This window comes from Acinetobacter sp. YH12046, assembly GCF_013419905.1.
Lineage (GTDB): Bacteria > Pseudomonadota > Gammaproteobacteria > Pseudomonadales > Moraxellaceae > Acinetobacter.
In genome coordinates, this window is record NZ_VOZF01000006.1 from 57,672 (window position 1) to 115,342 (window position 57,671).

General features: G+C 42.8%; 49 protein-coding genes and 1 pseudogene (1 of these 50 only partly in view). 32 read left to right on the forward strand and 18 right to left on the reverse strand.

Translation table 11 applies throughout. The features are described from left to right. Window positions 1-125: 125 nt before the first annotated feature. Complete coding sequence (locus FTU03_RS05985) at window positions 126-374, forward strand: hypothetical protein (protein ID WP_179992384.1); 249 nt, start codon at window positions 126-128, stop codon at window positions 372-374. Window positions 375-409: 35 nt separating this feature from the next. On the opposite strand, the gene orn is transcribed toward FTU03_RS05985, so the two are convergent. Then, window positions 410-964 carry an oligoribonuclease gene (gene orn, locus FTU03_RS05990; protein WP_004782074.1) on the reverse strand — a complete coding sequence of 185 codons (555 nt, stop codon included), beginning with the start codon at window positions 962-964 and terminating at the stop codon, window positions 410-412. 124 nt (window positions 965-1,088) lie between these two features. On the opposite strand from orn, the gene rsgA reads away from it, so the two are divergent. The 4 genes from rsgA to secB all read left to right on the forward strand — a co-directional run bounded on the left by rsgA (window position 1,089) and on the right by secB (window position 3,418). Beyond that, the gene (gene rsgA / locus FTU03_RS05995; RefSeq protein WP_179992385.1) at window positions 1,089-2,147 is read left to right on the forward strand and encodes a ribosome small subunit-dependent GTPase A; all 1,059 of its coding nucleotides are present in this window, start codon (window positions 1,089-1,091) and stop codon (window positions 2,145-2,147) included. Window positions 2,148-2,240: 93 nt separating this feature from the next. Further along, window positions 2,241-2,648: a rhodanese-like domain-containing protein gene (locus tag FTU03_RS06000; RefSeq protein WP_005232169.1), complete on the forward strand. Its 408-nt coding sequence runs from the start codon at window positions 2,241-2,243 to the stop codon at window positions 2,646-2,648. A gap of 21 nt (window positions 2,649-2,669) precedes the next feature. Next, complete coding sequence (grxC, locus tag FTU03_RS06005; protein WP_004782071.1) at window positions 2,670-2,924, forward strand: glutaredoxin 3; 255 nt, start codon at window positions 2,670-2,672, stop codon at window positions 2,922-2,924. Between the two features lie 35 nt (window positions 2,925-2,959). Continuing rightward, window positions 2,960-3,418: a protein-export chaperone SecB gene (gene secB / locus FTU03_RS06010; protein WP_004782070.1), complete on the forward strand. Its 459-nt coding sequence runs from the start codon at window positions 2,960-2,962 to the stop codon at window positions 3,416-3,418. A 51-nt stretch (window positions 3,419-3,469) separates the two neighbouring features. Here the strand turns inward: secB and FTU03_RS06015 are convergent, their stop codons facing one another. From FTU03_RS06015 to FTU03_RS06050, 8 genes are all read right to left on the reverse strand, one after another. After that, complete coding sequence (locus tag FTU03_RS06015; RefSeq protein WP_179992386.1) at window positions 3,470-3,868, reverse strand: cytochrome b562; 399 nt, start codon at window positions 3,866-3,868, stop codon at window positions 3,470-3,472. Window positions 3,869-4,057: 189 nt separating this feature from the next. Continuing rightward, a complete protein-coding gene (locus FTU03_RS06020) occupies window positions 4,058-4,864 on the reverse strand; it encodes an enoyl-ACP reductase (RefSeq protein WP_179992387.1) in 807 nt (268 codons plus the stop codon). A gap of 128 nt (window positions 4,865-4,992) precedes the next feature. Continuing rightward, window positions 4,993-5,814: a TatD family hydrolase gene (locus FTU03_RS06025; protein WP_179992398.1), complete on the reverse strand. Its 822-nt coding sequence runs from the start codon at window positions 5,812-5,814 to the stop codon at window positions 4,993-4,995. Beyond that, window positions 5,811-6,773, reverse strand: coding sequence for an RsiV family protein (locus FTU03_RS06030; protein ID WP_179992388.1), 963 nt, complete (start codon window positions 6,771-6,773; stop codon window positions 5,811-5,813). The genes FTU03_RS06025 and FTU03_RS06030 overlap by 4 nt, the downstream gene beginning before the upstream one ends. Before the next feature lie 49 nt (window positions 6,774-6,822). Further along, on the reverse strand, window positions 6,823-7,650 hold the full coding sequence (locus FTU03_RS06035; protein WP_179992389.1) for a hypothetical protein: 828 nt from the start codon (window positions 7,648-7,650) through the stop codon (window positions 6,823-6,825). A 95-nt stretch (window positions 7,651-7,745) separates the two neighbouring features. Then, window positions 7,746-9,338, reverse strand: a complete 1,593-nt coding sequence (locus FTU03_RS06040) for a peptide chain release factor 3 (protein WP_034703223.1) — start codon at window positions 9,336-9,338, stop codon at window positions 7,746-7,748. Between the two features lie 287 nt (window positions 9,339-9,625). Further along, the gene (locus tag FTU03_RS06045; RefSeq protein WP_179992390.1) at window positions 9,626-11,683 is read right to left on the reverse strand and encodes an EAL domain-containing protein; all 2,058 of its coding nucleotides are present in this window, start codon (window positions 11,681-11,683) and stop codon (window positions 9,626-9,628) included. Between the two features lie 426 nt (window positions 11,684-12,109). Beyond that, window positions 12,110-14,299, reverse strand: coding sequence for a carboxy terminal-processing peptidase (locus FTU03_RS06050; RefSeq protein WP_179992391.1), 2,190 nt, complete (start codon window positions 14,297-14,299; stop codon window positions 12,110-12,112). A gap of 199 nt (window positions 14,300-14,498) precedes the next feature. On the opposite strand from FTU03_RS06050, the gene nagZ reads away from it, so the two are divergent. Both nagZ and FTU03_RS06060 read left to right on the forward strand, forming a co-directional pair. Then, window positions 14,499-15,521 (forward strand): beta-N-acetylhexosaminidase, encoded by a 1,023-nt coding sequence (gene nagZ, locus FTU03_RS06055; RefSeq protein WP_179992392.1) that lies wholly within the window; start codon window positions 14,499-14,501, stop codon window positions 15,519-15,521. A gap of 123 nt (window positions 15,522-15,644) precedes the next feature. Continuing rightward, window positions 15,645-16,508, forward strand: a complete 864-nt coding sequence (locus FTU03_RS06060) for a class I SAM-dependent methyltransferase (RefSeq protein WP_179992393.1) — start codon at window positions 15,645-15,647, stop codon at window positions 16,506-16,508. Between the two features lie 30 nt (window positions 16,509-16,538). Here FTU03_RS06060 and FTU03_RS06065 read toward each other — a convergent pair whose 3' ends face one another. Then, window positions 16,539-17,876 (reverse strand): alpha/beta fold hydrolase, encoded by a 1,338-nt coding sequence (locus FTU03_RS06065; RefSeq protein WP_179992394.1) that lies wholly within the window; start codon window positions 17,874-17,876, stop codon window positions 16,539-16,541. Window positions 17,877-18,200: 324 nt separating this feature from the next. Between FTU03_RS06065 and FTU03_RS06070 the strand changes: the two genes are divergently transcribed. The 3 genes from FTU03_RS06070 to pta all read left to right on the forward strand — a co-directional run bounded on the left by FTU03_RS06070 (window position 18,201) and on the right by pta (window position 23,289). Next, window positions 18,201-19,466, forward strand: a complete 1,266-nt coding sequence (locus FTU03_RS06070; protein WP_034703231.1) for a glutamate-5-semialdehyde dehydrogenase — start codon at window positions 18,201-18,203, stop codon at window positions 19,464-19,466. Window positions 19,467-19,872: 406 nt separating this feature from the next. Then, window positions 19,873-21,096, forward strand: coding sequence for an acetate kinase (locus tag FTU03_RS06075; protein WP_179992395.1), 1,224 nt, complete (start codon window positions 19,873-19,875; stop codon window positions 21,094-21,096). 54 nt (window positions 21,097-21,150) lie between these two features. Further along, complete coding sequence (gene pta, locus FTU03_RS06080; RefSeq protein ID WP_179992396.1) at window positions 21,151-23,289, forward strand: phosphate acetyltransferase; 2,139 nt, start codon at window positions 21,151-21,153, stop codon at window positions 23,287-23,289. A 309-nt stretch (window positions 23,290-23,598) separates the two neighbouring features. Here the strand turns inward: pta and FTU03_RS06085 are convergent, their stop codons facing one another. Next, window positions 23,599-23,838 carry a DUF2171 domain-containing protein gene (locus tag FTU03_RS06085; RefSeq protein ID WP_004781996.1) on the reverse strand — a complete coding sequence of 80 codons (240 nt, stop codon included), beginning with the start codon at window positions 23,836-23,838 and terminating at the stop codon, window positions 23,599-23,601. A 777-nt stretch (window positions 23,839-24,615) separates the two neighbouring features. Between FTU03_RS06085 and FTU03_RS06090 the strand changes: the two genes are divergently transcribed. Beyond that, entirely contained in the window at window positions 24,616-26,142 is a 1,527-nt protein-coding gene (locus tag FTU03_RS06090; protein WP_005232211.1) for a fumarate hydratase, read from the forward strand. 60 nt (window positions 26,143-26,202) lie between these two features. Here the strand turns inward: FTU03_RS06090 and FTU03_RS06095 are convergent, their stop codons facing one another. The 4 genes from FTU03_RS06095 to tig all read right to left on the reverse strand — a co-directional run bounded on the left by FTU03_RS06095 (window position 26,203) and on the right by tig (window position 30,554). Further along, on the reverse strand, window positions 26,203-26,919 hold the full coding sequence (locus FTU03_RS06095; RefSeq protein WP_179992399.1) for a DUF2846 domain-containing protein: 717 nt from the start codon (window positions 26,917-26,919) through the stop codon (window positions 26,203-26,205). Window positions 26,920-27,086: 167 nt separating this feature from the next. Then, the gene (clpX, locus tag FTU03_RS06100; RefSeq protein ID WP_004781987.1) at window positions 27,087-28,397 is read right to left on the reverse strand and encodes an ATP-dependent protease ATP-binding subunit ClpX; all 1,311 of its coding nucleotides are present in this window, start codon (window positions 28,395-28,397) and stop codon (window positions 27,087-27,089) included. Window positions 28,398-28,426: 29 nt separating this feature from the next. Continuing rightward, window positions 28,427-29,032: an ATP-dependent Clp endopeptidase proteolytic subunit ClpP gene (clpP, locus tag FTU03_RS06105; RefSeq protein WP_004781985.1), complete on the reverse strand. Its 606-nt coding sequence runs from the start codon at window positions 29,030-29,032 to the stop codon at window positions 28,427-28,429. 190 nt (window positions 29,033-29,222) lie between these two features. Further along, the gene (gene tig / locus FTU03_RS06110) at window positions 29,223-30,554 is read right to left on the reverse strand and encodes a trigger factor (RefSeq protein WP_005232218.1); all 1,332 of its coding nucleotides are present in this window, start codon (window positions 30,552-30,554) and stop codon (window positions 29,223-29,225) included. Window positions 30,555-31,056: 502 nt separating this feature from the next. Between tig and FTU03_RS06115 the strand changes: the two genes are divergently transcribed. The 10 genes from FTU03_RS06115 (at window position 31,057) to rdgB (ending at window position 45,814) form a co-directional block, all read left to right on the forward strand. Further along, complete coding sequence (locus tag FTU03_RS06115; RefSeq protein ID WP_179992400.1) at window positions 31,057-33,297, forward strand: TonB-dependent siderophore receptor; 2,241 nt, start codon at window positions 31,057-31,059, stop codon at window positions 33,295-33,297. Between the two features lie 412 nt (window positions 33,298-33,709). Further along, window positions 33,710-35,965 carry a catecholate siderophore receptor Fiu gene (locus tag FTU03_RS06120; RefSeq protein ID WP_179992401.1) on the forward strand — a complete coding sequence of 752 codons (2,256 nt, stop codon included), beginning with the start codon at window positions 33,710-33,712 and terminating at the stop codon, window positions 35,963-35,965. Window positions 35,966-36,044: 79 nt separating this feature from the next. Further along, the gene (locus tag FTU03_RS06125) at window positions 36,045-36,728 is read left to right on the forward strand and encodes a Fe2+-dependent dioxygenase (RefSeq protein ID WP_179992402.1); all 684 of its coding nucleotides are present in this window, start codon (window positions 36,045-36,047) and stop codon (window positions 36,726-36,728) included. Continuing rightward, entirely contained in the window at window positions 36,728-37,834 is a 1,107-nt protein-coding gene (locus tag FTU03_RS06130; RefSeq protein WP_179992403.1) for an alpha-hydroxy acid oxidase, read from the forward strand. Before FTU03_RS06125 ends, FTU03_RS06130 begins: the two co-directional genes overlap by 1 nt. 316 nt (window positions 37,835-38,150) lie before the next feature. Continuing rightward, on the forward strand, window positions 38,151-40,469 hold the full coding sequence (locus FTU03_RS06135; RefSeq protein ID WP_179992404.1) for a TonB-dependent siderophore receptor: 2,319 nt from the start codon (window positions 38,151-38,153) through the stop codon (window positions 40,467-40,469). A gap of 464 nt (window positions 40,470-40,933) precedes the next feature. Continuing rightward, entirely contained in the window at window positions 40,934-42,631 is a 1,698-nt protein-coding gene (gene leuA / locus FTU03_RS06140) for a 2-isopropylmalate synthase (protein WP_034704399.1), read from the forward strand. 112 nt (window positions 42,632-42,743) lie between these two features. Continuing rightward, window positions 42,744-43,904, forward strand: coding sequence for a homoserine O-acetyltransferase (locus FTU03_RS06145; RefSeq protein ID WP_034704397.1), 1,161 nt, complete (start codon window positions 42,744-42,746; stop codon window positions 43,902-43,904). Continuing rightward, window positions 43,904-44,497 (forward strand): methionine biosynthesis protein MetW, encoded by a 594-nt coding sequence (metW, locus tag FTU03_RS06150; protein ID WP_004781976.1) that lies wholly within the window; start codon window positions 43,904-43,906, stop codon window positions 44,495-44,497. Before FTU03_RS06145 ends, metW begins: the two co-directional genes overlap by 1 nt. After that, window positions 44,494-45,084 carry a tetratricopeptide repeat protein gene (locus tag FTU03_RS06155; RefSeq protein WP_166136288.1) on the forward strand — a complete coding sequence of 197 codons (591 nt, stop codon included), beginning with the start codon at window positions 44,494-44,496 and terminating at the stop codon, window positions 45,082-45,084. The genes metW and FTU03_RS06155 overlap by 4 nt, the downstream gene beginning before the upstream one ends. A 103-nt stretch (window positions 45,085-45,187) precedes the next feature. After that, the gene (gene rdgB, locus FTU03_RS06160) at window positions 45,188-45,814 is read left to right on the forward strand and encodes an RdgB/HAM1 family non-canonical purine NTP pyrophosphatase (RefSeq protein WP_179992405.1); all 627 of its coding nucleotides are present in this window, start codon (window positions 45,188-45,190) and stop codon (window positions 45,812-45,814) included. A gap of 166 nt (window positions 45,815-45,980) precedes the next feature. On the opposite strand, the gene FTU03_RS06165 is transcribed toward rdgB, so the two are convergent. Further along, window positions 45,981-46,862: a permease gene (locus tag FTU03_RS06165; protein ID WP_159123603.1), complete on the reverse strand. Its 882-nt coding sequence runs from the start codon at window positions 46,860-46,862 to the stop codon at window positions 45,981-45,983. 186 nt (window positions 46,863-47,048) lie between these two features. On the opposite strand from FTU03_RS06165, the gene FTU03_RS06170 reads away from it, so the two are divergent. The 4 genes from FTU03_RS06170 (at window position 47,049) to FTU03_RS06185 (ending at window position 50,891) form a co-directional block, all read left to right on the forward strand. Then, window positions 47,049-47,267: a Sec-independent protein translocase subunit TatA gene (locus FTU03_RS06170; RefSeq protein WP_159123604.1), complete on the forward strand. Its 219-nt coding sequence runs from the start codon at window positions 47,049-47,051 to the stop codon at window positions 47,265-47,267. 9 nt (window positions 47,268-47,276) lie between these two features. After that, window positions 47,277-47,699 carry a Sec-independent protein translocase protein TatB gene (gene tatB, locus FTU03_RS06175; protein WP_179992406.1) on the forward strand — a complete coding sequence of 141 codons (423 nt, stop codon included), beginning with the start codon at window positions 47,277-47,279 and terminating at the stop codon, window positions 47,697-47,699. Next, on the forward strand, window positions 47,696-48,475 hold the full coding sequence (gene tatC, locus FTU03_RS06180; RefSeq protein WP_179992407.1) for a twin-arginine translocase subunit TatC: 780 nt from the start codon (window positions 47,696-47,698) through the stop codon (window positions 48,473-48,475). The genes tatB and tatC overlap by 4 nt, the downstream gene beginning before the upstream one ends. A 187-nt stretch (window positions 48,476-48,662) precedes the next feature. Then, window positions 48,663-50,891 carry a PhoX family phosphatase gene (locus FTU03_RS06185; RefSeq protein WP_159123607.1) on the forward strand — a complete coding sequence of 743 codons (2,229 nt, stop codon included), beginning with the start codon at window positions 48,663-48,665 and terminating at the stop codon, window positions 50,889-50,891. A gap of 34 nt (window positions 50,892-50,925) precedes the next feature. Here FTU03_RS06185 and FTU03_RS06190 read toward each other — a convergent pair whose 3' ends face one another. After that, on the reverse strand, window positions 50,926-51,717 hold the full coding sequence (locus FTU03_RS06190) for an NRDE family protein (RefSeq protein WP_179992408.1): 792 nt from the start codon (window positions 51,715-51,717) through the stop codon (window positions 50,926-50,928). Between the two features lie 93 nt (window positions 51,718-51,810). Here FTU03_RS06190 and lgt point away from each other — a divergent pair, with 93 nt between their 5' ends. The 3 genes from lgt to FTU03_RS06205 all read left to right on the forward strand — a co-directional run bounded on the left by lgt (window position 51,811) and on the right by FTU03_RS06205 (window position 53,484). Next, a complete protein-coding gene (gene lgt, locus FTU03_RS06195; protein WP_179992409.1) occupies window positions 51,811-52,623 on the forward strand; it encodes a prolipoprotein diacylglyceryl transferase in 813 nt (270 codons plus the stop codon). Window positions 52,624-52,712: 89 nt separating this feature from the next. Continuing rightward, on the forward strand, window positions 52,713-53,105 hold the full coding sequence (locus FTU03_RS06200; RefSeq protein WP_179992410.1) for a hypothetical protein: 393 nt from the start codon (window positions 52,713-52,715) through the stop codon (window positions 53,103-53,105). After that, on the forward strand, window positions 53,098-53,484 hold the full coding sequence (locus FTU03_RS06205; RefSeq protein WP_179992411.1) for a hypothetical protein: 387 nt from the start codon (window positions 53,098-53,100) through the stop codon (window positions 53,482-53,484). The genes FTU03_RS06200 and FTU03_RS06205 overlap by 8 nt, the downstream gene beginning before the upstream one ends. Window positions 53,485-53,533: 49 nt before the next feature. Here FTU03_RS06205 and FTU03_RS06210 read toward each other — a convergent pair whose 3' ends face one another. Further along, window positions 53,534-54,079 carry a CHAP domain-containing protein gene (locus FTU03_RS06210; RefSeq protein WP_179992412.1) on the reverse strand — a complete coding sequence of 182 codons (546 nt, stop codon included), beginning with the start codon at window positions 54,077-54,079 and terminating at the stop codon, window positions 53,534-53,536. Between the two features lie 388 nt (window positions 54,080-54,467). Between FTU03_RS06210 and FTU03_RS06215 the strand changes: the two genes are divergently transcribed. The 4 genes and pseudogenes from FTU03_RS06215 to FTU03_RS06230 form a co-directional block, all read left to right on the forward strand. Beyond that, a complete protein-coding gene (locus tag FTU03_RS06215) occupies window positions 54,468-54,959 on the forward strand; it encodes a lipocalin family protein (protein ID WP_179992413.1) in 492 nt (163 codons plus the stop codon). Window positions 54,960-55,129: 170 nt separating this feature from the next. Beyond that, window positions 55,130-55,732, forward strand: a pseudogene (gene thyA / locus FTU03_RS06220) (thymidylate synthase); the annotation flags it as partial. A 372-nt stretch (window positions 55,733-56,104) separates the two neighbouring features. Then, window positions 56,105-57,340 (forward strand): tyrosine-type recombinase/integrase, encoded by a 1,236-nt coding sequence (locus FTU03_RS06225; protein WP_179992414.1) that lies wholly within the window; start codon window positions 56,105-56,107, stop codon window positions 57,338-57,340. Then, window positions 57,337-57,671, forward strand: partial view of a site-specific integrase gene (locus FTU03_RS06230; protein WP_228305463.1) — the 5' portion only. It continues 2,044 nt past the right edge of the window; the window shows 335 of its 2,379 coding nt (coding positions 1-335); the start codon lies at window positions 57,337-57,339; its stop codon lies off the right edge, out of view. The genes FTU03_RS06225 and FTU03_RS06230 overlap by 4 nt, the downstream gene beginning before the upstream one ends.

Genomic DNA, 57,671 nt, shown 5'->3' on the forward strand with positions numbered 1-57,671 from the left:
GATACAAAATCAGTTAAAAAAGCATTCTTGTGCCATCGCTAAAACACGTAAAATTGATCAAATTACCATCATAATAATCTTCAAAATATTTCAATTATTATTGTCCTAAAGGGAGCCAGATCAGCATGCTATTTAACGCCCTTTTTGCCCTGCTGGTTTTGCTGTTCCTGCTCTATCTTTACGGTTTAACCTTTAAAAAGCAGAAAAATTATTATCTCAGTATCATGATCCGTATCCTGACTTTAGGATTATTTGCTTTGATTATCTTGGATCAATATGAAACCCGGACCCATCTTGCTCTGGTGCTTCTGACCTGGGTACTGTTTGAAAGCAGTGAAAACTTTTATCACAAGAAACTTTCTGCCAAGCAATAAAAAAGAAGCTTTCGCCTCTTTTTTATTTGCTCGGATTATTTATTCATAATGAAGAAATATTCACGATAATATTTCAGTTCAGCAATCGAATCACGGATATCATCCATCGCTAGATGCGAAGCATTTTTCTTCAGACCACTCATGATTTCAGGGCGCCAGCGTTTTGCCAGCTCTTTTACTGAAGATACGTCTAGATTACGGTAATGGAAATACTGTTCCAGTTCAGGCATTAAACGGTGCAGAAAGCGACGGTCCTGACAGATCGAGTTACCACACATCGGCGATACTTTTGGATTGACCCATTTTTTCAGGAATTCAATCGTTTCACGTTCTGCATCCTGAGCAGTCAATTTACTGCGGCGTACACGCTCAATCAGGCCAGACTGACCATGCTGGCGAGTATTCCACTCGTCCATCGCATTCAGGATACGGTCAGATTGATGCACAGCTAGCACGGGCCCTTCGGCAAGAATATTTAGGTTATCGTCCGTTACAATCGTGGCAACTTCAATAATCTGGTCATTATCTGTATCCAGACCTGTCATTTCCAGGTCAATCCAAATCAGGCGGCTATCCGGGGTGCTGCTCATAAATGTGCAATCTTATTAGGCTATAAAACATTTATAGTAGCAAATTTATTACGTCGATGCTGTAACTGACACCCCGCTTCATGCTATTTTTGCCATCTCGCTCCCATGGTTTTTTAGGATTTGAATGGCTTTAATACGTAAACGTCGTTTAACTGAACAACAACAACGTCGTATTCAAAAACAGCACAAAACGCGTCAGGAAGAGATCGATACCTCTCAAGACCTGGAAGGACTGGTTGTGCAGCATTATGGCCGCCAGCTTGAAGTCCAGGCCTTGTCTGTACCTGAACAGCATCCTGAAAAACCGGTCGTGGCTGAAGGTGAACCTGAGCCATTCTGGAAGCCGATTGAACTAGGGAGTGTCTGGCGCTGCCATACCCGAACTAACCTGGAATTGCTGGTAACAGGTGACCGGGTCAAATGGCAGGCTGATCCCAATACCGGACTCGGCATTATTACAGCGATTCATCCGCGCACTTCTTTGCTGACCCGTCCTGACCGTTACCACAAGGTTAAACCGGTTGCCGCCAATATTTCCCTGATTGTGATTGTGTTCGCGCCATTGCCTGAACCAGCACCGGGTTTGATTGACCGTTATCTGGTGGCTTGTGCAGATGCAGAGATTCCAGCACTTTTAGTTCTGAATAAATCCGATTTGCTCAAGGAAAATGATCCGATTCTGGATTTGCTTAAAGAATATAAAGATTTGGGTTATGAAGTGATGCAAACCCAGTCCGATGGCGATCTGACAGAACTATCCGCTCGTCTGAATGAGGAAACTGTAGCGTTTGTCGGTCAGTCTGGTGTAGGTAAAAGTACGCTGATTAATGCGATCGTCCCGGATGCTGCACAGAAAACTAATGTCATTTCTGAAAACTCGGCACTGGGTCAGCATACGACGACCTCCACACGTCTGATTTCCTTTGGCGATGGCGCTGCTCTCATCGACTCACCAGGGATTCGTGAATTTGGTCTCTGGCATCTGACCTTGGATAAAGTCCAAAGTGGTTTTCCGGAAATTGAAAACTTGCTCGGTCACTGCCAGTTCCGTAACTGCACACATAAGCATGAAAAGCAGTGTGCCTTACGTCAGGCAGCATCAACAGGGGAAATTTTGCCGCGCCGACTGGAAAGCTATTTACGTTTAATCGGCGAAATTAACGAAGCGCAGCAAAAAAATTAATTTTCTTAAGGCTTAGCCCTTGAAGCGGTGATTTTGATCACCATATTTATGAGCTATACTCTTGGCAATTTTAAAATTGTAATTAGGTGAATTGTGGAACGTTGGTTCGAGTTTATGGGGAATCACCCCTTCTTGTTTGGAACACTCGCGGTACTCGTGGTTGTCTTCTTCATCATCGAAGGTCAACGTAATGGTCGCAAAATCTCTCCGCAATCGCTGGGAATTTTAGTTAAAGCAAAAAATGCCATGCTGATTGATTTACGTGATGCCAAAGACTTCCGTGAAGGTCACATCAGTGGTAGCCGTAACATTCCATATAGCCAAATTACAAAACACGTTGATGAGTTAAAAGCATCTGATCGCCCGTTGGTGTTCATTTGTAATCTTGGGCAAGTTGCAGGTTCTGCGCTTCAACAGGTAGGTCATGCAGATGCCTACCGTCTGGATGGCGGCATTACAAACTGGAAAGCTCAAGGTTTACCTTTGGTGAAAAGCAAATAATCTGCGAACAGGAGATTGATCATGGCTGAAGTTACTATCTATTCGACGACAGTATGTCCGTATTGTATCCGTGCAAAACAGCTCCTTGAGCGCAAAGGTGTTGCATTCAAAGAAATTAATTTATCGAATGAAGCCCCTGAAGTGCGTCTTGAATTGATGCAACGCACCAATCATCGTACCGTGCCACAGATTTTTATTAATGAACAATTTATCGGCGGTTTTGATCAACTTTATGCCCTAGAGCGTGAAGGCAAACTAGACGAATTATTGGCTTAATTTACTAAAACCTACCTCATATCAAGGATTAAAGAATGAGTGAAGAACAACAAGCTCAACCACAATTGGCATTAGAGCGTATTTACACTAAAGATATTTCTTTTGAAGTTCCTGGGGCACAAGTTTTTACCAAGCAATGGCAACCTGAGTTAAACATCAACCTTTCTTCTTCTGCAGAAAAAATTGATCCGACTCATTTTGAAGTGGCTTTAAAAGTTGTGGTTCAAGCAACCAATGAAGGTGATACAGCGTTTATCGTTGACGTGACTCAAGCAGGGATTTTCCTGATTGATGGCGTGGAAGAAGAGCGTCTGCCATACATTCTTGGTGCTTACTGCCCGAACATTCTGTTCCCGTTCCTTCGTGAAGCGGTGAATGATATGGTCACTAAAGGTAGCTTCCCGCAATTGCTGCTTACTCCAATCAACTTCGATGCTGAATTTGAAGCGAACATGCAACGTGCGCAAGCTGCTGCTGTTGAAGGTCAAGCTTAATCACTTGATCTTGAAGTTAAAAAAGACCGCAATTGCGGTCTTTTTTATGGCTTATTTAAAGGCTTGATGCCCCTGCTTTTTAATCTGATCCATTTTCTCTGTCAATGTTTGTGCTTTGGCTAGCTGATTGGCTGCAACAAGTTGCTCAGCTTGTTTAATCTCTTTCAATAAGTCAGTTAACAATCCCTGATAAGCCGTAACTTTTGCATCTTTGGATTTTAGCTTTTGTAGACCTGAGGGTAAATTTTTCTGGCAGACTTCCACAGATTTTTGCATGCCTTGCAATGCTGCCCGCGCCTCTTTGCTATCCTTGGCAGATTTGAAATTTTTTAAATGATGGTCAAGTTCATGCATATTGTCATGATAGTGATTGTCTGCTGCCATGCCCGACGTGGTGATCCCCACAGTTCCCATCACAAAAATCATGCTGATTAAAAAATTTTTAAACATCCTTAATTGTCCTGTATTGTTTTTATATTAAGCATCTTAGTGGGAAAGTCCTGAAAGATAAATTATTTTGATCCAAATTCTTGTATCCCTTGTCATCAGACTTACATCATTAACAATTAGAGTTAAAAATAAAAAACCCTCAAAAACTTGAGGGTTTTTCTCTGCTGAGAATTAATCTTTTAAAGCGACTTATTCTGCATCCAGCATCAGTTCAGCACTCATACCTACTGTGTTATAACCCGCATCGACATACATGATTTCACCAGTAATCCCATTCGCCCATGGTGAGCACAGGAACAATGCTGCATTACCGACATCTTCAATGGTCACATTGCGTTTTAGTGGAGCCACTTTTTCATTTAGGTCCAGCATTTTACGGAACGATTTAATACCAGACGCTGCTAATGTACGGATTGGGCCGGCTGAGATCGCATTGACACGAATACCTTCTGCGCCCAAGCTAGATGCCAGGTAACGTACACCTGCCTCTAAAGAAGCTTTCGCCAGACCCATCACATTGTAGTTTGGCATCACACGCTCAGAACCTTGATAAGTCAGCGTTAACAGGCAGCCTTGACGTGCAGCCAGTAATGGCTTCGCAGCGCGTGCCATCGCGATAAAGCTGTAAGCACTGATGTCATGGGCAATCTTAAAGCCTTCGCGATCCGTCACGTCAGTGAAATCACCATCTAAAGTATGTGCTGGTGCGAAACCGATTGAATGTACGACGCCATCCAGACCATCCCAGTGTTTTGCCAGTTCTGCAAATGCATTGTCAATTTCAGCATCTATGGCCACATCACAAGGAAAAACCAATTCCGAACCGAATTGTGCAGCAAAATCATCTACACGTTTTTTCAGCTTTTCATTTGGATAAGTAAAAGCGAGTTCTGCACCTTCACGATGTAATGCCTGAGCAATACCAAAAGCAATTGATAATTTACTTGCAATACCTGCGATCAAGAAGCGCTTACCCGCCAATAGTCCTTGTGCCATGTGAATCTCACTCAAAATAATTTATATGCATGATGCCAAGTCTAAAGCATTTTAGAAATTGCATAATGCACCTTTTTTCACTGGATCATACATTGAAATACGCTTTCCGACCGATGTAGGGTTTTATCTTAGATCGCCAGATGTAAAGCCTGATGGGTGTTTTTCCAGAGCTGCTGTGCCAGTTCATCCTGATCCATATGCAGACTCTTGGCCAAGCCTTGCAAAACATAAGGCAGATTGGCAGGCGTATTGCGAGTCCGCTGTTCTGTCGAATGCTGGCAACATAAGGGCGTCATGTCCGGACAATCGGTTTCAAGTACCAGATGTTCCGGTCCTACCTGCTGTACCACCTGATGCAGTTTTTTGGCATTCGGATTGGTAATTTGCCCTGTTATTCCAAGCTTAAAGCCCAGTTTAATAAAGGCTTTCGCCTCTTCAATCCCGCCACCAAAGGCATGGGCAATACCACCTTGCTTAAACCGATGCTGTTTTAGAATCTGTAAAACATCGGCATGGGATTTACGGATATGCAGTAACACAGGTTTATCAAACTGCTGCGCCAGTTCCAGCTGTGCAGCAAAAAAATCCTTCTGTTTCTGAAAAAGTTCCGGCTGTTTATGCCGCTTATCAAAAGTATCCAAGCCAATTTCACCAATCGCAATACAAGGCTCTGTGTTTAATAACTGCTCCAGATCCTGTAAATGCTTAGGTTGATGCTGCTCAATATAGAATGGATGCAGGCCGGGTGCCAGATGGCTTTGTGGTGCATTGGCCAACTCATTAATAAAATGATGCGTCTGCAATAAATCCTTAAACCGGCTCTGTAAAAAACCAATTAAGACCAGATGCTCCACCCCTGCTGCTTTGGATGCATAAGCCAGCTGTTCCCGATCATGATCAAAATTGGGAACATCAAAATGGGTATGGGTATCAAATAACGAAACCATCAGCGTGCTTTGGCAGGAGTTGCAGGCTGGGCTTCTGAAGCAGCGTTCTCTGTTTGAGGCAGATATTCAGGTTTCAAAATGCCATTCAACTGTTCATAAGGAATGACCAGACGTGGCAAACCGACCACATAAGGTCCAATCTCATATTCGGCATATTGCAGTGCCAATCCCTGTTTAGACAGATAGAAATTATCCGTCAGTTTGAATTTCCAGGCCTGTTCATATTCGGCTACATCATTGGCCAGTTTAGATTCCATCACCCAGGTTTTAAAAGCCTCATAAGCTTTGGCTTCGAGCTGAGCCTTTTGTTTAGGCAGAATGATATCGTCCAGCTTAATCAGCTTTTTCTGCTCAAGATCAAAATTGTAGTAGGTTTGAGCAGAAGCGCCATGCGCACCACCCAGATAATGGGTACTGTTTAAGACCACAGTCGCGAGTGGATCACCAGACTGCAGAATTCTCGGTTTGATCATCAGGCTGATACTATGGCTGGCACTGAGTGCTTTCAACTCCTTATCCAGATTCAGGAAAGTCTGCATATGCGGCTGAATCTGCTGTTCAAGCTGCTGTTTCGGAGTTTGGACATTGGCTAATGCAGTTTGCGGTTCGGAAGCAGCGGCTTCAGCTTCACTGGCAGCCGATGCTTTCGCCGGTTCGATCGCATCAATAGACAAAATACCCTGTAGCTGCTGCAGAATCTGCTGATCTATCCATTCATCAATAAATGGCTGATTGCTTTTCAATCGCTCAATAGAAATCTCAGGACAGTTTTTTCCTTCACATTCAGGCAAGGCCAGTTTCAGCTTCTCAGTATCACCACTCAGCTTCAGCACTTCAGGCTGAGCCTGTACCACTTCAGGTGCAGCAGGTTCTTTCGGCTCTCTTTCCTTAGGCTGGCAGGCACTCAGCAAAACTGCTGATGCCAATACTGACAGACATAAAACATTCTTATAATTTGACATGCATTAACCTTTATTCAACATCATCATTTATCCTTGCAGGACCTACCTGTTAGAACATATTCTGATAAATATCCACTTTCAAGACTTGTTGTGTTTGTTCTTTGGTTAAATAGATGTCCAGTTGTTTGGCATCTTTGCTAATTTCCTGACTCCGATAATGTAGACCAATTCCTTCCTGATCAAAGAACCAGTCCGCCTGCCCCCAATACAGTTTTTTTGGAGCTTTCTGCTGGACTTCCGCATTATTGTCCTTTAACCATTTTTGGTAAGCCTGCTGCACAATTTGGTCCATCTGCAACTGCTGTTCAGGATTGATAATATCCAGAGGACTGAGTATTTTTTGCTGCACACGATCAGCCACAAAGAAATAATAGCGTTCATTGACACGGATATTTTCCTGAGTGCTGTCTACCCCAATTTGCATTAACACAAATTGATTACGCTGATAAGGAATACGGGTATAAAGAGATAATTCGTAGGCCTTATTCAGTTTGAGCTGGGCTTGCCAGGCATCGGATTTTTTTACATAGGCATTAACCGCCTGCTGCAGGCTCATATCCTGCTTTAGGCCAATTTGATCCTGAATCACTTTCGCCTGCTGCTTTTCAATAGACTGGTTTAGCCAGGCATCGGCTGTCTTTAAGGTCTGAATATCCAGATTAATACAGTTTTTGGTCTCACAAAATGGCAAGGCAATATCGGCCGATTTCTCCTGAATATTCAGGTAAGGCAAAAATTTGGCTTTTTCTTCAGGGGTGACTGCTGCAGATTTTTTTTGTTCTGTCGCTGGCTGTTTTTTTTCATTTTTATCACATGCTCCAAGTAACAAACTACAGCCAATGACTGAACCGAGCAGGATTTCCTTACTAAACTTCATGATTTTTTAGAGATATAAGTAATGAGTGGTTTAAATGTAGCACAAAATAAAACAGCTTCCGGAGAAGCTGTTTAACATTTTCCAAGCCTGAAGGCTTAGTGTTCGCGTGTATTACGGAATACGATATCTGGATAACGTTCTTGCATCAGCTGTAAATTCACCCGGCTTGGTGCAAGATAAGTCAAGTGACCACCACCATCTACAGATAACTGGTCATGGGCTTTTTTCTTGAATTCGTTAAATTTTTTCTCATCTTCACAAGATACCCAACGTACTGTATTGATGCTCACTGGCTCATAAATACAGTCCACCTTGTACTCTTCTTTCAGACGATACGCTACCACCTCGAACTGCAACACACCCACAGCACCGACAATCAGGTCATTGCTGTTTTGTGGCATAAAGACCTGAGTTGCACCTTCTTCAGACAGCTCTTTCAGACCTTTTTGCAGCTGTTTTGACTTCAATGGATCTTTCAGACGGACACGGCGGAACATTTCCGGTGCAAAGTGCGGAATACCAGTAAATTGCAGTTTTTCACCTGAAGTGAAGGTATCACCGATCTGGATGGTACCGTGGTTATGCAGACCAATAATATCGCCCGGCCATGCTTCTTCCAGATGCTGACGGTCACCGGCCAGGAAGGTCAAGGCATCACTAATGCGGATATCTTTATCGATACGCACATGCTTCATTTTCATGCCTTTTTCATACTTACCTGAACAGATTCGCATGAAAGCAATACGGTCACGGTGTTTCGGGTCCATATTGGCCTGAATCTTGAAGATAAAGCCTGTGAAACCTTCTTCATCCGCCTCTACTTTACGGTCTTGAGTTGGATGCGCTTTTGGAGGTGGTGCATATTCGCTAAATGTATCCAGAACATGGTCGACACCGAAGTTACCCAAAGCAGTACCGAACAGCACTGGAGTTTGACGGCCTGCCAGGAATTCTTCACGATCTAATGGCTCATTCGCCATTTGTACCAGTTCCAACGATTCTTCAAATGCCGCCCAAGCCAGCTCTCCGACTTTTTCACGTAAGTCTGCATGATCATAGCCATCACGAACTTCGATATCAGTAATCACTGAACCAAAACCGGCTTTATAGACATAGAACTTTTCTTCGAGCAGGTTATAGACACCTGCAAAGTCACGTCCTGTACCGAGTGGCCAGGTAATCGGCACACATTTAATTTTCAGGACATTTTCAATTTCATCCAGCAGCTCTAAAGGCTCACGGATTTCACGGTCCATTTTGTTGACGAAAGAAATGATGGGGGTGTCACGCATACGACACACTTCCATCAATTTAATGGTACGTTCCTCGACACCTTTTGCACCGTCAATCACCATCAGCGCTGAGTCTACCGCAGTGAGGGTACGGTAAGTATCTTCCGAGAAATCTTCATGTCCCGGGGTATCGAGCAGGTTAATCATCTTGTCCTTGAACGGGAACTGCATGACGGACGTGGTGATCGAAATCCCACGCTCTTTTTCCATTTCCATCCAGTCAGAAGTGGCTGCACGATCCGATTTACGGCTTTTCACCATACCTGCAACCTGAATGGCCTGACCCCATAACAGCAGTTTTTCTGTCATGGTGGTTTTACCGGCATCGGGGTGGGAAATAATGGCGAATGTACGTCGCTGAGCGACCTGTGCCGCTAACTCATCTTTAAAACTCATGGAAAATACCTACTGCAGAACCGCAGTGCTCAAGATCAAATACGATCAATATGAAAAATTGACGATATTGTAGCAGATTTCTAGAGCCAATAAGCAGCCCTATAAACTGGAGAAATCGTAGTTTCCTATTCTCTTTTCAGGTTAAACTGATATTTTTTTGGCTCGTCTATTTAGCAGATTTAATTTACTACTCAACCTAGAAATTATAAATCAATAATCACATAAATTTTATAATTTACAATTGATTAGCTTAATCATAAAAATTTCTAAATAGTGATTTACTGAGTTCAAGAAACCAAGGCCCTAGCTTCAAGTTGCTCGACATCCATCGGTTTACCCAGCAGATAGCCCTGCATCTGCTGACAGCCCAAACGGGTCAAAATTTCCGCTTGCTGTACAGTTTCAATGCCTTCAGCTGTCACTTTTAAACCGAGTTTAATGGCCAGCTGGATAATACTTTCCAGAATCATTTCTTCCTTGGAACCTGCACTCAGACCCTGAATAAATTCCTTGTCAATTTTCAGCTCATCGACAGGTAGGTTTTTTAAATACAGAAAGCTGGAATGTCCGGTACCAAAATCATCAATCGCCAGCTGGATGCCCATCTGACGCAACTGCTGCAAAGTCCGGATACTCGAGTCAATATGATGCATGGCAGTCGATTCAGTAATCTCAATCATCAAATGTTGAGGATCAATTTTATATTGACTGAGTAGCTGCTCCAGCGTACTGATCAGATGCTTATGCTCAAACTGAACCGCAGATAAATTGACACCGATCGGGAAAAAATCAGCATAATCAGCTTCCCAGAGCTGAATCTGTTTACAGGCCTGCTCCAAAGCCCAGTAGCCCATCGGAATAATCAGACCGGTTTTTTCTGCCCCCGGAATAAACATATTTGGACCCAGCAAACCATGCAATGGGTGCTTCCAGCGGATTAGCGCTTCTACACCACAGATCTGCTCATCATGGGTAAATTTTGGCTGATAAACCAAGATAAATTGCTGTTCTTCTACTGCCTTATACAGATCATTGATCAGTTTGCTCTGGCTCTTGCTTTCATGCTGATCAGTCGAGAAATTAAAAACCGAATAGGTATTTCGTCCCTGATACTTGGAAGTCAACATGGCGGCATCTGCATTGATCAGCAGATCTTGCAGATTCTGACCATGCTTCGGATACATCGCGATCCCGATACTGCCCGAAATATTGATAGTCTTGCCACTGATCTGGAAACTTTCCTGAATTAGTTCCAGAATCCTTTCCGATATTTTCGAGGCCTGCTCTACTGAAGTATTTTCCAGCACCAGCAGAAATTCATCGCCACCGATGCGCAGCAGTTTGGAATCATCTCCCAGAATTTGATGAATACGATAAGCCAGCTGAATCAGTAGCTGATCCCCAACGTGATGGCCAAACACATCATTCACGGCTTTAAAACGGTCTAGGTCAATGTATAAAAAAGCGATTTCATGCTGGGCATCTTGCTGCCGGCCAGAAAATAGCAATTGTGCATATTTGACCAGATATAAACGGTTTGGCAGTTTGGTGAGATTATCCTGAATCGCCTGATTCGCCAGTTCTTTATTGGCCAGCATCAGCTGACGGTTACGTGATTCAAAGCGTAACTCCAGCATGGCTACGCCAAATGCAGTCACCAGTACCAGACAACTAATCAGGATGACTGAAAATAGCAAGTCATAGTGGGAATGACTGATCTGGCTCAGTGGGTGGACATCTTCATAAAAACCAAGTGCCGCCATACCCGTATAATGCATCCCGACAATGGTCAACGTGAGCATACTCGCGACCACGAGCTTCATCCGGATTGTACTTTGCACTGCCTGTCGATATTTGAAGGCCACCCAAAAACTGAGTCCCGCTCCACTCGTTGCAATCAGGATCGAACAAATCATTAATAAAGGATGATAGGCAGTCACATGATTTTTAACATTCAGGCCCAGCATGCCCACATAGTGCATTCCTGACATGCCCAGCCCCATCAGAACAGCACCTAGAATCAAGCGGGCACAAGGCAAGGTTTTACGGGTAGTGAGCCAGATGGCAAAGGTTGCTCCCACAAAGCCAATCACATAAGAACTTAATGTGAGTGCAGTATCGATATCATAAGCATCAGGAAAATGAGCTGCCGTCATGCCGACATAATGCATTCCCCAGATCGCCAGTCCCAGCAAGCCACCGCTGAACAGTAAAATAAGGGTTTTCAACCTTAGCGACACATTACGAAATAGCATCTGCTCAAGCGTAAGCGTCAAATAGCAGGCAATAAATGCCACAGCCATCGATCCAATGAGCAGACTGACATCATGATGAGCATGAATCATATAAAATGTTCCATCTGGGCGATCATTTTTATTTTATTGCACAGCTGTATTCGCACGATTCCCCGCTAAATTTACGCCCTATAAAAAATAAAATACTCTTTTCAGAGTTCATCCCGACTGCTTCAAACTTGAAGCCATATACAAAATTTATTGCAATATTTTTATCTCTTCAGTAGCTGGAGTGGAGTTTAAAATTGCCCTGAATCGATAAAATAAAAAATTAAGCTTATATATTAGAAGTCTTTGAGATTTTATCAATTGATTAAATTTAATATTCCAGCTTTTTTATTCGACATAAATCACAAATTTTTCTTTTTTATTTAGTTACATAGCACTTTATATTTAATTGATATTGCATTCTATTTGCACAAAAAAACAGCCTATCGAGATAGGCTGTTTTAGAAACTGTATTACTTTATGTGAAAGTTACTGTTTTGACTGTGCTTGAGCATAGTCAGCCAAGACATGTGCGGCTTCCAGCACAAAAGCTTCTTCTTCCGGTAATGCCGGACGTTCTTTGGCTTTCATTTTCGCCCGGGCTTCAACCATGGCATCCAGAGATGCCTGATAACTTTCCCAGTTTGGATAAGGTTTCAGGCCGGTTGCAGCACGGCGGGCATTTTCAGCTTCTAAAGCTTTACGCTCGATATCCAGCAACTCAGCTTTACGCTGTTCCAGATCCAGAACTACACGTTTTTGGTCTTCGACTTTTTTCATAGCCGCTGTACGCTGTTCCAGATACTTGAATTGAGGATTCTGAGCGACACGCTGTTGAGATAACTTGGCCAGTTCCGGTACATATTTCTGGACCACACCTTCACGTTTAAATGGCGCAGTTGGAATCGTATCCCACTCTAGGGCATTTTTAGCCTTACGTTCACCAAACTCTTCGTTATAGATATCGACCAGCTTGATATCCGGAATCACGCCCTTGTTTTGGGTACTACCCCCCGTCACACGGTAGAACTTACGCTGAGTCAGCGTTGCCTGACCATGTGCCAAGCTATCTAGCTGAACCTGCGCAGTTCCTTTACCTGTTGTGGTACTACCAATCACGATACCGCGTTCATAATCCTGAATTGCTGCTGAATAAATTTCACTTGCAGATGCAGAAGCCAGGTTCACCATTACTGCCAATGGACCGGCATAAGTTTGTGCACCACCATCATCATCTTCAAAGACGCTGACATTACCGTTACCATCACGAATCTGAACCACAGGACCTGACTTGATCACCTGTCCCAGCATACGTGCCACTTCTTCAAGTGAACCACCCGGGTTATTGCGCAAGTCTACAATAATACCGGCAACATTCTTCGCAGCCAGCTCTTTCAGGGCCTTATTGGTATCTTCTGATACGGAACGGTAGTCGTTACCCGCACGACGGGCACGATAGTTCAGATAGAAAGATGGAATTTCAATCACACCATATTGATATTTTTTACCATCACGCTGGATTTCCACGGTACGGGTTCTAACCCCGGCATCTTCTTCCTGAATCACATCACGTACCAGACTGACATTACGCGCCTGTCCCATGGTCGCACCCGGGCCTAGTAACTTCAGTGTTACTTTGGTGCCGCGCTTACCACGAATCAGACCAACAATTTCATTGCTTGGCCAGCCAATTACATCAACCATCTGTTCGCCGTCTTGAGCAACGCCAACAATACGGTCACCTGATTTTACCTGTCCTGATTTGCTGGCAGGCCCACCTTCTACAATGGTTTCAATCTTGGTGTAATCTTCATTACCACGTTCTGGGCGAATCGACACTCCAATCCCTTCCAGCTGCAATGTAGTCTGACGGTTCAGCTCCATCGCATCTACAGGCGGGAAATAATTACTGTGCGGATCATAAGTCAGCATCATCGCATTCAGGGTTTTGTCCAGCACATCATCACTCTTGATCCGGCTGAGACGCTCTAACTGACGGGTATAACGCTTAGTCAGGGTTTGAGCAGGCGTTAAATCTTCCGGCCCAGTTAGGTCCTGACCATTCGCCAGTTCAGGATTGGCTTTAAGTGCATTTTGCTTGGCCTGCTCTTCTTCCTTACTGATCGTCAGGTTAATCAGCTGAGAGACCAGCATTTTTGACCAGTGAGCACGTTGTTCAGCCTGAGTTTTAAAGAACGGCGCCTTTTCGCGATCCGTTTCAATATATACATTCTTCTGGTTCAGATTTTGTGGTTTTTTCAGTTCTTCCAGCATAAAGGTATAGAACTGGGCTAAACGCTCACGATACTGCGCATGAATTTCATAAGGGCCAGACAAATTACCAGCTTTCAGATTGGCACCGAAAGTAGCGCCATAGCGTTTTTTATAATCTTCTATTTCAGATGCCAGAAAAAGACTGTGATCTGCATCCAGACTATCAATATAAAAATCAAAGATACGCTGTGAAGTCTGAGCATCCAGACGCATATTCAAATAATGTTGGCGATCAACGAGAGTTGCCAGTTGTCGGGATACCAATGCCTGTTCTTGAGAAGGTTGAAGCACTGCTTTGCTGACTACTTCTTTACCATCAGCTGCAATTGCATCATTCACCACATGGGTAAAAAATAATCCGCCTGTCGCAATCGCAACTGCACAAGCTATTGTTTGAAATTTCATAAATAATTCGTACTTCCTTGGCTTCAAGACCAATTTGACCGTGTTGCTTTTCGAGCAGAACTTAAAGTATTCAGCATCTTAAACAACTTAATATGTTTATGTCGTGTAGTTTTATCATATTCTGTGCTGACAAAGTGTAGCAAATCATTGCAGAATTCAGGTATTGTTTTCCCCGAAAATTCTAAAATGGATTCCACATATGATTGGCGCATTGATGCTCGACATCGCAGGCACTACCCTTACTCAAGAAGATATTGAACTCTTGGGTGCACCACAAGTCGGTGGTGTGATTTTATTCGGTCGCAATATTGAATCTCCTGCCCAAGTCCGCGCTTTGACTGATCATATGCGTCAGGTCCGTCCAGATATTCTGATTGCGGTGGATCAGGAAGGTGGCCGGGTACAGCGCCTGAAACAGGGCTTTACCCTGCTGCCTGCCATGGGCAAATTTGGTGAGCTTTATCAGACGGATCGTGAAAAAGCGCTGGAACTGGCCGAGAAATGTGGCTGGTTGATGGCGACTGAAGTACTGGCTGTCGGAATTGACTTCAGTTTTGCGCCTGTACTGGATCTGAATGATATTAGTGATGTGATTGGCGACCGTAGCTTTGCCAGAAATATTCAGGATATTATTCCACTAGCTAGTGCTTTTCTGAAAGGTATGAAACGTGCTGGCATGGCTTCGACCGGTAAGCATTTCCCGGGACATGGTTCGGTTAAGGCCGATTCGCATGTGGCCGCTGCCATTGATATGCGCAGCTATGAAGAAATCCAGCAAAAGGATATGCAGACTTTTATCCAGTTACAATCCCAACTGGATGCGCTTATGCCTGCCCATGTCATCTATAGTCAGGTAGATCCAAATCCAGCGGGTTTCTCAGAATTCTGGATTCAGAAAGTGTTACGCCAAGAACTTGGATTCGACGGCGTACTGTTCTCGGATGATTTAAGCATGCAGGCTGCCTGTGTGGCTGGCGGTGCCGATGCCCGCATTCAGGCAGCATTGAAAGCAGGTTGTGATATGGGATTGGTCTGCAATGATCGCGCAGCACAATGTATTGCGCTTGAGGGCATTCAGGAGCTGCCACTGCCCAATCAGCAGCGTCTGGAACGTATGCGCGGAAAAATTCCAGAGATTCAGATCGGCACTGAGCTGGATCTTGGAGATGAATGGCGCCAGATCTGTGATGAAATTAGCCAGTTTAAAGATCAGGTTCTCTAGTTCTTAAATGATCTGAATGCGACAAAGGAACACGACAAGGTGTTCCTTTTTTATTATCATGTTGAAAAGACTGCTATATTGATGAGCAGCATTGAATTAAAACAACAATAAGGTCAGGACGACATGACAGAATCTCTTTCACAACACCGCCATATTTCTTTTACTGCACACTATACTGGCTATATCTGGTACAAAATGGGGATTTCACATCCGGTATTTGCCACCTCTAAAGGCAAATTCCTTGCCAAACTGGTTCATCCGCTGGAGTCATGGGCTGAGCGTCATGTAGGCGGCAGTATGCGCACCACCCTGAAACAGCGACATCAAATGATTGACGAACACTTAAGCCAGTTAATTAGTGAATATCCTCAATTACAGGTACTGGAAATTGCCAGTGGTCTTTCTCCACGCAGCTGGAACTTTAGACAGAAATTTCCCGGGATTAATTATCGGGAATTGGATCTGCCCGATATGGCCAAGATCAAAACCAATGCTTTGCAGCAGATTGATCAGGATGCCCCGGAAGTATTGAGTGCCGATATTTTTAGTGCAGAACTGGCGAATATTTTTAAAGTCTTTGACCAGCAGCAGCCTCTAGTCATTATTAGTGAAGGCCTGATCAATTACTTTGATCAAAAAATGCTGTTTACCTTGCTCAAAGGTATTAACGAATATGGTCAAGGTTTCAGTGAAGTGCATTATCTCAGTGATATTTACCCTGAACCGGTCAAAAACAGACTGGCAAGCTTTATCTGGGCCTGTAGTCGTCTGCTAAAATTTATCTCACGCAGTGCATTTACTTTTCATTTTAAATCGCCCCAAGAACTACAGCAGTTTTTTCAGCAAGCTGGGTTTATGCGGGTGGAGGTCGAACAGCCACAACGTTATTTTGCAGAACCTCGACAGCAGAGTCCTCATTATGAACAGGATGAACATTTGGGCGATTTAGTCTGGATGATTCATGCGGTGAAAAAAAACAGCGTTTAATTACGCTGTTTTTTTATGAATTCTATTGTTTTAGATGACTGCATCGAATACTTCAGCCTGTTGAATTGCTTTCTCTTTCTGGACAAAGCGTAATAAACGCTCTGCTACATCAAAACTGCCATGCTTGAACAAGGCACGTAACTGAGTGTCATCATGTTCGAAGATCAGACATTCGATCTTGAACTCACCTTCTTCATCTTCCAGATGTAAAGCCAGATCACGTGGATATGCGGCTGCCTGATCGGTTAATCCAGGTTCCAATTCCAGCAACACCCCAAAGAAATTCATATCGACAATTTCTGCCTTGAATACCAGATCAGAATGACGATGACTTAAATAACGCTGTGGATCCTGAACCGTAATCCGCTCTTCCCCGCGCCGTTCGATCTGCTGCATCTGTTCACGGGTGAACGGGATAATACCTTCGAGTTGATCAACCGGCTCATCACGCAGGAAAGTTGCAAATAGATGCATGGTTTCTTTACGGCGCTGTAACTGAGGTACATGATCTGCAGAAGCAATCTGCACATACTGCATGTTTGGACATTGCAGGGCAAAATTGGCATTCTCATGCGGCAAGGTAAAGCTGTCATACTGCCCGCAAGCCACCAAAACTTTGCATTGAGGAATCGGTACATTGGTCAGTCTTAAAAGACGGTTACAGTTGATGTCATAGCGGTCCTGTTCTGTCGCTGTAAACTCGGACATCTGCTTAAAGAACAGCCGTTTTGCTGTTGGTGACATGCGGGTTTCTTTTAAACGTGCATGATTGACCAGATACAGAATCACCGCTTGGCCAAATTCGTCCATGCGCTGTTCTTTCATTAAATGCAAAGATTCTTCCAGCAGCATGCGCCAGCTTTTGCGGGTTTTCTGCATTACACCCATCAAAATCATACGGTCTACCAGTTCAGGACGCTGATCTGCCAGGCAGGAAGCCACCACTGAACCTAAAGACATCCCTAGAATAGCCACCTTAGGCAGTTGCATCTGCTCCAGCCATTGGCCTAGCATCGCTGCCAGATCTTCCAGTTCAAGTGTTCCTGCAGATAAGCCGGTATCAACGTTAGTAATTTGCTGGTTGGCCCCCATGGAAGGTAAATCAATTAAAATAATAGGTCCCGCATCAAATAACTGTTCTACACAATATTTGTAAGAATTAAAGTTCTGAAAAGCTCCCCCAATAATCACCATTGGGCGCATATGCAAAGTATCAGGACGCGCAATGGCCATATACTCGATTTTCCAGCCATCGATCCATGTCGTACGTGCTGGTTGCTTGAAACTGTGCTTATCATAAAGATCAAAAAAACCGTAATGGCTATGTTGGTCCAATGCCTGGGCATCCATCTGGATAATGGAATTCATATTCCTTTCCTCCGTCCTTGCCTTATTTTTATTGTGCAAGTCATTATTTACAGATCTTATGCTTCAGGATTATTCCGATTATCCTGAACACGCATCCTGCGCTGTAGTAATTATATCAATGACATCTATGTCGCTACATTTCATTCTATACAGAGCGGCTTTTCACAAGCAACTGATTCGACAACCACTTATCTGCTTTTAAAGATAAAACAATTTCAAAATGTTTAGAAACAGTGAAAAGCTTATGATTTTTAAGTGTTGGGCTTCATTGTCCGGCATCAGACTGTTAATATCAAAGTGAAATTTCTAAGTGATTGAACCGCTATGCAAGAGTCTATTGAACAATATATGCAAACGGTAGGACAGCAGGCACGCCAGGCTTCTCGCATTTTGGCTCGTGCGTCTACCCAAACTAAAAACAGCGCATTGTCAGCAATTTATACCGCTTTAGAAAACAGTCAAGCTGCTATTCTGGCTGCTAACCAGATTGATATGAATAAAGCTCACCAGAACAATCTGGATAGTGCCCTGCTTGATCGCTTAGAACTCAACCCCGCACGCTTTAAAGGTATGTTACAGGGCCTGAAAGATGTGATCAGCCTGAAAGATCCAATTGGTGAAATCACTGATATGGCTTACCGTCCTACAGGGATTCAGCTTGGCAAGATGCGTGTGCCTTTGGGCGTAGTGGGCATGATTTATGAATCGCGTCCCAATGTAACTCTGGAGGCTGCTTCACTGGCATTGAAATCTGGAAATGCGATTATTCTGCGTGGCGGTTCAGAAGCTCTGGAATCTAACCAGGCCATTGCAACTGCCATCCAGCATGGCTTAAAAGTGGCAGGCTTACCTGAAGCGTCAGTTCAGGTGATCAATACGACTGACCGTGCTGCGGTTGGCCAGCTGATTACCCTGACTGAATATGTCGATGTGATCGTACCGCGTGGTGGTAAAGGCTTAATTGAACGCATTACTGAAGAAGCGCGTGTACCTGTGATTAAACATCTGGACGGGAATTGTCATGTCTATGTCGAAGCACAGGCTGATCTGCTCAAAGCCCTACCCATTGCTTTGAATGCCAAAACCCATCGTTATGGCGTATGTAATGCCATGGAAACTTTGCTGGTTGATGAAAAAGTTGCTGAAGATTTCCTGCCTCGAATTGCTGAGCTGTATCAGGAAAAACAGGTAGAGCTTCGTGGTTGTCGTGAAACCCAGCGTATCTTGGGCAATCAGGTAGTTGCCGCAACAGAAGAAGATTGGTACACCGAGTATCTAGGTCCGATTCTGGCAGTTAAAATCGTATCGGGTGTTGAGGAAGCCATTGAACATATCAATAAATATGGCTCGCATCATACCGATTCAATCATCACTGAAAATTACAGTATCGCTCGTGAATTTTTAGCTGGTGTAGATTCGAGTTCAGTCATGATCAATGCCTCTACCCGCTTTGCTGACGGCTTCGAATATGGCCTAGGAGCGGAAATCGGTATTTCGACGGATAAGATTCATGCCCGCGGCCCGGTTGGCCTAGAAGGCCTGACTTCCCAGAAATGGGTAGTCTTCGGTGATGGTCAGATTCGCCAGTAAATAGATAATAAAATCAGCCTTGTTCGCAAGGCTGATTTTTTATGCATTGAATGAATAAAAGACATGCTCAAGTAAATATGCAGCCTTTATAAAATTGCATATAATTTCTTCATATCCATACCTAAAAGATAGAATAAATAAACATTATTTTTAAGAAATATAAGCTACAGTTTAATAGATCATTTTTTAGCAGTATTTTATTTATAAATGAAAACTATGAACTGATAAATTTTAATTATTATTGTCGCTGTGGTCGATAATGCTTAAGTCTAATCGGCTAAAGTCTATCTAGGACAGTAAAAAAACCCATGTTAAAACATGATCACAGACCTATCTTGTGTCGCTTTTGCCAGCAGACAGGTCAACGAAATGGATGAGAATTTTAATTAGAATCGGGTAAACAATCGTGTCTAAATCAGTATTAGTTATTAATTGTGGCTCTTCTTCAATCAAGTTTGCCCTATTGCTTGAAGAAAAGAATTTCCGTATTCACGGCTTAGCTGAGAACTTAGGCACAGAAAATGCCCGTATTAAAGGTGTGACTGTCGGCAATGAACCAGTCGATATTCATATTCCTTTTGCAGATCATAAAAAAGCGTTAGAAGTAGGTTTAGAGCGTCTGGCGAACTACAAGCCGGATGCGATTGGTCACCGTGTGGTACATGGCGGCAGCCTGACCAAAGCTGAACTAATTACTGACGAGATTATTGAAAAAATTCGCGAAGCAACTCCACTTGCGCCTTTGCACAACCCGGCTCACCTGATCGGGATCGAAGCGACTAAACGTTTATTCCCAGACTTGCCACAAGTCGCAGTATTCGACACTGCTTTCCATCAAACCATGCCGGCATATGCTTACCGTTATGCCCTGCCTAAATTCCTTTATACCGAATATGGCGTACGTCGTTATGGTTTCCATGGCACCAGCCATGCTTATGTGTCCGATCGCGGTTCTGAACTTGCGGGCAGCTTTAAGCAAGGTGGCTGGTTAACAGCGCATCTCGGTAATGGTAGTTCGACCTGTGCGGTGTGGAATGGCCAAAGTGTAGATACCTCAATGGGTCTGACGCCACTTGAAGGTGTGGTGATGGGAACTCGTAGTGGTGATGTTGATCCAAGTTTGCATAGCTTCCTGGCTGCAAACTTAGGCTGGGATGTATATAAAATTGACAAGATGCTCAACAAAGAAAGTGGCTTGCTTGGTTTGTCTGACAACCTGTCTAATGACATGCGTACTCTGATTGAAGCCTCAGAACAAGGTAATGAAGATGCGACTCTTGCGATTGAAGTATTCTGCTACCGTCTGGCGAAATCTTTAGCTGCTTTAAGCTGTGGTCTGCCACGTATTGATGGTCTGTTCTTTACTGGGGGTATTGGTGAAAACTCGGCGTATATCCGTGAAAAAACCATGACTTATTTACCACATTTTGGTTTCAACCTGGATAAAGACGCTAATAGTAGTTTGAAACGCGGCACTGAAGGCCGGATCGATAACGGTACAGGCCCACAAATCTGGGTAGTTCCAACTGATGAAGAAGGCCGAATCGCGAAAGAAACTCATTATGTGGTAGAGCATGAAGTGGAGCAAGCCATTGCAAAAAAGTCTGAACCTGAAGCTGCGCTTGCATAAGCAAGCCCGGTTCCCTTTTACCTAATTTCTATTATTGCGCGACTGATATTACTTATGAAAACGATTTTATTGGTGCCGACCGGGGAAGGCGTCGGCTTAACTTCAGCCTGTTTAGGTTTGGTATATGCTTTAGAATGCCAAGGGGTAAAAGCAGGTTTTGTGAAACCTTTTTCACAGGAAAAAAGTCAGGAAACAGATCGCACTACAACACTCTATCGTCATTTATCCCAAAGTGAAACTGTTGAACCGATTGCTTATGAAAGTCTGATTCAGCGCTTTAATCTTGGTGAAACAGATGAATTGCTTGAAGATGCAGTACGCCTGCATCGTGAGATTGCCAAAAATCACGACCTGATTATTGTTGAAGGTTTGGTACCCAATAGCCGTGATACCTTTGCGCCAAGCTTTAATGCAGCCTTGGCACAGGCACTAGATGCCAAAGTCATTATTGTCAGCAATGCTGATATCAACCAGCCTGAAGTGGCAGCTGAAAAAGTTGAAAGCCAATTACGTTATTTGGGTGGGTCCTCTTCTACCCGTATGGCTGGCGTATTATTTATGCGCACCAAAGGCTTACCTGAAGATTCTGCCCATATCCCGGTGACCATTGATCCTGGTTTACGTCTGATTAGTGATACCAACAAATTTATAGCTGATATTCAAAAAACCCATGCCCATATTGGTTCTGAAAAGCTTCCAGTCATTGGTCTGGTTCCATTCAGTAATACTTTAAGTGTGCCACGTATTTCTGACCTGGCAGCGCATATTTCAGCAGACTGGGTGAACTTGGGTGAAGCAAAGCAGCGCCGTGTCTTACACAGCAGTTTAATTGCGTCCAACATTGAACATGAGTTGCATAAATTCGTGGCTGGCGAGCTGATTATCAGTGCATCAGACCGCATTGATGTCCTGCTGGCAAGTAGCCTGGCGAGCAGCAATGGCATTCCATTGGCAGGTCTGGTGCTGACTGAACATTATGAGCCAAATTCGGCAGTACTGGAGTTCTGCCAGACAGCAATCAAACATGGCCTGCCTATTCTGCATACGCCACTCAGCACTTTTGAAACTGCCCAAAGTCTGGCCAATTTAAGCAATGAAATTCCATGTGATGATACTGAACGTGCTGAACAGGTGACCCGTTTTGTATCCAGTCACTTAAATGAAGAATGGATTGCACAGCTAATCAATGGTTCTTACAAACCACGTCTGTCGCCTTCTGCATTCCGTCATGAACTGGTACAAAAATCGATTGCTGCGAAAAAGCGTATTGTGCTTCCGGAAGGTGATGAGCCGCGTACCATTCAGGCAGCTGCAATCTGTCAATCTCGCGGGATTGCACACTGTATCTTATTGGCAAAACCGGAAGAAGTGGTTGAAGTTGCCAAAGCACGCAATATTGAATTACCGCACGATCTTGAAATTATTGATCCCGACCTGATTCGCGAGAATTATGTCGAAAAAATGGTTGAACTGCGTAAAGGCAAAATCAACGAATTGCAGGCGCGTGAACAGCTACAGGATACTGTGGTACTCGGCACTATGATGCTGGCACTTGATCAGGTAGATGGTCTGGTTTCTGGTGCAGTACATACCACAGCAAATACCGTTCGTCCGGCTTTCCAGCTGATCAAGACAGCCCCTGAATATTCACTGGTTTCTTCTGTGTTCTTTATGCTGCTGCCAGATGAAGTCTATGTCTATGGTGACTGTGCGATTAATCCAGATCCGGATGCCGAACAACTGGCTGAAATTGCAATTCAGTCTGCTGACTCTGCAAAAGCCTTTGGCATTGATCCACGTATTGCCATGATTTCTTACTCTACTGGTACTTCGGGTACAGGTGCAGATGTAGAAAAAGTGGCGAAAGCGACTGAGATTGCCAAACAGCGTCGTCCTGATCTGCTGATTGATGGTCCACTTCAATACGATGCCGCTTCAGTTGAAAGTGTGGGTCGTCAAAAAGCACCAGATTCACAAGTCGCTGGTCGTGCCAATGTGTTTATCTTCCCTGATCTAAATACTGGTAACACCACTTATAAAGCGGTACAACGTGCAGCAAATGTCGTGAGTGTCGGTCCGATGCTGCAAGGCTTGAACAAGCCGGTGAATGACCTGTCACGTGGTGCGCTGGTCGATGACATTGTATTTACCATTGCTTTAACTGCGATTCAGGCTGATCAGCAAGCTAGTTAATTTTCTTTAACACTCCACAACCATCCGATCAAAAGATCGGGTGGTTTTTTTATTGATCTATTTTATAAGTTTTCTCAGTAATTATTAGACGTTCTATAATCTACAGATTATCTAGCTCAAAAAATTATGCAGGTTCTTAATCTGCTCTATGAGTAAATGAAACTAAAATAAACAGATTGATGACACAAAAGAAATGCCAGCCGAACAGGCTGGCATTTACCACTTTAACAGATCAGACTTGCCTATTTTAAACTTACATCCAGTTTGACTATTTAAGCCAAACCAGAATAAGTCAGGCAAAGATCATGCTTATACCGTGGTCCATTCTTTGTGCACATCTTCTGCTGTTTTATTCAAGATCACACTGTCATCTTTCACTTCACTTACCCAGCTGATCGGGATCAGATGATGCTCATTATTCTCGTCATCACTTCTTGTCAATTTAATCTTGTCCTGACCTTCTAAATGATCCACTTTACCAACTTGAGTACCATCTGAAGCAATTACTGAAGCATGTTCTTTGATGTCATTTGTATTAAAGTTACTCATTCCAATTGCCCTATTTATAGAAGTTGAGAGACCTCAGTCTAAGCCCTAAAAAATTGGCTGTGTGTAAGGGTTTTCAGGCTTTGGGTTTTTCTGGGTTAATAATGTAATGAAGAAAAATAACTGTGTCACAGGCGTGTTGTGGCAAGGCCAAGATGATTGAAATATTGTTTTTTTATTAAGGTAATTTGAAGATTTGAAGATTTGAAGATTTGAAGATTTGAAGATTTGAAGATTTGAAGATTTGAAGATTTGAAGATTTGAAGATTTGAAGATTTGAAGATTTGAAGATTTGAAGATTTGAAGATTTGAAGATAGGCTAATTTTTTAGCTCTTAAAATGTAAAAAAGAAGATAAAGCTTAAGCTTGATCTTCTTTCTGGCCGTAGAACCAAGTAGCAGCGATATAAAGACTAAAAGCAATTACCATCAATACACTAGTCAGGGTCATAAAGAAAACTCATCATTCATTTGATAAGCGCATTATGTAAAAGTTTTATGACAGTTATATGACAATGATGAAATTTTCATAATTTCAATTAACCAATAAAAATCATACACTTAATATAAAGTTAATTATATTTAAATAAACTTTAAGCTGCAATATGACAGTAAATATGACAAAAACCTGTCATTTTTAGCCAATCTTTCAGCCAAAGTCATATGCCTTATTGCTTAAACTATAAACTTTTGGCCAATGTCCCTGCAAAACGCCCACAACCGGATTCATTTGTCTTATAATTTAGCCCGCTAGCTAACAGCCCGCTCAAGAGATATTTGTATGACAACTATTATCAAGCAAGATGACTTGATCACATCGGTTAAAGATGCGCTTCAGTTCATTTCTTACTATCATCCACAAGACTTCATCCAAGCGATGAGCCGTGCGTACGACCGTGAAGAGAACAAAGCTGCGAAAGATGCGATCGCGCAAATCTTAATTAACTCACGCATGTGTGCAGAAGGCCACCGCCCTATCTGCCAGGATACTGGTATCGTCAACGTATTTGTTGAAGTGGGCATGGACGTTAAATTTGATTTAACCATGAGCCTGGACGATGCGATCAACGAAGGTGTACGTCAAGGTTATCTTGAAAACTCTAACGTACTTCGTGCATCTGTACTGGCTGACCCTGCTTTTGGCCGTAAGAACACCAAAGACAACACGCCTGCTGTGATCTATCACAAACTTGTTCCAGGTAACAAAGTAGACATCACTGTTGCTGCTAAGGGTGGTGGTTCGGAAAACAAGTCTAAACTGGCAATGTTGAACCCATCCGATTCAATCGTGGACTGGGTATTAAAAACTGTTCCAACTATGGGTGCAGGCTGGTGTCCTCCTGGTATGCTGGGTATCGGTATTGGTGGTACTGCTGAAAAAGCCATGATGCTTGCAAAAGAAGCATTGATGGAAGAGATCAACATGGACGAATTGCTTCGTCGTGGTCCACAAAACAAACTTGAAGAACTTCGTATCGAAATCTTCGAGAAAGTAAACGCGTTGGGCATTGGTGCTCAAGGTCTTGGCGGTTTAACCACTGTTCTAGACATCAAGATCAAAGATTACCCTTGTCACGCTGCGGGCAAACCAGTCGGCATGATCCCGAACTGTGCTGCAACCCGTCACGCACACTTCACACTTGATGGTTCAGGCGTTGCGCATATTCAAGCACCAAGCCTTGAAGACTACCCATCAGTCACTTGGGATTCTTCATCTTCTAAACGTGTTGACCTAGACAACATCACTCAAGAAGAAATGAACTCTTGGAAACCAGGTGATACGCTGCTTCTAAACGGTACAATCTATACTGGCCGTGATGCTGCACACAAACGTATGGTAGACATGCTGAACAACGGTGAAGAACTCCCTGTTGATCTAAAAGGCAAATTCATCTACTACGTAGGTCCTGTTGATCCAGTGGGTGACGAAGTTGTAGGTCCTGCAGGTCCAACAACTGCAACTCGTATGGATAAATTCACTCGTCAGGTATTAGAAGCAACTGGTCTTTATGGCATGATCGGTAAAGCGGACCGTGGTCCTGCTGCTGTTGAAGCAATTAAAGACAACAAAGCGACTTACCTCATGGCGGTTGGTGGTGCTGCATACCTCGTATCTAAAGCAATCCGTGAAGCTGAAGTGGTTGCATTTGCTGATTTGGGCATGGAAGCGATCTACAAGTTTGTAGTGAAAGATATGCCTGTATCTGTAGCAGTTGACGTAAATGGTACATCTGTACACGCGACTGCTCCAAAAATCTGGCAAGCAAAAATTGGCAAAATTCCAGTAGTTGACGCTGCTGCGGGTTAATTTAAGCTATATAAAAAAGCACCCTTAATGGGTGCTTTTTTATTGGAATTTTAAAATTAATTACCAGGTTCTTGGATCCCAGAGTTTAAACGGTGTGGTTAACTGTACATCTGTAGATGGATCATATTCAGTTGCCTTAATTTTCTGAGCTTTCTTGCGGATTTTCCCAGTTTCCTGATCCTGTGCAAAAAAGTTAAAACTGTCCGATTTTAACTGGGTAAAAGCAATTTCATTGAGGCCCACACTGCTCGGCATCAGCATCAGAGGTCCCGGAACACTACGACGGGTGCTTAGATTTTCTTCATCATACTTAATAAAATAGGATTGACCCGCTTCTACGGTAAAGTCCAGATATTTAGGTTTCTGGAAGTGCAAAGCACCTAAAGGACGGCTGGTACTCAAGCGATAAGTGCCTGCAGGTAACTCAATCCAGTAATGATGATTATGCAATAAACTCGGAATACGATGCTGATTGATAAATAGGCTGGCAGCGACAATTTCCTGACGGTTCCATTTGGAATCCGGGCGGTATAAATAAACAATTGCTGCATCCTCATGCTGAGGTTTAACTGCCTGAAAATGATTGCCCTGTTTCTGGTTGACCCAGCCACCAATCGTAAACATCCCCACCCGATGCTGTTCGACGAAGCCCGGTTTTTTTTCAAGATCAATATTTTTTAAAGTGCTGAGTGGCTGTGTAGGCTCAACTACGGCTTTTTTACCGTGACAACCCATCAGCGCCAAACTGCCGATGAGCATCATTGCGACTCCACGCATGCTTATCCCTCACTGCGTCTTTATTCTTGTATGCAAGTGCTTTGCGATATATTTTTATAGCTTTCGGCGTCCACGCCTAGATGTTGAGATTAGCATCTGCTTTTATCTTTTGGAAATAAAAAACGTGCGAAAACACGGGGTTTTCGCACGTTTCTGACGAATAGCAATCAAGCAGATTTGCTATTCACCACCTTTAAATCAACTTTTGCCGCTGTTTCTGGCTCGTCATGTGGTTGACGTTCAGCACGAAATTCTGGTGCAGCTTCGCCATTAATGACCGCTTCATTCACCACCACGGTGCCTACATCGCTACGACTCGGCAGGTCATACATGGTTTCTAGCAATGAATTTTCCAGAATCGAACGCAGGCCACGCGCACCAGTATTACGTTCCAGTGCTTTTTTCGCAACCGCACGTAGTGCTGAATCTTCAAAGACCAAGTCCACATTTTCCATCTCAAACAAATGTTTATATTGACGGGTTAATGCATTCTTCGGCTCAGTCAGAATCTGCATTAAAGCTTCTTCATCCAGCTCATCCAGAGTCGCAATCACGGGTAACCGACCAATGAATTCTGGAATCAGACCAAATTTCACCAAGTCAGTCGCTTCGACCTGACGGAACAATTCAGACAGCTTTTTGCTTTCGTCTTTATTACGGACTTCTGCAGTAAAGCCAATACCACCTTTCTCCTGACGCTGCTGTACGATCTTCTCAAGACCTGAGAATGCACCGCCACAGATAAACAGGATATTCGAGGTATCAATCTGGATAAATTCCTGCTGCGGATGCTTACGGCCACCTTGTGGTGGGATTGAAGCAACCGTACCTTCGATCATTTTCAGCAAGGCTTGCTGTACGCCTTCACCTGATACATCACGGGTAATCGATGGATTCTCAGATTTACGGGTAATCTTGTCGATTTCATCGATATAGATAATGCCCTTTTGCGCTTTTTCGACATCGTAATCAGCTTTTTGCAAAAGCTTTTGTACAATGTTTTCAACATCTTCACCCACATAACCCGCTTCAGTCAGGGTTGTTGCATCTGCCATGGCAAATGGAACGTCCAGAAGACGGGCAAGGGTTTGTGCCAGTAAAGTTTTACCTGAACCGGTCGGGCCGACCAGCAGGATATTACTTTTGGCGATTTCAACGGAATCATCTGCTTTCTTACCATTGGTCTGTACTTTCAGACGTTTGTAATGGTTGTATACGGCCACAGATAATGTCTTTTTCGCTACGTCCTGACCAATCACATATTGATCGAGCGCCGCACGGATTTCATGCGGTTTCGGTAAAGGACGGTTCGCCCAGTCATTGGTTTCGACCTGTTGACTGGTTTGAACCAAATCTAAGCATACGTCCACACATTCATTACAAATGTATGCGTCCTCGCCTGCAATCAGCTTTCCGACTTCAGACTGCGTTTTACCGCAAAATGAACAATGCTTTTGTCCTTGAGGATGTTCGGACATATTTACTCCAATATCTCAATCTCTAAAACTTATGGACGTTTCGTTAGAACTTCATCCACAAGACCGTATTCTTTCGCTTGCTGAGCAGTCATGAAGTTGTCACGGTCTGTATCGCGTGCCACTTTTTCATAGTCCTGACCGCTATGTTCAGCCATTAAACGGTTTAAACGTTCTTTAATGAACAGAATTTCACGTGCGTGAATTTCAATATCTGATGCCTGGCCTTTGAAACCACCCAAAGGCTGGTGAATCATGACACGCGCATTTTCAAGGCAGTAACGTTTGCCTTTAGTTCCTGCATTGAGCAGGAATGCGCCCATTGATGCTGCCTGACCCATACAGTAAGTCACAACATCCGGTTTAATAAACTGCATGGTATCGTAGATCGCCATGCCAGCAGTCACCGAACCACCCGGTGAGTTGATATATAAATGAATATCTTTATCTGGGTTCTCAGCTTCTAAAAACAACATTTGCGCAACGATCAGGTTGGCCATATTGTCTTCAACTTCACCTGTCAGAAAAATTACCCGCTCACGTAAAAGGCGTGAATAAATATCAAAAGAACGCTCACCACGAGAGGATTGTTCTACCACCATTGGCACTAAAGCGTTTTCAATCGTTGGAACATACATAGGTTTATTTATTCCTAAATTTTTGTGACTTAATCCATAATCACAATATGAGGGATAATCAATGAAATTGCAAAATAATCGCGAATAATTCCATCATATTTTTTGCATTAGTTTTGTGAAAATCAGATATGTCAAGAAATTACTAATATGAAAAAAGGCGCACGAAGCGCCTTTTTATGGAAAGCTTGAATTAGCCTTGTTGACGAGCTTGTTGCTCTTTCAATAAGTCTTCATAGCTTACAGTCGCATCAGTCACTTTAGCAGATGCTAGGATGTGATCAACAACTTGGTCTTCAAGTACAACTGCTTCGATTTGAGCACGTTGTTGCTTGTCGTTTTTGAAGTATTCGATCACTTCGTTTGGATCTTCGTAAGAAGAAGCCATATCTTCGATATAAGCTTCAACGCGCGCTTGATCTACTTCGATTTTCGCATCAGCAAGAATACGGCTTACCAATACGCCAAGTTTCACAGATTTCTCAGCTTGTTCTTTGAACAGGTCATCTGGAAGCATGCTTGAATCAAATGCTTTCGCGCCTTGAGCACCGAACTGTTGAGTGAACTGCTGGATCATTTGTTGACGTTGACGGTCAATTTCTTGAGCAACCATTGCAGATGGAAGTTCAACTTCGTTTGCAGCTACAAGTGCATCGAAAGTTGCGCCTTTAACCTGGTTACGCAGGCCGTTTTTCACTTCACGTTCCATGTTTTTACGAACGTCAGCTTTCAGTTTTTCAACGCCATCTTCTTCAGAAATACCGAAGATTTTCAGGAATTCAGCATCAATTTCTGGAAGTTTTTGTTTTTCAACAAGTTTTACATTAATTTTGAATTGAGCTTGCTTACCAGCAAGGTTTTCAGCCTGGTAATCTTCAGGGAAAGTAACATCGATCACTTTCTCTTCGCCTTTCTTCATACCGATGATGCCATCTTCGAAGCCAGGGATCATACGACCAGAACCTAAAACAAGTTTAAAGTCTTGCGCAGCGCCGCCTTCAAATTTTTCGCCATCAACAGTACCTTCGAAGTCGAAAGTTACTTGCATGTCTTTTTTAGCCATGCCTTTAGTTTCAGCCCAAGAAGCGCGTTGTTTTTGAAGATTTTCAATCATCTTCTCAACGTCTTTATCATTTACTTCAGACGCTTTACGTTCAACTTCCAGACCTTCGAATTTCACTTCAACTTCTGGATAAACTTCAACAGTCGCTTCATAAACTAAAGCGTCGTCTTTCATTTCAGTTTTTTCGATGTTTGGCATACCAACAGCGTTGATTTTTTCTTGTTGGATTGCTTCGAAAACTGTGTCACGAATGATGTCGTTGACAACTTCTTGGTAGATACCAGCGCCGTATTCACGACGAACTACGTTTACAGGTACTTTACCTGGACGGAAGCCGTTGATCTTCGCAGTTTTAGCAGTGCGTTTTAAACGAGCTTCAAATTGCTCATTAATACGGCTCGTCGGTACAGAAACATTTAAACGACGGGCAACGCCCGAAACCGCTTCAGAAGTTACTTGCATGGCTTCCTCTATATATTTGGTAATAACAGGTTTATAAAAATGTGCCACATTATATGACAACATTTGCAGATATACAAAACACAATACTTGAATCGTCTTTATTGATGCTGTAACAATCAAATTTATTCAGTTAAATTCAGTTTTCTTTGATTAAATATCCCTTCTCTCAAATAAGAGTAGATATATTTATTACTGAAACTGGACAGATCATCCCATTCATCTGCATTTATGGATTTTTATAGGGCTTTTAGTAAACTTTCTTGTATTTTTTCTTCAAAATTTTTAAACTCTAATAATCTCAATAAAAGTAACGATAATAATCTATTAATCAGATTTAGTTTAAATACATTAGCTTAGAAACATTTTGATACACTATCACATTGATCAAACCAATTAATATAAATACTAAAATCGCCATTTCCTATCGACAAGTAATTCTTAATTTAAATAAGAATTATTATTATTCGCATACATAAATTTTATGCTTTTTTCTGGTTCCCACATGTCGTTTATCAAATCACGTAAAAAACTCGTTTCATCGGCGATTGCCTCTTCCCTCTCGATTGTAACCGTAAATGCTGTGGCTGATGAAAATGTGGTCAAGCTCGAAACTATTCATCAAGAAGTTAAAGCTGAACAGGCACCAAGTTTAAAAGTAGATAATTCCGCAAATAAGAAATTTGTTGCGCCTTTACTGGATACACCTAAATCTGTATCAGTCATTTCTAAGCAACTGATTGAAGACACTCAAGTCACTACACTTTCTGATGCTTTACGTACTGTACCGGGTATTACTTTGGGTGCGGGTGAAGGCGGCAACCCGAATGGCGACCGTCCATTTATTCGTGGTTATAACTCTGAAAGCTCAATGTATGTGGATGGTGTTCGTAGTGCGACTTCACAAAACCGTGAAATGTTCGCAGTCGAACAGGTTGAAGTGACCAAAGGCTCTTCTTCTGCAATGGGCGGTGCCGGTACGACTGGCGGTAGCATCAACATGATCTCTAAGGTTGCTAAAGCTGGTGATTCTTTAGAAGGTTCCATTGCACAAGGTACCGATAATTACCAGCGCATCACTTTAGATGGCAACAAAGATTTCGGTAATGGCATTGCAGCGCGTGTTGCTGTGATGGGTCATCAAAATGAAAAAGCTGGTCAGAAAGACGGTGCTGAATATAAACGTGTAGGTATTGCACCAAGTATCAGTTTTGGTCTGGATACCCCTACCCGTGGGACTTTAAGCTATTACTACTTAAAATCTGATGATACACCTGATGCTGGTGTTCCATATAATTATGACAAAGATAAAAAAGCGACTGTCGGTAAACCTATCGATGTTAAACAAGGCATCTACTATGGTTTATTAAATCGTGATTTCCAGAAACAAGAAAATCAGATTGGTACACTTAAATTAGAACATGATCTGACTGATGATTTGACTTTGAGTAATACTGCTATTTATAGCAAGTCAAAAAATGATTATCTATGGACGCAGCCTGATGACTCAAAAGGTAACGTACTCAATGATAAAGTATGGCGTCGTATTAACTCACGGATTACAGATACAGAAACCTTTAGCGATCAACTTTCTTTAGCAGGTAAGTTTAATACCGGTGCTCTAAAGCATAGCTTTAATACAGGTGTTGAATACTCTAAACAAGAATCTGATAAAGGTAACTATTCAACCACCTACCCTGGCTACCCTGATAGCACGACAGGTGGATTTAACAGTGATTGTGCAAATAATGATGCATGGTGTACTTCTTTAACCAATCCAAACTCACGTGATCAATGGTTAGGTGCTCGTACAGCCAACAGAGCTACCACGACCACTACCACAGAAACAGCTTCTATTTATTTACTGGATAACATTGAACTCAATCCGCAATGGTTATTGGACTTAGGATTGCGTTGGGATGACTTTGATACCAAGCAAAAAACCAATGCTTCAGGTGAAACCATTTCAAGTGACGCTGATTTCTTCACTTACCAGGCAGGTCTTACTTTTAAACCGCGTGAAAATGGATCTATTTACACAAGCTTCGCTACTTCAGCCAACCCTGTAGGTGTTGACTCAGGTGATGGTTCAGAAGGTATTGCAGAAAATTATAGCAATCTCGATCCTGAAGAAAGCCGCACATTTGAAATTGGTACGAAATGGGATCTATTTAATGACAAATTGAATTTGACTGCTGCAATTTTCCGTACTGAAAAACAGAATGCTCGAGTTCAGTTAACACCGACTACGTATGCCAACATTGGTGAAAGTAAGGTAGATGGCTTTGAGCTTGGTTTAAACGGTAATCTTACTGATAAATGGGCAGTCTCTGCGGGCTATACTTATTTAGATAGCGAAGCGACCGATAACGGAAACTCTTGTACTGGCCGTGCACCAAATGTTGTCTGTACACCAGGAAATGCAAGTAACGGTAATGCGATGCCTAACGTTGCGAAAAACTCAGCCACACTTTGGACGACTTATGATCTAACCCCTGCATTAACAATCGGTGCGGGTGCAGTTGCAATGGATAAAGTGTATGGTGACCTAGCGAATACTAAATATGTTCCAGGTTATGTACGCTACGATGCAATGGCACGTTATAACGTAAATCAAAACGTTGACCTGCAGTTAAATGTAAATAACTTATCTGATGAACGTTATTTCACTAAAGCTTATGCATCTCACTATGCAACTGAAGCAGAAGGCCGTAACGCAGTTCTTTCTCTGAACTTTAAATACTAAGTTTTAGCTTCTTCCCTCATCAAAAAATAGCCTCATTCGTGAGGCTATTTTTATTTTCTGAAAGATATAAAACTTTAAATCTAGATTTAGTTGTATTTATAAACCTTTTGATAAAAAGCTTTAAATAGAAAATAATTACATTTTTTAATCTTAGGTAAAAAACTGAAAAATAAGTTTATTTTGAAATTTTTCTTAATAGAAATCCCAGATTAAAGTTTGAATATTAAACAGTAATTTCATCCATAAATTCATAAGAATGATTTAATTAAATATTGTTAATGATAATTATTATCACTACAATTCGCAAAATTGTTAAAGGCCATAACAATAACTCCATAATTGCTGCTATTTGATGAACTCGAGCATATCAAGGTGGTAAGGGAAATATTATTCAATTCAGGAATTCTGTCACATGGCGCATATCAAAAGCCGAAAACATCATTACAAGACTTCATTGGTCGCACTTGCTGCAACTTTGCCACTGATCACTCATGCAGATAACATCACCAATGAAGGCGTTATTCAGCTTCCAGAAATTACAGTTAAGAATAAAACTGCAAATGAATATAAAGTAGATCAATTGAGTTCTGCTAAATCTAGCCAAGCTTTAGTAGATACGCCTCAGACTGTTTCGATTATCAACAAAAACTTATTAAAAGAACAAGGTGCAACCACCCTGGTTGAAGCCTTACGTAATACGCCAGGAATTACCCTACAACTCGGTGAGAATGGGAATACCAGTGCTGGCGATGCCTTCCAGATGCGCGGCTTTTCAACTCAAAGCTCCACCTATCTGGATGGCATTCGTGACCTCGGCGCTGTAAGTCGTGATGTGTTTAACCTGGAACAGGTGGAAGTCGTAAAAGGCCCTGCGGGTGCCGAAGGTGGGCGTGGTACGGCGTCTGGTTATGTGAATCTGGTCAGCAAATTGCCTCATTTGGAAAACAGTCGTGAAGTCTCTGCCACCTACAATACGGCTGAACATACGCGTCTTGCCACTGACATTAATCAGGCGATCAATGACAGCGTTGCTGTCCGTTTAAATGCAATGGGTCAAGATGGCGGTGTAGAAGGCCGCGACTTTATCCAGAATCAAGGCTGGGCTGTTGCCCCTTCTATCGCCTTTGGTCTGGATAGTGATACTCGCCTGTATCTTTATTCCCAGCATATCCGCCAACGTAACATTCCGGATGGCGGTATTCCAACGATTGGCATGAAAGGTTTCTGGAATGCTGACCCACTGATTGCCAGTGCACCTAAAGTAGACCGTGAAAATTATTATGGCCATACCGATGACCATGAAGATGTTGATGCTGACATGTATACAGCAAAAATCGAAAGTGACTGGGCTGAAAATCTGAAATTTACCAATATTACCCGTCTGGGTAATACCCATATGCAGCGTACTTTGACGGGGATTAATAGCCTTTCAAGAAATGACTCTACCAATCCTCAAGACTGGACAGTAAGCCGTTCACGCCAGGGTGTCGATCAGGAAAATAAAATTCTGGCTAATCAGAGCACGGTGAACTGGAATGTCAAAACCGGTTCAGTGGAGCATGATCTGGTCGCTGGTGTAGAACTATTAAAAGAGCAGCAACATTCCAGAACACTGGCCACACAAATGCCGGGACAGCCAAGCAACACCACACCACCCGCGAATCTATATCATCCTGACCGTCACCAGAATCTGCCTGATCCTGTGTATACGGGCGCTTATTCGGATGGTGAAACCCAAACGGCGGCTGCTTATCTTTTCGATACGCTCAAGTTTGGCGAACGTTTTCAACTTAATGGTGGCGTCCGTGTCGATTATTACGATACTAATTACGATGCGCTGGGTTACTCAACCGACAGTACGACACTAGCAGTGACTGAAACCAAAACAGATTTAAAAGCCCATGACACTTTATTCAGCTGGAAGCTCGGTGGTTTATATAAGCCAACCGCCTACAGCAGTGTCTATGCATCTTATGCCAAATCCCTGACACCGCCGGGTAGCAGTAACTTTAGCCTTTCATCCACAGGAATAAACAGCTCAGCCGCAGACCCTCAAGAAACTCATCATTATGAAATTGGCACCAAATGGGATCTGCTAGAGGGTGATCTGGCTTTAAATGCTGCGGCATACTACACCGAAAATGAAAACCAGTTTACCCAAGATCCAATTACCCGCGAGTCTGTTCAGGAAGGTAAAACTACAGTTAAAGGAATCGAATTGGGTGCTGTCGGTAAAATTACTGATGCCTGGAATATTTCAGCAGGTGTTGCCCATATGAAAACCGAGCAAAAAGACCAGTTCAGTGTCAACTCCAACACGGGTGTAGTGACCCAGACCAATAGTGTACGTTGGTCACCTGAATGGACCGCTTCTTTATGGACGACCTATAACATTGCTGGTTTAAAACTGGGCTTGGGCGCACGTTATGTGGATGAGCAAAAACGTGTGATTACCGATAGTACTGCAGCAGCGAATATGCCAAGTATTCCAAGCTATGTGGTATTTGATGCTATGGCCGGTTATACCTTTAATGACCAAACTTCCTTAAACCTGAATGTTTATAATCTGGCAGATAAAGAGTACATCAGCACGCTGAATAATGGAGGTGGCCGTGTGATCTTAGGCCAACCACGTTCAGCAGCTTTAACCCTGAACTATAAATTTTAATTCAGCTTTTATCTCTATCTATCAATATCGTGTATTCTCTTGAATGCACGATATTTTCAATTGCAGGAATGCTTTTAAAATGATGTTACATATCCCGGCAGTATTAAGCAAAGCACAAGTTGCCGAACTGAGACAACAACTAGATCGTTCAGAACACTGGATGAATGGGCAACTCAGCGCCGGGAGTCAGGCACAGAAAATCAAAAAGAACCTGCAGCTGGATTCTTCTTCTGTCCTGTATCAGCAGATTAGCCCTATCATTTTACAAGCGCTTAAAAGTCATCATTTAATTACCTCTGCTGCCCTACCGAAACATATCCTGCCGCCCCTGTTTAACTGCTATCAGGATTCTGGCACCTATGGCAATCATGTCGATAATGCCATTCATTATTCTCCCCTACTTGGACAGCCCATTCGTACTGATGTGTCACTGACTTTATTTTTATCTGAAATCGATGAATATGAAGGTGGCGAGCTGGTCGTTGAAGACCAGTATGGCTGCCATGAAGTGAAACTGGACGCTGGTGATGTGATTGTTTATCCATCGACCAGCCTGCATCGGGTTGAACCAGTAACTCAAGGCAAACGTATTGCTGCCGTAACCTGGATTCAAAGTATGATCCGTGAAGATGCTAAACGCAGTATGTTGTTTGATCTGGACATGACCATTATCAAACTACGCCAGCAGATTGGCGATACTGAAGAAGTCCTGCAGCTTACCCATCATTATCACAACCTGATTCGTCAATGGGGTGATTTATAATGTCACGTGAACCAATGGCGCCATTAACCCAGATCCCGGCCTACCTACAAACCATCGCCGATTATGAGGTCGAAGCAGAAAAACATCTCTCCAGTATGGTCTGGAACTATCTGCAAGGTGGCTCCATGGATGAAGTCAGTGTCCGGGATAACTTACAGCAATTTCAGGATATTCAGCTTCTGCCGCGTATGCTGAAAGATCTGACCCAAGGCAGTACTGAACTTGAAATGTTCGGACAAAAATTTCCGCATCCAATTTTTTTGGCACCAATTGGACATCAGCAGCAGTTTCATCCTGAAGCCGAAGCCGCTTCTGCCCTCGCCGCAGAAGTGATGGGTAGTAATATGATTCTCAGTACTTTTACGAATACTGACATGCGCGCATTGAAACAGGACAATCCACGCAAATGGTTTCAGCTTTACTGGCAAGGGAATCGGGAAAAATCTCTAGCTTTGGTCAAAATGGCTGAGGCACACCATTATACGGCGCTAGTGATTACGGTAGATTCACCACATACTGGCATCCGCGATCGTGAACGTCGTGCGTTTTTTCATTTACCGGAAGGCATGCAACATCCGCATACGCCTACCCATATTCCCTTACCAGAATTAAAGGAAGGTGATCATCCTGTCTTTAACGGACTAATGAAAATTGCCCCAACTTGGGAAGACATAGTCTGGATCGTACAGCAAACCCATTTACCCGTGATTCTAAAAGGAATCGTACATCCTCAGGATGCCCAGCAGGCGATTCAGCATGGGGTAAAAGGTCTGATTATTTCCAATCATGGCGGTCGTGTGCTGGATACCTGCATTTCTCCTCTCATTGCCTTGCAACTGATTAAAAAGGTGGTGCCAGCAGATTTTCCTCTGCTCTATGATGGTGGCATCCGTCGTGGATCGGATGTATTCAAGGCTATTGCCTTAGGTGCTTCTGCTGTCCTGATTGGCCGTCCTTATATTTATGGTCTGGCGACTGCCGGAGCTTTGGGCGTAGCGCATGTGATCAAAATCCTGAAAGAAGAATTTGAGATTACCATGGCCTTAATGGGAACAGCGACCGTGGCAGATATTCAACCGAGCTGTCTATTTAGGGGAATTGATTAATTAGGATTTAATTGAAAATAAAAATGAAAAATAAATTAGTTAAATATCTTACCCTTAACTCCTTGAAGCGTCTTTAAAGGCAATTCAACATAGCTTTATATATCAATAGCTATTATCAATAAAAACCAAATAAGATCCATATTTAATCAATCTATATTAAAAACATGGTTTTAATTCTCAGTTCGCACTCTAGTCTATCTATTTTTTAAATTGATTAAATTTTGTTCATTGCCAATATCAATGCAAGAAGGATAGCAACGATAACAATAATAATTATTATTTGCGAATCCAAACTTAAAAATAAAAAAGAATGATTATGAGCTATATAAAATCTCGTAAAAAAATAGTTTCTTCAGCCATCGTTTCTTCCCTTTCTTTTGCATCTGCACACACGATTGCACAGGAAAATGTGGTGCAGCTTGAGACCATTCATCAGGAAGTACAAGCTAAACCCGTGCCGGGTCTAAAAGTCGATCAGTCAGCCAATAGCAAGTTTGTTGCGCCACTCCTGGACACGCCAAAGTCTGTGGTCGTGATTCCCCAACAACTGATTGAAGATACGCAGGTCACTACGCTGGCTGATGCTTTGCGTACCGTACCAGGTATTACTTTAGGGGCAGGTGAAGGCGGCAATCCGAATGGGGACCGGCCTTTTATTCGAGGCTATAACTCGGAAAGTTCGATGTACGTCGATGGCGTGCGAAATTCGACTTCACAAAACCGGGAAATGTTTGCCATTGAGCAGGTCGAAGTTACCAAAGGTTCTGCTTCTGCCATGGGCGGTGCGGGCACTACGGGTGGCAGTATTAATATGATCTCCAAAGTAGCGAAAAAGGGAGATGCACTGGAAGGCTCTGTTGCGGGTGGTACAGATATGTATGCCCGTATCACTTTGGATGCTAACAAGGACTTCGGCAATGGCATGGCGGCTCGTGTCGCGGTCATGGGTCACCAGAATGAAAAAGCCGGTCAACATGACGGTGCTGAATATAAACGTGCTGGTATTGCACCCAGCTTCAGTTTCGGCCTGGACAGCGCAACGCGTGGAACTTTAAGTTATTACTATCTGAAAACTGATGATATTCCAGATTCCGGCATTCCCTATAACAATCCATTTGCAGCGACCAATGCCAATGCCGCTTTAAATGGCAATGGGAAACCAATTGATGCCAAAGCTGGTCAATACTATGGCTGGAAAGATCGTGATTTCCAGAAACAGGAAAACCAGATTGGTACCTTTAAATTGGAACATGACCTGAATGACAATCTGACCCTGAGTAATACAGCGGTATTTAACCGTTCCAAAAATGACTATCTCTGGACCAACCCCGATGATTCACGCGGAAACTTCATTTTGAATGGCAATGTCTGGGCACGGGCCAATTCACGTATCGCAAATACCGATACCTTTACTGACCTACTGGCTTTAACAGGCAAATTTGATACTGGTGCTATTCAACACAGCTTTAACCTGGGTGCAGAATATTCAGATCAGGATACTGAACGTACCCAATATATTATTAATGGTCTGAATGCTACTGGAAGCTCTTTTGCGGCCTGTGGTACTCCTGCCAATGTGGCCTTAGGCTGGTGTACTTCTGTAGACAATCCAGACCGGGGTGCGTGGACGGAGACACTTAATACAGATGGTGCGGACCGTTATGATATCGAGACCAAATCAAAATCGATCTACTTACTGGACAGTATCGAATTGCATCCGCAATGGATTCTGGATCTGGGCATACGTTGGGATGATTATAAAACCCAGCAAACCTTAACCTATGGACGATTCAATAATGCGGTGACAGGTGCAAACAATACGCCGATTACCGCCGTTCCAGGTGATCAGCTGACCCTCGAAAATGAAGAAGACTTTTTTAATTATCAGGCGGGTCTGGTCTTTAAGCCAAGAGAAAATGGCAGTATTTATATCAGCTATGCCACTTCCTCGAATCCGGTCGGTATCGATGGTGGTGATGGCTCTGAAAGTATTAGCGCAGCTATTGAAAATCTAAAAGCTGAAAAAGTCCGCACCATGGAACTGGGAACTAAATGGGATCTTCTGGAAGATAAACTGAATCTGACGGCAGCCATTTTCCGTACTGAAAAGACCAATACCCGCGCCACCGATGCTGATGGCACCACCCGTAATATTGGTGAGACCCGTGTCGATGGGATTGAGCTGGGTATCAATGGAAATATTACTGAGAAATGGGCAATTTCCGCAGGCTATACCTATTTGGATAGTGAACTGATTGATGGTGGCTTTGAAAATATTGGAACCACGGCCGAACCGGTTTATGTTCCAAGCACAAACAATGGCAATCGGGTTCAGAACGTAGCAGAAAACAGTGCAACTCTATGGATGACCTATCAGGTCATACCTCAACTAACATTGGGTACCGGTGCTGTGGCAATGGATAAAGTTTATGGCAATGCCGCCAATACCAAATTTATTCCCGGTTATGTGCGTTACGATGCCATGGCACGTTATCAGGTGAACCCCAATGTGGATCTACAGCTAAATATCAATAACCTGTCCGATACACGTTATTTTAGCAAAGCCTATTCTTCCCACTATGCTACAGAAGCAGAAGGCATCAGTGCCGTTTTAGGCCTGCATTTTAAATACTGATCTGAGCAATCTTCATGATATTAAGGGCTAGTCTGGATTCATCAAACTAGCCTTTATTTTTTGATATGAAAGATTTCATGTATGCATTGCTTAAGAACTTCCAACAAAGCTATTATATAAAGAAATATTTTAGCCTTATCGCTTAATTACAGGAAAATCCAACAAGATTAAAATAGATTATAGAAATATTTCTCCAATTAATAACTTTATAAGAAAATCTTTTTTAAGATACGACTAAAATCCATAGAAAAAGCAAAAACTTTTCACGTTTTCTGGACTAAAATTTAATTATAGGTTCACCATGCAGGTGTCTGGTTGATCCTGATGATCAAAACTTAAAAAATACAGGATTGATCTAATTTATCCTCACCTGCCTGTAAACGAATATATAGACAAAATCTATGCTGTAGACCGAGCAACTGCTACACCAAGCGAGTATGCCAGGCTACCTAAGGAGCTCTCTCATGATGTTGGCTGATCCAAGTAAAAAATACCGTCGCATGTATCAACGTGTGGACTTACCAGACCGTCAATGGCCAAATAATGAAATTACTAAAGCGCCAATCTGGATGAGTACTGACCTGCGTGATGGTAACCAGGCGATCTTCGAGCCAATGAACATCGAGCAGAAGTTCAAAATGTTCCAGATGTTGGTAAAAATCGGTTTCAAACATATTGAAATCGGCTTCCCGTCTGCCTCTCAAATTGATTTCGACTTCACTCGTAAATTGATTGAAGAAGGTCATATTCCGGATGACGTCTACATCGAAGTATTGGTTCAGGCACGTGACCATTTAATTGCACGTACTTTTGAATCTTTACAAGGTGCGAAACGCGCAATCGTGCATATCTACAACTCTAACTCTCCAACCTTCCGTCAAAAAGTGTTGAACGTAGACGTTGAAGGTGCAAAACAGTTAGCGATAAATGCAGCGCAAAAAGTGAAAGAATACGCAGCAAAACAGCCTGAAACTGAATTTGTCTTCCAGTACAGTCCTGAATGTTTCTCTGCAACTGAATTAGAAGTTGCCAAAGATGTCTGCGACGCTGTGACTGAAATCTGGGAAGCATCTCCAGAAAACAAAGTGATCTTGAACTTGCCAGCCACTGTCGAAGTCTCTACACCAAACGTATATGCCGATCAGGTGGAATGGATGCACCGTAACATCGAGCGTCGTGACGGCGTGATCATTTCAGTTCACTGCCATAATGACCGTGGCTGTGGGATCGCAGCGTCTGAATTAGCAATTATGGCCGGTGCTGACCGTGTTGAAGGTTGTGTATTCGGTAATGGTGAGCGTACCGGTAACGTGGACGTAGCGGCAATTGCCTTGAACATGTATACCCAGGGTGTTGCACCAAACTTGGATTTCTCGAATATCAACGAAATCATTGCGACTGTTGAAGAATGTACGGGCTTGCCAGTCCACCCACGTCATCCATATGCGGGTGACTTGGTGTTCACAGCATTCTCTGGTTCACACCAGGATGCCATCAAAAAAGGTTTCGAATTCCAGAAAAACGAAGAAATCTGGGATATGCCGTACTTGCCGATCGATCCGAAAGACTTGGGCCGTGACTATGACGCTGTCATTCGCGTGAACTCACAGTCTGGTAAAGGTGGTATCGCTTACTTGTTAGAATCGAACTACAACGTGACCTTGCCACGTCGTTTACAGATCGAATTCTCGCAAATCGTACAGCAAAAAACCGATGAAGATGGTACTGAGATTTCCGCACAAGCGATCTGGAGCTTGTTCAAAGAGACGTATGTTGCCGCGAAAGATGCTCATTACTCTGCCAAAAACTATAAATTGTCAGATGAAAATGGCAATCAGGTGATTGAGTTGGATATTGAAGTCAATGGTGAAACTCAGCACTTGCGTGGTGAAGGTAACGGTCCGATCTCTGCGATCTTGGATGCATTACAATTGCCGATTGATGTCTTGAACTATGAAGAACGTAGCATCAGTTCAGGTGCACATGCCAAAGCCTTGGCATTGGTTGAACTTCAAGTAAAAGGCACAGGTAAATCTGCCTTTGGTGCGGGCGTGCATGACAACATCGTGACCTCTTCGATTGAAGCAATTATTGCATGTACCAACCGTCTGATCGATCAGGATGTGTTAAGCACTGAACAGGTGATTGCTGCTGCCGTCTAAATCCGGTATTTGAATTAGCAATAATTCATAGCATTAAAAAGACTTTAGAAGGATACCTGCAAATGGTATCCTTTTATTTATTCATACTAAAGATTTAAGGCGAATCATTCCCGTGTCTTTTCCAGCTGACTCAGTGGGCCTTGTTGTCCCACAAAAGTTCCAATTCGAACAGCCGTTAGAGCTTGAATGCGGTCGCATCCTCCCACGTTTTGAACTGATGGTAGAAACTTATGGCGAACTGAATGCCGATAAGTCCAATGCCATTTTGATCTGCCATGCCCTGTCTGGCCATCACCATGCTGCCGGTTATCATCATGAAGATGACAAAAAACCAGGCTGGTGGGATGCCTGTATTGGCCCGGGCAAGGCAATCGATACCAATAAATTCTTTGTGGTGGCGCTGAATAATATCGGCGGTTGTAATGGTTCTACTGGTCCTACCTCTCCTAATCCCGAAAATGATAACCGTCCATATGGTCCAGACTTTCCGCTAGTCACTGTGCGTGACTGGGTAAAAACACAGGCGATGCTGTCTGACCGTCTGGGGATTGATGTGTGGTATTCCATCATTGGCGGCTCACTCGGGGGCATGCAGGCCTTGCAATGGTCGGTAGATTATCCGGACCGTCTGCAAAAATGTGTGATTATTGCCAGCGCACCAAAACTGTCTGCACAAAATATTGCCTTTAACGAAGTCGCGCGTCAGTCGATTCTGTCAGATCCGGACTTCCATCATGGCCGTTATCTAGAAAATGACAGCTATCCAAAACGTGGCCTGATTCTGGCACGTATGGTCGGTCATATTACCTATCTGTCTGAAGAAGCCATGAAGCAGAAATTTGGCCGTGATTTAAAATCTGGCAAATTCATGTATGGCTTCGATGTAGAATTCCAGGTCGAAAGCTATCTGCGTTACCAGGGTGAACAGTTTAGCCGTAACTTTGATGCCAACACTTACCTGATCATGACCAAGGCACTGGACTACTTTGATCCTTCACGTGAATATCAGCAGTCACTGGTCAAAGCGATGGCACAAACCAAATGTAAGTTCCTAGTAGTTTCTTTCACGACCGATTGGCGTTTCTCGCCTTCACGTTCTGTTGAAATCGTGGATGCCCTCATTACCAATCATAAGCCGGTCAGCTATGTCGATATTGATGCTGAACAAGGCCATGACTCCTTCCTGTTCCCGATTCCCCTGTATGTAAAATCCTTGCGCGCCTTTCTAGGCGGTGAAGAACATCTGCGATCAACACCGAAGGAGGCTGTGTAATGCGTATTGACCAACAACTTGCTGAGAAATGGATCAAGCCCGGTTCACGTATCCTCGACCTCGGTTGTGGTGATGGCGAACTGCTGGCCCATATGAGCAAAAAGCACAATATTCGTGCATATGGATTAGAAATTGATCAAGAAAAGATTGCAATTGCGATCAGTCGCGGGTTAAATATCATCCAGCAGGACTTAAACCTCGGTTTAAGCCGTTTTGCTGACCAGTCTTTTGACTATGTGGTGATGGCACAAGCTTTGCAAGCTGTAGATGCACCAGACGTATTATTGCGTGACATGGTGCGTGTAGGGAAACAGGCCATTATTACCTTTCCAAACTTTGCGCACTGGAAGACTCGTTCTTTCTTGGCATTAAAAGGGAAAATGCCGGTTTCGGAAGCCTTACCCTATATGTGGTATAACACCCCGAACATTCACCTATGTACCTTCCGTGACTTTGAAGCATTATGCGCGGAAAACAACATAAAAATTATTAATCGACTCGCTGTGAATGGGAATCAAGAAGATAGTTTGCTGAGCAAACATCTCCCAAATCTATTTGGTGAAGTCGCAATTTATCGAGTGAGCGCTCTATGAAAAAATTATTATTAAGTACGACGCTACTGGCTGGACTTTTTGGCATGCAGGCCCATGCCGATTACGTTGCACCAACGCCTTCTGTGGCCAGCCAAGCAGCGCAATATTCAGTAATGGACATTCATAGTCTGACTAAAGCGGCTAAAGCAGGTCAGCCTGGTGCACAATTTTATTTAGCAACAAAATACCAGTATGGTAAAGACATTCAGAAAGATGAACGTCAGGCTTTTGCCTGGTATAAAGCAGCAGCAGATCAAGGTCTGGCAGTGGCTCAATTGAATGTAGGCCGTATGCTGGCAGATGGTATTGGCACCAAGAAAGATGAAACACTGGCTCGCCAGTACTTTGAAAAAGCAGCCAGCCGCGGTGATAATCGTGCCAGCTTTAACCTGGCGATGATGGAAGAGAAAAAGAAAAACTATATGGGTGCTTATCAGTGGTATGAACTCTCTACCCGTGACGGCATGCTGGACAATAAAGTGATTACTTTATCTGAAGGCAAAAAAACTGCATTGGCAGCCAACTTGACCCAGGAACAGATCCGTCAAGCACGTGATCGTGCAGACCGTTGGATTCAGGCACAATAAGCTGGATCTGCAAAAGAGCGCCTTCGGGTGCTTTTTTTATGGCCTAAAAACTGCAGCAAGTTGCTACACTACATATATGTAATTTGAAAGATGAGTAATTGATATGGCTTCAACTGACTGGTTATCCCAAGGCACACTGGTACTGGCAAGTAATAATAAAGGCAAGATTGCAGAATTTGAAAAGATGTTTGCAGAACTCAAACTTCCAGTTGAAGTTATTCCTCAAGGTAAGCTGAATATTGAAGACGCAATTGAAGATGGTTTGAGCTTTGTTGAAAATGCCATTATCAAGGCACGTCATGCCTCACGTATTTCTGGCAAACCTGCGATTGCTGATGATTCAGGGATTTGTGTACCAGTTCTGGGCGGTGCACCTGGGATCTACTCGGCACGTTATGCGGGTGAACATGGTGATGATGCAGCGAACAACGAAAAATTACTGGCTGACCTGAAACCACTGCGTAAAGACGGTGAACCGATTGAAGGCATGTTTGTGTGTGTACTGGCCTTAGTTCAACATGCCGAAGACCCATTACCACAAATCTTCCAGGGCATCTGGAAAGGTGAGATCTTGGAAGCAGCCCGTGGTGAAAATGGCTTTGGCTATGATCCGCTGTTCTGGTTACCTGAACTGGGTATTGCGAGTGCGGAAATGAGCAAGGAAGAAAAAAATAAAATCAGCCATCGTGGTCAGGCGATGAAACTGTTTAAGGCGAGTTTGGAAAAATAAATCTAATTCCTAAAGGAGTCCTCCCTCCTTTTAGGAGGGAGTTAGAGGGAGGCCATTTCCTCACCCTTGGGGAGAAGGAGCCCCTCCCTTTTTCAAAGGGAGGTTGGGAGGGATTTAAATAGTAAATTACCTCTCCCTAACCCTCTCCTACAAGGAGAGGGAACTTTCATAACGTTGGCACCACCGCATGTACCACCATCCCATACACCCCAATCAAAATTGCACTCGCAATCGTTCCTGAGGCAATATATTTCGCTGAATAACCTGTGCCCTGATAATGGGTTTCCAGTGCCACAATATTGGCTGCTGGCGGTAATAAAAAGAACATCAGCATGACGGCATACGTTAGAGTAAACTGTGGAATCGGCAAATAAAAATAAGCTGCACCACACAGTAACACCGCAAACAATCCCCGACTAAAAATTAGTTGTAGACTGCGCATTAAATCGAAGCGGCTGATCCGTACATTGCTTAGCCACATTCCTAGCACACACATGCCACTAAAAGTCACCAGCACTTTATTGGCTTGATACAGCATCTCTACCCAAGCCACTTGTTGCCAGTGACTCAAATCCCAAAATGACAATAAAGCTGCCATCGACAAAGCCACCACTGGCGGTGAGAGCAACACATTTTTTAAAATATAACGCGCGTCTTGTCTGGCTTCACTGACTGCCATGACTGCACAGACATTGCCAAACAAAGAACCACCAATGTACAGCGCCACCACGGTACTGGTCGCTTGTGGACCAAAAACGGCCAAGGCAAAAGGAATCCCCAGCCATGCACCATTTAAATAGCTCAGACATAAGGCACGCAGTTTATTTTTAAGGATGCAATAAAATACGGCAAAAAACAGGCAGGAACAAAAGAAGCTAAAGCTGATCAGCCACAAACTGCCTTCCTGGTAGAACACCATGTTGTAAATAATCAGCACCGGAATCAGGACCCGGGCCAGTAAAGCCGCCAAGAAAGGCCGAATCGGTTTTAAATATTGCACGCCCCAATAACCGGTCAGAAAAGACAGGAGCGGAAGAATCAAGGCCATGACAGTACTGCTGGGATTTCTATATCAGGCCATATGCTAGCACAGCATGGTTTTAATCGAATCGTAGATTTTTTGATATGAGCTATTCATCGCACTGATGCTGTGTCGGCAAACTGTCATTAAAGCGTCACTGCATTGTCATACAAGCCTGCTGAGATAGGTGCATGAAATATGGAGGATAAAATAATGGCAGGATTATCAATTTGGCATGTGCTGATTTTTGCAATTGTGGTGATTTTATTGTTTGGCACATCGAAACTGAAAAATCTGGGTAAAGATGTTGGCGGCGCAATTAAAGACTTTAAAAAATCGGTCAAAGATGAAGAAGCTGAACAGGCCAAGTTAGCAGAGCCACGCATCATCGAGGCACAAGTCAAAACCCCTGAAACCTCGATCAAGAGTTAAGAGTTCGCTATGCTCAATATCGGAATGACCGAGCTGCTGATTTTCGGGATTATTGCGCTTTTAGTCCTTGGGCCAGAGAAACTTCCTGAGGCAGTACGTTTTGTCGGAACATGGTACGGCAAGATCAAGCGTATGGTGAGCAATGTTCAGAATGATCTTGATCGTGAATTACGTCTGTCTGAGCTACGCGAACAAATGCAGGCTGAAATGCAGCGGATTCAGCAACTCGAAGCCAAGATGCAGGCACAAATGGCAGATTTACAGCAGCCGATCGCAACTGAGAAATCAAAAGCAAAGCCTCAGCCTGTTCAGGTATCGGTCAGCTATCAGCCGATCGTAGAGCCTGTATCCCCTGTGTATCTACCTAAACCGGCAATAACACAAGCTGCGATTTCCGAACAACGCTATACAGAAATGAAGGTGGCTGTATGACATCCTTACCGACCACACCAGCCTCAAATGATGCTGCAGTGGTAAATCTTGAAGAGATGCCAATTACCCAGCATTTGGTGGTATTAAGAAAGCATCTGTTTAAAGTAGTTGCTGTCCTGATTGGCCTGTTTTTCTGTTTATTACCCTTTGCCAATCAGACTTACCAGTGGCTGTCTGAACCGCTGCGTGCACAGCTACCCGCAAGCTCGACCATGATTGCCACTGATGTGACGGCAACCTTCATGGCACCGTTTAAGCTGAACTTTTTTGTGGCACTGATGATCGCGATGCCGTTCATCTTGTACCAGCTCTGGACCTTTATTAAGCCGGCGCTGTATGCCAAAGAAAAGAGTCTGGCTTTACCACTTCTGATCGGCAGTATCGTGCTGTTTTATACTGGCATCAGCTTTGCATACTTTGTAACATTGCCCTCGATTCTGCATTTTTTTATCAGTGTTTCGCCTGAAACCGTAGCCCCAATGACCGACATCAACAGTTATCTCAGCTTCTGTTTAAAGCTGTTTCTGGTCTTTGGTTTTACCTTTGAAATCCCGATTATTACCTTGGTTCTGATCTTGATTGGAGTGGTTTCAACCCAGACGCTGGTCGAAAAACGCCGCTTTATTATCGTTGGCTGTTTCTTTGTAGCTATGTTCGTGACTCCACCCGATGCCTTGTCGATGATCATGTTGGCCATCCCCATGTGGTTACTGTTTGAACTGGGTTTACTGGCAGGAAAACTGATCGAAAAACGCCGTTTAACCGATCAACAATAACAAGAACCCAAAAACAAAAAGAATGTATTTCACTCAGGCAGCCTTGGCTGTCTTTTTGTTTACATTTACACCAATATATTGATTTATTTAATTTTATTGAAATATAGACTTAACCATTTTGTCATACTTTAGGTCTAATTTATTTCTGACTTAATGAAAAGCAAGCCTTTCACCAGGATCAGAAAAAATGACAGATTATTTAGATTTTAATGATGATTATGACAGCAACAATTCGGGGAATGCAGAGTTCACTCAACTTTTGCAAAAAAATATTAACCGCCGTGAATTGATCAAAAAAACAGCTGGTGGTGCAGTTGCCTTAACTTTAGCAGCTTCTTTAACCGGTTGTAGTGATGACGATGATGAACCAAATAACTCAGACAATCCTACTCCACCATCAACTGAACCAGATTTAACAGCGAAACCAAGCTCGCTAAAATTTAAGGCAGTCGAGAAAAATACTTTAGAACAATTTTCGGTGCCTGAAGGCTACGATTTCAAAATCTTGCACGCTGTAGGCGATCCTCTGAATTCAAGCCTGCCAGTTTGGGATGAAAACAATATTCCAAGTGGTATTTCATATGAGCGTCGTGTTGGTGATAACCATGACGGCATGACCTTTTTCGGTATGAATGCCGCTAAGCAAAATTATGATGCAACAGTATCTGATCAAGGTCTGTTGGTCATGAACCATGAATATTTGCAACGTGGTGATCTACACCCTCGCGGCAATGCTTTTGATCCAAAAGATATTACTGAAGATGAAGCGCTTCGTGAAATATACGCGCATGGTGTTTCAATTGTTCATTTGAAAAAAGACCCAGTCACTCAAGCTGTTAGTGTGAATCTGGACTCACCATTTAACCGTCGTATTACTGCAGCAAGTGAAATCGAATTTAGAGGCCCTGTAAAAAACCATGCCTTGGTACAGACAGCATTTAGCCCAACTGGCTTGATCACACGCGGTACGATTAATAATTGTGGTAATGGTTATACTCCGTGGGGTACTTACCTCACCACTGAAGAAAATTTTAATCAGTACATCGCGCGTCAAACAGAAGATGATGCTGGGGATGTACGTGACGCCATGACTGAACATGCCATCTCTCGCTATAAAGTGAGCAATAAGGCAAGTGGTTATAACTGGCAGAGTATTACAACTCCAACACTTTCATCTGTAGATATGTTCAGCCGTTGGAACACTGCTGCTTTAGCGAACACAGCTCAAGAAGATTATCGAAATACAATCAATACCTTTGGCTGGATCGTGGAAATTGATCCATTCGATAACCGCAGTCGCCCAGTAAAACGTACCGCATTGGGTCGTTTTGCGCATGAAGATTGCCGTGTTAGCCGTGCGATTGAAGGTAAGCCACTTGCATTCTATATGGGTGATGACTCTCAGGGCGAATACATCTATAAGTTTGTATCAGCAACCAATTGGAATCCAAGTGATATCAATGGTGGCTATGCAGCTGGTGATAAATACATGGACCACGGTAAGTTCTATGTCGCCAAGTTTGATTTTAATGAAGCTACGGGTGAAGCGCGTGGTGAATGGCTTGAACTGTCCATGAATAACCCGAAAATTACTAGTTATGAAAAGTATCAGTTTAAAGATCAGGCCGATATCTTGGTACATGCACGTCTAGCTGCCGATGCAGCGGGCGCGACCAAAATGGACCGTCCAGAATGGGTTGCCGTAAATCCTGAAAATGGTGAAGTTTATGTAACTTTAACCAATAACTCGCAACGCGGTACCGGCCATGCCATTGATGCAGCCAACCCACGTCAGTACTCGGACGATGATGATACGACTAATCGCTTGCGCGGTAACATCAACGGCCATATCATCCGCTTCCGTGAAGATCAGGATGATGTCAGCTCGACTGGCTTCACTTGGGATATTTTCCTGTTTGGTGCAGAAGCAGATTCGATTCCTGGGGTTAACCTGTCAGGCTTGACCGATGACAATGACTTCTCTAGTCCAGATGGCATGTGGTTCGATCCACGTGGCGTACTGTGGATTCAAACCGATGATGGTGCTTATACAGATACCACGAACTGTATGATGCTGGCTGCTTTACCAGGTCAAATTGGTGATGGTAGTGTAGCTACAGCTACTGCAGGTGCCGGTACTCAGAAAACACCACTTGGCACTCAACTAGATGACTCCAAGTTACGTCGTTTCTTGGTCGGTCCAGCAGATTGTGAAATTACGGGTGTGACCATGACACCAGACTACAAAGCAATTTTTGTGAATGTTCAGCATCCGGGTGGTACTTGGCCATCAAACCAGCCTGCAAATTTAATCAGTACAGGCAAAGGCTCTCGCCCTCGTTCGGCTACAGTGGTTATTACCCGTAAAGATGGGGGAATCATTGCAGGTGAAGCCTTAGAAACGACTCAAGCTTAATTCTCAAGCAACTTCAAAACAAGGCTGACCTATGTCAGCCTTGTTTTTTGTCCAATGGAATAATTTTTTCAATCACCTGTCCTACATTTTCACCCTGCTGTGATTTTTCTAGCCAGCACCATTTATCATTGGTCATTCTCAAAAAATTAGAACAGCGGGTGCCATAGGCTGGGCTTTGAATAAATGTCGAAGACAGCAGATGTTCCATTTCCACCGAAATCCCTGTTTCAGGTAACAGTTCAGGAATCACTTTACGTTCATCTTCCAGAATATCCCACACGGCATAAGACAGATCAGCTTCCGAAACTGCCTGTTGTTGCAGCATCGGTAAAAATTCCTGGGTAAAGCGTTTGCGTAAATGTCGGGTCTTGTACCAGTCTTCACTCATCAGGCCATTGGAAACCACATATACCCCTTGCGCCAACACTTGCGGTGCTTCACCACGGTTGCTCATATAGACCGCCTGCTCTCGATCACCAACAAACAGGTTAAAGCCTGCATAGTTACATTGCTTTTTTTCCAGTTCTTGGGCAAACCGGATAGGTTTCAATTCAGATTCCAGAAAATGCTGAATGATATGTCCACGTGAAGTTGGGTAGTTATTCTTGTCATTACCATCCCTGAAATTGGTAATCACTGCCCATCGTCCTGAAGCAGTTATACCCATCCAGGTACCACCAGACTGCAGATCCTGCCCGGCAATAATCGGACTGTTCTCCCATTCATATAATGCCTGTGTTGGACGTTGATAGAACTCATCACGATTTGAAATCAGACATAAAGGCGTTTCATCCAGAACTCGCCAAGCCAGTGCCACAATACACATAATTGATGCTCTCGATCTTTACACATTGAATGTACAACAATTTTCTTCGCTTTCAGCTAAAATCTGTGCAAAACAGAATCACAAGGAACAGGAATGCTCACCTATCCAAACATAGATCCCGTTGCAATTTCGCTCGGGCCTTTGCAAGTCCACTGGTATGGACTGATGTATCTCTTGGCTTTTTTATTTGCCTGGGGACTGGCGACTTATCGCGCTAAACAACGCGGCTGGACACCAGATATGGTCTCGGATCTGATTTTCTTTGGGGCTTTGGGTGTGATTATCGGTGGCCGGGTCGGTTACGTTTTATTCTACGGTTTTTCTCAGTTTTTGGAAAATCCACTCTGGCTGTTCCAGATCTGGACCGGTGGCATGAGTTTCCACGGCGGCTTCATCGGCGTAATCCTGGCCATGTTATGGTGGTGCAAGAAATACAAAATGGCCTGGTTCCAGACGCTGGACTTTATTGCACCCTGCGTTCCGACAGGTCTGATGTTTGGCCGGATCGGTAACTTTATTGGCGGAGAGCTTTATGGCCGTCAGGTGACTGATCCAAACTTTGCTTTAGGCATGATTTTCCCAACCGATCCGCTGCAGCTGGTACGTCATCCCTCACAACTGTATCAGGCGCTCTGTGAAGGCTTGATTCTGTTTATCGTACTGTGGTGGTTTAGTAGCAAGCCACGTCCACGTATGGCAGTTTCTGCGGTATTCCTGACCGGCTATGGTCTAGCCCGTTTTATCGTCGAGTTCTTCCGTGAACCGGATAATGGTCAGCTATTTATTGGCTGGATGAGTAAAGGACAATTCCTGAGCCTGCCAATGATCCTGGTTGGTCTGTGGATGCTTTGGTATGCCTATCAGAAGAAAGTTTATGACTGGGGTCCACAGAAAAATAACGGATAATTTTCCTAAATATTGCGAGGCATCTGCCTCGCTTTTTTATATTTAAAATATGCTAAAGTGCTTTTTATCTTTTCTGTTCATACATCATCATGCTTGAGTTCTGGTTTAATCCGCAGGTGTCGATCCTGAAAAAATTGCTGTTCTTTGTTGTGATTGCTGCAATTGCCGTAGGTCTGTACTGGATGGAACCTTTGCCTTTAGATGCCATCCTGATGTTTGCTGGTACTGGAATTATTTTCCTGATTTGTCGTTACTGTAAAATTCATTTCGCAGCAAAAAATCCGACTGGCCTGTTCTATCGTATCCTGACCTGGATTCCGATTGCCTTATTAATCAGCCTGATTTTTATGAACATGAAACAGGGTGAAATCTTGCTGCCCGGCGCTCAGGGGATTGCCTTTATGGCTTTGGCGATCTGCCTGTTTTCGCCCCTGTCTTTGCTTAATCAGAACAAGTCGGATTCAGGTTCCCCACATGCTTGAGTTCTGGTACTCCGAACGCTGCAACCGTCAGCTCAAGCTCATCATTATTATTGCGGTATGTATCGTAATTTACATAGCATCGACTGTAACGAAACTGGGTTCGATATTTGTTGGAATCAGTCTGGCGATTGGAATGCTGATGCACGTCTTGCGTGAATTCAGATTAAAGCTTGCTCCTAAAAATCCTTATGCCGAAGGTTTTCGTGCTTTAACAACAGCGATTCCGATTGTGGTAGTAATTAGCCTGATCGGTTATTTACCTAAAACGGGTGAGATCTGGGAAACTATAGCGCTAGGTCTACAATGCTTGGGTTTTGTGGCGATTGGACTGTTTATCTTGTCGATTTATAATAAACGTGCGAAACGCTTCGAAGATTGAACCATTTCGCGACTTTCATTTTTAAGTTCTGAAATTTTCAGCGTCTGATTTAAAGATATGAATCTAGACGGTAATACGTATATTTCACATCGGAATTACGATAGACCGCATAGCCATTCTGTTTAAAATCAGAAACCCAGGCCGAACCAGAATATGCTGCAATATGACCATACTGATGCTGTGAAGTCCGGTCGATAATGTAGATATCACCTTTTTTCGGACGGTCAAAAGACAGGTTGATTTTTCGATAGCCTAATTGCTGGAGGGTATTGCCCCAGTCAGCTGCGGCAACAGGATGATTCACAATTTTTGCGCCTGAAGACTGCAAACCGACGCGAATACTGCGTGCACATTTCTGTGTACTAGTACTGCGGGTAATGCCTTGCAGGTAGCTGGTGAATTTTTCAATATCGAAACGCTGGCCGTTCATTGCACCGAAAGTCTTGCGAGATTCAGAGCTTTTGTTACGAGCTGACACAGAGGTATAGCGCTGAGGCTGACGTTTGGAATTTTGTCCCGATTGGGAACGAATTATGACGTTCGCTTGAACAGGAGCATGCACTTCGCTCATATTCACTTGATGATCATAAATCATATTGGACCAAGTACTCCTCGCCTGTAAGTTTGGCTTTCAAATCTTCAACACGCGGTGAATACTAGACGGTTAAATGTTACTTTTCACGTTAAAAATGTAAATATATTTTTCCGCATTTGTTTAATTTTACTTAACTTGTTATTTCTTTTAGATTTATAAAATTTACAATTTTCACAAAAAAGTTATAAATTCACTACTTTTCAAATTAATTAGCAGTTCTGCTCAGACTATTTCTAAATCAATATTTGAGCGCCTTTCTGACTAAATCTGTAATTTTACTCACGATAATAAAGTCAACATTTCACTACAGGATTACATCATTCCGGCTAACAACTCTCGTATTAGACTGATTTAGTAAATTTAAATTGAGATGATGAGGAAGAAAAATATGAGTCATGATGTAAAGACTATTTCAAATTTCAATTTAGAACAATATTTAGGGATCTGGTACGAAATTGCCCGTCTGCCTATGAAACACCAACCTGAAGACAGTACTGATATTTCCGCAGCCTACAGCCTGAATGAAAATGGCACAGTCCGCGTCCAGAACCGTTGTCTGGATGGTGCGGGCAAACTGGATGAATCTATTGGGGAAGCCACCATTGTGGATGCTGAGCATGGGAAACTGGAAGTCAGTTTCTTGCCTGAAGGTTTGCGCTGGGTACCTTTTACCAAAGGGGATTACTGGATTCTCAAACTGGATGACAATTATGAAACTGCATTGGTTGGTGAGCCAAACATGAAATATCTATGGCTCCTGCATCGTAAGCCGACACTGGATGAAGCAACCAAACAGGAATATCTGGCCTATGCTAAATCTCTGGGTTATGACCTGTCTGATCTGATCCATACGGTACATACCGGTAAGCCAACAGCTTAAAAAAGATGATAAAAAAGCATCCATCATGGATGCTTTTTTATGCCCTTTTCTCTTATGTTTAATCATTTTCACTGCTATGCGGAAGTGCTCAAAAAAATGTTATGATGAGCGCAATTTTAAATTGCCCAATTCAAAGAAAAGCAATTTGCAACAGATTTTAAGAGAGACCTATGCGCCAATATCTTGACCTTTTACAACATATCCTCGACAACGGCGGCGATAAAGGCGACCGTACCGGCACAGGTACACGCTCGGTATTTGGTCATCAGATGCGCTTTGATCTTTCCAAGGGCTTCCCTTTACTCACCACTAAAAAAGTTCATTTCCGTTCGATCGTGATTGAACTGCTGTGGTTCCTGAAAGGCGATACCCATGTAAAGTATCTTCAGGATAATAAAGTGACCATCTGGGATGAATGGGCAACTGCGGAACAGACCGCGCGTTTTGGTCGTCCAGAAGGTGAACTCGGTCCAGTCTACGGCCATCAGTGGCGTAATTTTGGTGCTACTCAAAATACGGATGGCAGCTACAATCAGGATGGTTTTGACCAGATCAAATGGCTGATCAATGAAATCAAGACTAATCCTAATTCACGCCGTCTGATTGTATCGGGCTGGAATCCAAATGAAGCGAGTCAGGTGGCTTTACCGCCTTGCCATACCCTGTTCCAGTTCTTTGTACATAATGGCAAATTGTCTTGCCAGCTTTATCAACGCAGTGCTGACGTTTTCCTTTTATACCCCCATATTAATAATGCACAGTATGCTGAACTAGTTGCTTAAAATAAGATTCATACAAGAATTACCAAATCCCAAATAAAACTAAAATAAAATGCCAGTATCCCTTCAATAACTTTTAACCTTTCAATTTTATATCCCTAAATAGTCAGAGATTATTGCTATAGTTCCATAAATATTTATTAATTATTTACATCAAAAAATTTATTAAAAAATTAAAAAAATGTCTTTTAAAATTCAAATTAATTTCAATAAGTTATTAATTATAAATATAATTATTTTAAAATCATTTAAATAAAAATACCTTGATAAGAAAAAAAAACAGCATTAAGTTAGATTTATTATCCATAAAAGTTCAATAAAAATTTGAATTTAACTTCTTATTTTCAAATGGAGGAATGACTATTTATGACCGTCCAAATTTGCATAGAAACCAAACTAGACCTGTCTAAATCACCTCTCAATAAGAAGGATAAATTAGATTTTTTAGCGAAAGAGGTACACGTGAATGGGGTGGGTGTCTTTGATGATAATGGTCGATTTTTACCTATTATTTCTCAATATCTATCTTACCAATCAAAGCATGAAAAACTTGCGACCGAGTCCATACCCACTTACGGCAAAAATCTAACTTACTTTTTGAACTATATGCGAACCCGTCCTGAATTTGATGATGATGTAAGTGATGAGGCATTTCTTACAGTACCAACATACGTAATAGAAGAATACATAACATTTTTAGAGGGGAATCAAAATTTAAAATCAACTACCGTCAGGAATCGTGATGCATGTTTATTTTTTTTCATGAAATATCTAACCACTCCAGGAGAGGATCAAACACAAATACGTAAAAATAACCCTTATAGCGACGGATATTTATCAAAAACACCAAAAAATAATCCTATGCCACCCTGTAATCCAGATGATCTTATTGTATTACTTGAATCAACAGGTTCTGAACGTGAAAGAGTTGTACTCCAATTTTTATATGATTCAGGTCTACGTCGTTCCGAACTTCCACGAGTTACTGTTGAACATATTAAAAATGCTATTTATTTTAATAGTACACAATTTATTTCATACACCTCAGACAAACCAATTTGTCCAAGTTATGTTCCATTGGAAGTTTTAGGTAGCAAAGGACGCAGAAATGAAATTAACCCTCGTTGGACTTTAATAAGCTCTGCAACAATCCAGCGTATCCTGAAATATCACGCTTCCCCACTCTATAAAAAATATGCAAGGAAGTATGCTACTCAAGCTGTAACTCCAGCTTTCCTCACTGCTCAGGGTACTGCTTATACAGCATCGAGCATCAGTAAATTGTTAGAACGTTTAAGTAAGCGCGCTATTAAGAAAGGTCGGCTTAAAAAACAAATCTCTCCGCATAAACTAAGACATGGTAGTGCTTATGCCCTATTACAATCAGAAGATTTAGGAATGGATTATCTTGACCGACTTGTAATTTTGCAAAAAAATTTGGGACATAGCCAACTAAATACTACTGAAATGTACACAAAAATCCCCCATGAAATTTACAGCACAATGTGTAACGAAGAAGGTGAGTTAGTCACAAAAGCTGAAAAAATGAAACGTATATATGAAACCACACAGTTAAAAATCAATATTACAGACAAAAAATGAAAACTAATGAACAAAAAAAAATCGGAGATGTTGAATCTACTATCGCAGAATGGGTATCAAGTGTTATCCAAAATGTAGATGCTTTGTGGCAAATACCAATTAGTCAGGCTAACACGCCTCCAAAAATAAATGTCGATGTTAACTATCTTGCATGTACTTTAGGCATTTCAAAAAACTCTGCATCTAAATACAGCAAGCTTACACATTCCATTATTAATAAAATGATTGAAGAAGAAATTTTGCTAATACCCGATGGTAGTTATGCATTAGCTGAAATAAATGCCAGGAGAAAACTCCTTAATTGGTATCGAGGACTATCTCTAGAAAATAA

Coding starts and splice junctions, on each gene's coding strand:
- FTU03_RS05985 (WP_179992384.1), top strand. CDS start 126: ATGCTATTTAACGCCCTTTTTGCCCTGCTGGTTTTGCTGTTCCTGCTC.
- orn (WP_004782074.1), bottom strand. CDS start 964: ATGAGCAGCACCCCGGATAGCCGCCTGATTTGGATTGACCTGGAAATG.
- rsgA (WP_179992385.1), top strand. CDS start 1,089: ATGGCTTTAATACGTAAACGTCGTTTAACTGAACAACAACAACGTCGT.
- grxC (WP_004782071.1), top strand. CDS start 2,670: ATGGCTGAAGTTACTATCTATTCGACGACAGTATGTCCGTATTGTATC.
- secB (WP_004782070.1), top strand. CDS start 2,960: ATGAGTGAAGAACAACAAGCTCAACCACAATTGGCATTAGAGCGTATT.
- FTU03_RS06015 (WP_179992386.1), bottom strand. CDS start 3,868: ATGTTTAAAAATTTTTTAATCAGCATGATTTTTGTGATGGGAACTGTG.
- FTU03_RS06020 (WP_179992387.1), bottom strand. CDS start 4,864: ATGGCACAAGGACTATTGGCGGGTAAGCGCTTCTTGATCGCAGGTATT.
- FTU03_RS06030 (WP_179992388.1), bottom strand. CDS start 6,773: ATGTCAAATTATAAGAATGTTTTATGTCTGTCAGTATTGGCATCAGCA.
- FTU03_RS06035 (WP_179992389.1), bottom strand. CDS start 7,650: ATGAAGTTTAGTAAGGAAATCCTGCTCGGTTCAGTCATTGGCTGTAGT.
- FTU03_RS06040 (WP_034703223.1), bottom strand. CDS start 9,338: ATGAGTTTTAAAGATGAGTTAGCGGCACAGGTCGCTCAGCGACGTACA.
- FTU03_RS06045 (WP_179992390.1), bottom strand. CDS start 11,683: ATGATTCATGCTCATCATGATGTCAGTCTGCTCATTGGATCGATGGCT.
- FTU03_RS06050 (WP_179992391.1), bottom strand. CDS start 14,299: ATGAAATTTCAAACAATAGCTTGTGCAGTTGCGATTGCGACAGGCGGA.
- nagZ (WP_179992392.1), top strand. CDS start 14,499: ATGATTGGCGCATTGATGCTCGACATCGCAGGCACTACCCTTACTCAA.
- FTU03_RS06060 (WP_179992393.1), top strand. CDS start 15,645: ATGACAGAATCTCTTTCACAACACCGCCATATTTCTTTTACTGCACAC.
- FTU03_RS06065 (WP_179992394.1), bottom strand. CDS start 17,876: ATGAATTCCATTATCCAGATGGATGCCCAGGCATTGGACCAACATAGC.
- FTU03_RS06070 (WP_034703231.1), top strand. CDS start 18,201: ATGCAAGAGTCTATTGAACAATATATGCAAACGGTAGGACAGCAGGCA.
- pta (WP_179992396.1), top strand. CDS start 21,151: ATGAAAACGATTTTATTGGTGCCGACCGGGGAAGGCGTCGGCTTAACT.
- FTU03_RS06085 (WP_004781996.1), bottom strand. CDS start 23,838: ATGAGTAACTTTAATACAAATGACATCAAAGAACATGCTTCAGTAATT.
- FTU03_RS06090 (WP_005232211.1), top strand. CDS start 24,616: ATGACAACTATTATCAAGCAAGATGACTTGATCACATCGGTTAAAGAT.
- FTU03_RS06095 (WP_179992399.1), bottom strand. CDS start 26,919: ATGCGTGGAGTCGCAATGATGCTCATCGGCAGTTTGGCGCTGATGGGT.
- clpX (WP_004781987.1), bottom strand. CDS start 28,397: ATGTCCGAACATCCTCAAGGACAAAAGCATTGTTCATTTTGCGGTAAA.
- clpP (WP_004781985.1), bottom strand. CDS start 29,032: ATGTATGTTCCAACGATTGAAAACGCTTTAGTGCCAATGGTGGTAGAA.
- tig (WP_005232218.1), bottom strand. CDS start 30,554: ATGCAAGTAACTTCTGAAGCGGTTTCGGGCGTTGCCCGTCGTTTAAAT.
- FTU03_RS06115 (WP_179992400.1), top strand. CDS start 31,057: ATGTCGTTTATCAAATCACGTAAAAAACTCGTTTCATCGGCGATTGCC.
- FTU03_RS06120 (WP_179992401.1), top strand. CDS start 33,710: ATGGCGCATATCAAAAGCCGAAAACATCATTACAAGACTTCATTGGTC.
- FTU03_RS06125 (WP_179992402.1), top strand. CDS start 36,045: ATGATGTTACATATCCCGGCAGTATTAAGCAAAGCACAAGTTGCCGAA.
- FTU03_RS06130 (WP_179992403.1), top strand. CDS start 36,728: ATGTCACGTGAACCAATGGCGCCATTAACCCAGATCCCGGCCTACCTA.
- FTU03_RS06135 (WP_179992404.1), top strand. CDS start 38,151: ATGAGCTATATAAAATCTCGTAAAAAAATAGTTTCTTCAGCCATCGTT.
- leuA (WP_034704399.1), top strand. CDS start 40,934: ATGATGTTGGCTGATCCAAGTAAAAAATACCGTCGCATGTATCAACGT.
- metW (WP_004781976.1), top strand. CDS start 43,904: ATGCGTATTGACCAACAACTTGCTGAGAAATGGATCAAGCCCGGTTCA.
- FTU03_RS06155 (WP_166136288.1), top strand. CDS start 44,494: ATGAAAAAATTATTATTAAGTACGACGCTACTGGCTGGACTTTTTGGC.
- rdgB (WP_179992405.1), top strand. CDS start 45,188: ATGGCTTCAACTGACTGGTTATCCCAAGGCACACTGGTACTGGCAAGT.
- FTU03_RS06165 (WP_159123603.1), bottom strand. CDS start 46,862: ATGGCCTTGATTCTTCCGCTCCTGTCTTTTCTGACCGGTTATTGGGGC.
- FTU03_RS06170 (WP_159123604.1), top strand. CDS start 47,049: ATGGCAGGATTATCAATTTGGCATGTGCTGATTTTTGCAATTGTGGTG.
- tatB (WP_179992406.1), top strand. CDS start 47,277: ATGCTCAATATCGGAATGACCGAGCTGCTGATTTTCGGGATTATTGCG.
- tatC (WP_179992407.1), top strand. CDS start 47,696: ATGACATCCTTACCGACCACACCAGCCTCAAATGATGCTGCAGTGGTA.
- FTU03_RS06185 (WP_159123607.1), top strand. CDS start 48,663: ATGACAGATTATTTAGATTTTAATGATGATTATGACAGCAACAATTCG.
- FTU03_RS06190 (WP_179992408.1), bottom strand. CDS start 51,717: ATGTGTATTGTGGCACTGGCTTGGCGAGTTCTGGATGAAACGCCTTTA.
- lgt (WP_179992409.1), top strand. CDS start 51,811: ATGCTCACCTATCCAAACATAGATCCCGTTGCAATTTCGCTCGGGCCT.
- FTU03_RS06200 (WP_179992410.1), top strand. CDS start 52,713: ATGCTTGAGTTCTGGTTTAATCCGCAGGTGTCGATCCTGAAAAAATTG.
- FTU03_RS06205 (WP_179992411.1), top strand. CDS start 53,098: ATGCTTGAGTTCTGGTACTCCGAACGCTGCAACCGTCAGCTCAAGCTC.
- FTU03_RS06210 (WP_179992412.1), bottom strand. CDS start 54,079: ATGATTTATGATCATCAAGTGAATATGAGCGAAGTGCATGCTCCTGTT.
- FTU03_RS06215 (WP_179992413.1), top strand. CDS start 54,468: ATGAGTCATGATGTAAAGACTATTTCAAATTTCAATTTAGAACAATAT.
- FTU03_RS06225 (WP_179992414.1), top strand. CDS start 56,105: ATGACCGTCCAAATTTGCATAGAAACCAAACTAGACCTGTCTAAATCA.